The sequence below is a fragment of the Serratia sp. CoH_134_PS_4 genome, from assembly GCF_058190535.1.
On the sequence record NZ_JBXWKI010000012.1, the window covers coordinates 1 to 56,145 of the forward strand.

The window sequence follows — 56,145 nt, forward strand, 5'->3', positions numbered from 1 at the left end:
GAAAGCGTGCGTATTGCCTGAAAACACAACCCGCTACGGGGGAGACTTACCCGAAATCTGATTTATTCAACAAAGCCAAGTATCTGGTGTTCGACAAGACTATAGCAGTGTAAATATTTTGATAAAAATAATCAGCGCAAGTTATTAGAATGATAAAAGGATGAGTTTTTTATGAAAAAGGTTCTTATAGTTACTCCTGATATTGAAGGTCCAATCCGTAATGGAGGAATTGGAACAGCTTTTACCTCACTAGCAGTGAATATGGCGAAATCGGGCTTTGATGTTGAGGTGCTGTATACCTGCGGTGATTATTCAGAATCTGGCGAAAGAAAAACAGATCATTGGGTTGGAATCTATGAAGGACACAATGTTAAATTGATGGTTCTTCCCCCATTGAAAGAAATAAATATTGATGCGCCGTATTTCAGAAGGAAAAGCTATAACATTTACGAATGGATGAAGGGCTGCGAAAGCGCTCATTATGACGTAGTGATAGCTTGTGAATGGCAAGCCGACCTTTATTATACGCTTTTAGCTAAAGAACAGGGACTGTTCTTTACCGATACTAAATTCATCATTAATACACACAGTTCGACACTGTGGGCTGATGAAGGAAACTATCAACTTCCTTACGACCAAAATCACATGGAACTTTATTTCATGGAGCAAAAGGTCGTTGAAATGGCAGATGAGATTATTAGCCCTTCGCACTATCTTTTGGATTGGATGCGCGATAAGAAATGGGTACTACCTGCCTCGAGTCAGGTTATTCTCAACTGTGAACCATTTTCTATCAGCCCAACTGATGACGAGATCGTTCCCAAAAACGCAAGGAAATCGGCTTCAGGCATTGAGCTAATCTTCTTTGGTCGCCTGGAAACGCGTAAAGGGTTAGATATTTTCCTCCGAGCTTTGCATAACCTAAAAGAAGATGAAGTGGCTAAAATATCTGCCATTACATTCATGGGAAAAGGGGTTGTGGCTGAAGGTTTCAACTCTATTGAGCATATTAGAACCAAAACAGATTCGCTTGATACTAAAGTAAATATCATTACCGACTATGATCGTAGTCAAGCTGATGCCTATATTAAAAAAGACAATGCTCTTGTCATTATCCCTTCTTTGGTGGAAAACTCACCGTACACGGTCTATGAGTGCTTGATCGGAGGAGTGAACTTTATTGCCTCGTCTGTTGGAGGAATTAAAGAGCTTATTCCTGAAGAAAATCATTCTGATATTATATTTAACCCGACACCGAGCTCACTTTATCAGAAGATTATTTTTAGGCTATTAAACCTCACGATTAAATCGAATTTGGTACAGGATGTTGAGGAAATTAAAACATCGTGGGTTAATAAATTTAACGAATCTTTCGAGAGAAGTGGGCCTTCTGTTGATGTAAATCAGGAGCCACTAGTCAGTGTATGTCTGGTGCACCACGATCGAAGTCACCTGCTGCAACAAGCTATTGCATCTTTAAAAACACAAACGTACTCGAATTTTGAAGTTATTCTCGTCGATGATGGCAGTATTAAAGAGGAGTCCCGACGCTACCTTGATCTATTAAATAAAGAGTTTATGGCTAAGGGATGGAAGATTATAAAAAGCTCCAATAATTACTTGGGAGCAGCAAGAAATCTAGCGGCGAGACATGCATCTGGTGAATATTTAATCTTCATGGATGACGATAATGTGGCTAAACCGTATGAGATTGAAACATTCGTACGCGCGGCCGTTCACTCAGGTTGCGATTTGCTGACTACGCCAAGCGATTTGATTTATGGCGATGAATTCCCATCACCATTCCGTAAGATGAAAGATTGTTGGCTTCCGCTGGGAGCGGATCTAAATGTGGCTAGCTTCGCAAACTGTTTTGGTGATGCGAATGCAATGATTAGAAAGAGCGTCTTCGACAACGTTGGTGGTTTTACTGAAGATTATGGTATTGGTCACGAAGATTGGGAATTCTTCTGCCGTGTGGCTTTGGCAGGGCATAAAATTCAGTTGGTGCCTGAAGCCTTATTCTGGTACCGCGTCGCTAACAGCGGTATGTTGATCAGTGGGAATAAGGGTAAGAATAACTTCCGTAGTTATCGCCCATTCATGTCCCCTGATAATCAGATCCAATATACGATGGGGTTGATTCCATCCTTTATGGATAAGATCAATCGGTTGGAACGTGATTTGGCTTTCTACCGCAGTAACCCGAATGTTAATGGTTCAGCAGAAATTGGTGTGATCAATGAGAAACTCGATTACCTAATCTCCCAGCAGAGAGATGGTTGGGCTCACGATCGTTTCAATGCCCTATTTTCTGCTGTGAATAAGAAGGGTTTCTTCTATCGAGTCGGTCGTAAAATTTTTAATACTCTTCGGGGACGTTAAATCTAAAAGGAGACGCCGCTTACTGCGGCGTTTTTTATTTACAGTCATAAACATATTCTCAGAAACCGTTCTTTTATTCTTTCCTAAATAATGCCGATAGCATTATTAATTATTTTATCCCATCCTTCGATAGAAATATTATCTGCTTGGCTATAGTCGGCAAATCGGTCAATATAGGAAACTAGCACGTTATCATCATTATGTTCTATCGTGCCTTGCTTGTTGATATCATCGCTTTGAAACACTACCAGTATTTTGGTTTTCCCGAACTGATTAAGTTTATCTGCTAGTTGCCTGATAACAGACATGTCAACCTGATTGTTGTTTTTCTTGATAACGAAAACTCGATTTCCTTCTTTTAGTGATATTCTGAACTTGTTGACTAAATAATCTATTTTCTCTTTTTCTATCAAGTATTTTTCTTTTATTTCTTTATCATCGCCTTCAAAAAACCAATTCCCTTCTATTTGGTGACTGTATAGTTCTGTGTGGAAAATAACGCCGTTCGCATTGTCAATTAACATGTTTTTCCAGGTGGGTTGAAGGTTGTCTAGTCTATAAAATCCATCAAAATCACCGACGATTAAATTTAAAACATCCCGGTAATCCTTTATTAGCGACCAACGGAATAAACTACCATTTTCAATGCCTTTTGAACGAAGATAAAAACCGAACTCACAATTGTCACCCATGCTTTCAAAGCATGAAAGTTTTTCGTTTGCCATATCATCAATCCTAACGTGTTATTTAAATGTCAGTTTCAATATAAGATCAAAACGGTTTTTTTGAAAAAAAAGGTGTTAAAATGTGACGGTAAACAGCGTAGTCAAATATTGGAAGCATTGAGGCACGAAAAAATCGTGCCTCGAAGACGATAGGTAATTACTTTTGGTGCCGCTCGCGCAGCCGGCCAATCACCTTGCTCAAGTCCAAATCCTGATCCTGCAACAGCACCAACAGGTGATAAATCAGATCAGAAGCTTCGTTGGTCAACTCTTCACGATCGTTTACCGTGGCGGCCAGCGCGGTTTCCACGCCTTCTTCGCCCACTTTCTGCGCGATGCGTTTGGTGCCGCTGGCGTACAGACTTGCCGTGTAAGAGCTGTCTGGGCTGGCGGTCTTGCGTTCAGCCAAGAGTTGTTCCAATTGATAGAGGAAACCCCAATCGCTGTTGGCTGGGTAGAAACAACTGGTGTTACCCAGGTGGCAGGTGGGGCCGATTGGGTTCACCAAAATCAGCAGCGTATCGTTGTCACAGTCCGGGGTGATACTGACCACATTGAGGAAGTGCCCGGAACTTTCCCCTTTAGTCCACAGCCGTTGTTTGGTGCGAGAGAAGAAAGTGACTTTGCCGCTTTGCTCCGTCGTGCTCAGGGCTTCCTGGTTCATATAACCGAGCATCAACACTTCGCCGGAGACGGCGTGCTGCACGATAGCGGGCATCAGGTTGTCGGTTTTTTCCCAGTCCAGCTGGTTTCTCTGTTGTTCTGTTAACACACGCGAATCTCCACGCCTTGTTCGACCAGGAACCTTTTCAGGTCGCCAATATTAATGATTTGTTTGTGGAATACTGACGCAGCCAGTGCGCCATCAACGTCCGCATCACGGAACGCTTCCAGGAAGTGCTCCATGGTGCCTGCGCCGCCGGAGGCGATCAACGGCACCTTACAGACTTCCCGTACCTGTCGCAGCTGTTCCAAATCGTAACCGTTGCGCACGCCATCCTGATTCATCATATTCAGTACAATTTCGCCGGCACCGCGTTTTTGCACTTCTTTAACCCAATCCAGGGTTTCCCACTGAGTGACGCGGGTACGGCTTTCATCGCCAGTGTACTGGTTGACGTGATACTTGCCGGTTTCGCTGTCAAACCAGGTATCAATACCCACAACAATGCATTGCACGCCAAAACGATCCGCCAGACGGCTAATCAATGTCGGGTCAGCCAACGCCGGAGAGTTGATAGAAATCTTGTCGGCGCCGAAAGAGAGGATCTGACTAGCATCTTCCGGACTTTTGATGCCACCCGCGACGCAGAACGGGATATCGATCACTTCTGCTACCCGTGATACCCAGCTTTTATCCACAACCCGGCCGTCGGAGGACGCGGTAATGTCGTAAAACACCAGTTCATCTGCGCCTTCTTGCGCATAGCGCTGCGCCAGCGGTACGATGTCACCGATGATTTCGTGGTTGCGGAACTGCACGCCTTTTACGACTTGCCCGTCTTTAACATCCAGGCAGGGGATTATCCGTTTTGCCAGCATGCGATAGCCTCCTCAACGCTAAACTTACCTTCCAGTAGGGCACGCCCTACAATCACACCCTCAACGCCACTGCCACGTAGCTGGGCAATGTCGTCCAGATTGCCGATGCCGCCGGACGCCTGGAAGGCGATCTGCGGATAGCGCCGGCTGATTTCCTGGTACAGTGCGACGTTGGAGCCGGCCAGTGTACCGTCACGGGAAATATCGGTGCACAGTACATGCTTCAGGCCATAAGGCAGGAATTGTTCAACCACCTGTTCCAGCGTGGCATCAGAGTTTTCTTGCCAGCCACTGATGGCTACGCGTTTGGTGCCGTCGGCATCGATGCGTACATCCAGCGCAAGCACCATGGCATCAGCGCCGTAACGTTCAAACCAGCCTTGCACCAATTGCGGTTGTTTTACCGCGGTAGAGCCGATCACTACGCGAGAGGCACCGGCCTCCAATAAAGCAGAAACGTCTTGTTCATTACGAATGCCGCCGCCAACTTGCACCGGCACATTAACGCCTGCCAGCAGTTTGCGCAGCAGAGGGATCTGGCGTGCAGTAGGATCTTTGGCACCGGTCAGATCGACCAAATGCAATACCTGCGCACCTTGTTGTTGGTAGTCCTGCAAACGCAGCAGCGGATCGTTGCCATAGTCGCGTTGCTGGCCGTAATCGCCCTGATGCAAACGCACCACGTTGCCGTCGATCAAGTCCAAAGCCGGAATAATCATGCTGCCTACATCTCCAGAAAGTTTTTCAACAGTTGCGCACCGGCCGCGCCAGATCGCTCTGGATGAAACTGCACGCCGAAGAAATTGTCTTTTTGCACGGCGGCGGTGAAGGGCTCGCCGTAGTTCGCCTGGGCGATGGTGCTTGGGCATATCGGCATCGCATAGCTGTGAACGAAGTAGAAGTAAGCACCGTCTTCGATGCCGCGGAACAGATGATGGCCTGCCTGAGCAGAAACCTGGTTCCAGCCCATGTGCGGCAGCGGCAGGCCGAAGTCGGTCATCTGTACCACCGGGGTATCGATAATGCCCAGCGTATTGATGCCACCGTTCTCTTCGCTGCTTTTTGCCAGCAACTGCATACCGAGGCAAATGCCTAACACCGGCTGGGTACAGGCCTTAATCAGTTCAATCAACTCGCGCTGTTTCAACTGATCCATGGCGGCCTGCGCGGTGCCGACGCCGGGTAGAAAAAGCTTGTCGGCACGCAATACGATCTCCGGGTCACGGCTCACCTCTGGCTGGTAACCCAACCGCTGCACCGCGTAGGTGACCGAAGACAGGTTGGCGCAGCCGGTGTCCAAAATCACCACGTTCATCACAGCACTCCTTTCGAGCTCGGGAGGGTGTTGCCCTCTACGCGGATTGCCTGGCGCAGCGTACGACCAAACACTTTAAACAGGCTTTCGACGCGATGATGGTCGTTTTTGCCTTTGGTTTTCAGGTGCAGCGTGCAGCCCATGGTGTAGGACAATGAGCGGAAGAAATGCTCGACCATTTCGGTGCTGAGATCGCCAACACGCTGGTAGTTGAACTCGGCCTTATATTCCAGGTGCGGACGCCCGGAGATATCCAGTGCGCAGCGCGCCAGACATTCATCCATCGGCAATACAAAGCCGAAGCGTGCAATACCGCGTTTGTCGCCCAGCGCCTTGTTTAATGCTTCGCCGAGTGCCAGCCCGGTATCCTCTACCGTGTGGTGGTCGTCAATATACAGATCGCCTTTCACATCGATATCCATGCGGAAACCGCCGTGGGTGGCTATCTGATCCAGCATGTGGTCGAAGAAGCCAACGCCCGTTTTGATCTTGCTGCCACCTTCACGATCCAGCCAGACATTGACGTCTATTTGGGTTTCTTTCGTTACACGGTTAACTCGCGCGTGACGATCACGCTGGGTCAACTGGCGAACGATCTCCTTCCAACCCAGCGTTTCACGTTGATAACGCAATCCCTGAATACCCATGTTTTCGGCCAACTGTACGTCGGTTGGCCGATCGCCGATCACATAACAATGGGCCGTTTCCATCACGCCAGGCTCGAGGTAGCCCTTCACTAGCGCGGTTTTCGGCTTGCGGCAGTCGCAATTATCCGCAGGGAGGTGCGGGCAAATCAAAATATCGTCAAAGTGAATGCCTTGCGAACTGAGGATCTGCATCATCAGGTTGTGCGGCGGGTCGAAGGTTTCCTGCGGGAAACTGGCGGTGCCGAGCCCATCCTGATTGGTGATCATCACCAGCTGATAACCGGCCTGCTGCAAAGCCAGCAGTGAAGGGATCACGTCCGGCTCCAGCGCAAGCTTATCCAGACGATCAACCTGGAAGTCTTCTGGTGGTTCGGCAATCAACGTACCGTCACGGTCAATAAAGAGGATTTTTTGGCTCACATTGGCTCCTGGCGAGTCTTGTTGGCGCCGGGCAGGGCTGACAGCGCGTCAACCACGCGTTGGCATTCATCACGGGTGCCTATCGTAATACGCAGGCAGCCGGATAACCCGGGCTGTTTATTTTGGTCTCTTAAGATAATGCCCTGATCCCACAAGGTTTTAAACACATTACTTGAAGCGGTGAAACGTACCAGCAGGTAATTACTGTCGCTGGTGAAAACCTGCTCGACGCAGGCGCAGTTTTGCAGCGCCTGCTGTAGCACACTGCGATTTGCGGCGATCTCTGTAACCCGTTGACGCATCACGCGGATGCCTTCGGTGCTGAGCGCTTGCGCAGCGATATCTGCGACCGGGGTAGACAGCGGATAAGGGGCGATCACCTTCAGCAGCAGGGCGATCAGATCTTCATTACCCAAGGTAAAACCACAGCGTAAACCGGCCAACGCAAAGGCTTTGGATAAGGTACGCAGAATAGCCAGGTGCGGGTAGTCGCTCAGCCAGCCAGCCACACTGGCCTGCGGGCAGAATTCGATATAGGCTTCGTCAACCGCGACGATTGCCTTGCCTTTGGCCATTTCCAACAGAGTGCGCAAATCGTTCGGGTCGATCAGGTTGCCGGTCGGGTTATTAGGGCTGCAGACGTAAATCAGTTTAACGTTGTCCAGGCTGTCGGCGATGGCGGGCAAATCCAGTTGCCAATCCTGCTTGGCCGCCACGGTGCGACGCTCCACGCCAAAGGTTTCAGCGCTGACGGCGTACATCCCGTAGGTCGGTGGGCAGAACAGGATGGCGTCTTTACCCGGCTCGCAAAATGCGCGGATCAACAGCTCAATGCCTTCATCGGCGCCGCGGCTGACCAGCACCTGTTCCTTTTTAACCCCGGCGTAATCGGCGTAGCGCTCGATTACCCGCGCCGGTTGACACTCCGGGTAGCGGTTAAAGGTCTGCGCGGTCAGTTGAAATTCCGGGGCGATCGGGTATTCGTTGGCGTTCAACCACACGTCGCCGTTCCCCCCCAAGCGGCGGGCTGATTGATACGGGATCAGCTCGCGAACGTTGGCGCGTGCCAGATTTTCAATGCTCATGCTTGCTCCTTCAGTGCGGCAACGCGCAGGGTTACGGCGTTTTTGTGGGCAATCAACTGTTCGGCGGCGGCCAGCGTTTCAATGGTGGCAGCCAGATTCATGAAGCCCTGCGGCGTAAGCTCCTGCACCGTCATGCGCTTCTGGAAATCCGCCAAGCCCAAGCTCGAACAGGTGGCGGTGTAACCATAGGTCGGCAATACGTGGTTAGTGCCGGACGCATAATCACCGGCAGACTCCGGTGACCAGTCACCGAGAAACACCGAACCGGCGCTGGTGATGCTGTCGACCAGGGCGCGGGCGTTGCGAGTCTGAATAATCAGGTGTTCCGGGCCATACTGATTGCTGATTGTCACGCATTCGGCCAAATCTTTAGCGACGATCAATCGGCTGCTGGCCAGCGCTTGCCGTGCTGTTTCAGCCCGCGGCAATTGCGCCAGTTGTTGTTCTACTGCTTCAGCCACGGCCTGCGCCATTGCGGCATCGGGTGTTAACAGGATCACCTGTGAGTCCGGGCCGTGTTCCGCTTGTGACAGCAGATCAGAGGCAACGAATGCCGGGGTCGCACCAGCATCGGCGATCACCAGTACTTCAGAAGGGCCGGCTGGCATATCGATGGCCGCCCCGTCCAGACGTTGGCTGATTTGGCGCTTGGCCTCGGTGACAAAAGCATTGCCCGGGCCAAAGATTTTCGCCACACGCGGCACCGAATCGGTGCCGAATGCCATGGCAGCAATTGCCTGTGCGCCACCGACCTGAAACACTTCCGTCACGCCGCAAAGTTGTGCGGCATACAAAATTTCATCGGCAATCGGTGGTGGGGAACATAACACCACGCGACGGCAGCCGGCGATGCGTGCCGGTGTCGCCAGCATCAAGACGGTAGAAAACAGCGGGGCAGAGCCGCCGGGAATATACAGACCAACCGAATCGATCGGGCGGGTTACCTGCTGGCAACGCACACCTGGCTGGGTTTCTACATCAACCGGCGGCAGCTTTTGCGCATTGTGGAAGGTTTCCACGTTGGCAACGGCTATTGCCATTGCCTGCTTGATCTCGTCCCCCAGACGCGCGCTTGCTGCGGCGATCTGCTCGGCAGTGACGCGTAACGCACCGACTTCTGTTTTATCAAATTTGGCGCTGTATTCACGCAGCGCCTGATCGCCATTGGCCTTCACGTTGTCGAGAATGTCGCTCACCGTGCGGGTGATGCTGTCCGAGGCGGACATCGCCGGGCGCATCAACAGCGCTGTGCGCTGTTCGGCGCTGCAGTCTGCCCATTTGACCAGAGTATTGAAGTTCGGCATGGCGTTACTCCATCATCTTCTCAATAGGTAACACCAGAATCGAACTGGCACCGAGCGCTTTCAGTTTTTCCATGGTTTCCCAGAACAGAGTTTCACTGCTCACCATGTGCATTGCGACGCGGTTTTGCGCACCGGCCAGTGGCAGGATGGTAGGGCGTTCGGCACCCGGCAGCAGCGCGACGATTTCGTCCAGACGCTCGCTCGGGGCGTGCAACATGATGTACTTGGATTCGCGCGCCTGAATCACACCCTGAATACGGGTCATCAGGCGGTCGATCAATTGCTGTTTGGCTTCGGGCATTTCGCCGTCGCGTTGAATCAGGCAGGCTTTCGAGCGATAGATGACTTCAACTTCACGCAGGCCGTTGGCTTCCAGCGTAGCCCCTGTGGAAACCAGGTCACAGATCGCATCGGCCAAGCCAGCACGCGGTGCGACCTCGACTGAACCGTTCAACAGGCAGGACTTGAAACGCACGCCTTGCTTGTCGAGGTACTGTTTCAACAAGTGCGGGTAAGAGGTGGCGATACGAGCATCTTGCAGGCTCTGTGGGCCGGTGTATTCACTGTCGAGTGAGGTAGCCAGCGACAGGCGGCAACCCCCGAAGTCCAGGCGACGCAGAGTGAAATAGCGCGGGTCTTCACCCTGGGCGCGGCGAGTGAGCAGCTCTTCTTCCAGCACGTTCTCACCAATAATGCCCAGATCAACCACGCCGTCCATCACCAGGCCCGGGATGTCGTCGTCACGTACGCGCAGGATATCAATCGGCATATTCTCCGCGAAGGCAATCAGACGCTGTTGCTGCAGGTTAATTTTGATCCCACAGCGCGCCAGCAACTCCTGGGATTCATCACTCAGGCGGCCCGATTTCTGCATTGCTATCCGTAAACGTGTTTTGTCCAGCATGGTAACCTCTGTTTAATCTGTAAATTTATGAATTTATTTTAAAAATTATTTTTTCTGTCTGTCCGGAGCCAAAAAAAAACCCTCGGAAGAAATCTTCCGAGGGCTCTCTCTTGCATTCTGCGCGCCACTGGAAGATTAAAAAACCGTCTTCCAGCACTCATCGCCTGAAAGACTAGTCAGGGTGATGGTGATGATGGTGGCTGAACTGAATGCGTGTCATGGTGTTTTCTCTGTATAAAGTCGCTACAAACTCAATTGCTAATTAACCTAAACTATCCGCTGTCTGTCGCGCAACCCTTTTTTATCGTCATAAATTTAATTTATTGAAACAGGTTGAGTTATTAGCCAGACGCGACTTTACCTAAGCTTAAGCAGAGTAGATTGTATCACCCTACGGAGTGGCGTAGCCTTAACGGGCAAAGCGCTGCAATCTTCAAGAGAGGAAGATAATGAAAAAGGTCGCCATTATTGGTTTGGGCTGGCTGGGGATGCCGTTGGCCTTGTCGCTGATGAGCCGTGGTTTTGACGTTGTTGGCAGTAAAACGACGCCAGACGGCGTTGAAGCCGCGCGGATGAGCGGCATTGAATGCTATCAGTTGGAAATGACGCCAGAGCTGATTTGCGAACCGGACGATTTGGAGCCGCTGCTGCGCGTTGACGCGCTGGTAATAACGTTGCCAGCCCGTCGCACGGTTGAAGGCAGCGAGAACTACTTTAATGCGGTGCGCATGCTGGTGGACAGCGCAATGGCATTCGGTGTGCCACGCATCCTGTTTACCAGTTCAACCTCGGTGTACGGTGAAACCACGGGTACGGTACGTGAGGATTCTCCGCTGAAACCGGTGTCACCGTCGGGGCAAGTGTTGGCCGAGTTGGAGCGCTGGCTGCATGAATTACCCAATACCTCAGTGGATATTTTGCGTTTGGCGGGGTTGGTGGGGGTTGATCGCCATCCAGGGCGTTTTCTCGCTGGCAAAGTCGATGTCAAGGGGGGCTCACAAGGGGTCAATCTGGTGCATCAGGACGATGTGATCGCTGCCATCCAACTGTTACTGAAATTACCGAAGGGTGGCCACGTGTATAACTTATGTGCGCCGGGCCACCCGACAAAACGCGAGTTTTACCCGGCATTGGCTGAACAGTTACACCTGACGCCGCCGCAGTTCGCCGCCGAAGCTGAGCAAGACGGGCGATTGGTCGACGGTAGCCGCATCAGCAATGAACTCGGATTTGAGTATCAATATCCCGACCCTGCGCGTATGCCGCTAAATTAATCGTTTGAACATGCCCTGCCGATCGCGGGGCATTTTTTTATGTTGTCATCTGAGCGTCTTCATACTGTAACTCAATCGTCTTACCTCCTGCCTACAATCGCTTTTCCGATATAAAGTCCCAAAGAGGATGACCCATGTTATTAATGCATTTCCTGCCAATGGTGCGGGCGGTTGCCCCATGCCGGTATCTCTCTCAAACTGAAGTTTGGGGTCCGCTATCTACGTTATTTATCCAGCCACGTTGTTCTCTGCGGCCCGAGCATTGCGGCGGTTGTCATGAGCAATGACGCACGCGGGCCGGTATCCATTACCACATCAGGGTTGTGTTATCGCATAGCGGGCCAACCGATCCTGCAACAAATCGATTTGACCATTCCCGCCGGGTACACGCTGGCGCTATTGGGGCCTTCCGGCTGTGGAAAAAGCACCTTACTGAAGCTGCTAGCCGGATTGTTGCAGCCGGAACAGGGCAGCATTTCGTTTGGTGAGCAGAAGGTGGCCGACGCGCGCTACAACCTGCCACCGGAACAACGCAATTTGGGCATGGTGTTCCAGGATTACGCCCTGTGGCCGCATATGAGCGTGGTGCAGAATGTGGCATTCCCCCTGAAAATGCGTGCTATTGAACGGTCGCAGTGTCAGCAACGGGTGCTGGCCGCACTGGATCGCGTCGGTTTAGTGGATTTGGCCGATCGACGCCCAGCCGAATTATCAGGGGGGCAGCAGCAGCGTGTCGCGCTGGCGCGGGCAATTGTCGCAGAACCGAAGGTACTGCTGTTTGACGAGCCGCTTTCAAATCTGGATCGCGACCTGCGTGAATCTTTGTCCCATGAAATGGCCTCTCTTCTACGCCAGCTGCGCACCACCGCGGTGTACGTCACTCACGATCGCAATGAAGCGGCGGTGTTGGCGAATCGCGTGGTGCATATGGCTGACGGGCGCATTGCTGAAATTACCTCCCTCTAATGGCTTAAGGATAAATAACATGTTCTTTCAACAACGTATTTCAGGCCGTATTGCAAACACAGGAGTCGCCCTAGCTATGGCATTGTCCTTCGCCATGATGAGCAACAGCGCACAAGCGTTGACGCTATATACCGCAGGACCCGGATCGTTGGCCAAGAAACTGGCTACCGGTTATGAAAAGCAAAGTGGGGTCAAGGTTGATATTTTCCAGGCCACCACAGGAAAGGTGATGGCGCGCCTAGAAGCCGAACAGGCGAATCCGCGGGCGGATGTACTGATTTCTGCCTCCTGGGATACCGCGACGGATCTGCAACAACGGGGGTGGTTATTGGATTATCAGAGCCCTAATGCAGCGGAAGTTCCGGCGCAGTTTAAAACGCCGTCCTACGTGGCGCAGGGGATCTCGGCCCTGGGGATTGTCTGGAACAGTAACAGTGGTACGCCGGAGCCAAAAGACTGGCGCGATCTGGCGCAGCCAGCGTTTAAAGACAAGGTCACTACGCCCGATCCTGCGCTTTCTGGTGCTTCCCTTGATCTGCTGTTGGGGTTGCAACACGCCCAAGGCGAACAGGCCTGGCAACTGTTTGAAAGCTTGAAATCCAACGGTGCCATCATTGCTGGGCCGAATGCGCAAGCGCTGACACCGGTATTACAGGGTGCTAAAGCGGCAGTGTTCGGTGCGGTGGACTACGTCTCTTATAACAGCATGGCGGAAGGTGAAGCGATCAAAGTTATCTTCCCATCGAGCGGTACGGTTATTGCGCCAAGACCGATGATGATCCTGAAGTCGACTCAACATGCCGATCAGGCGCGGGCGTTTATCGACTATGTTCTGTCTCCGGAGGGGCAACGGGCGGTAGCGGATGCGTGGTTAATGCCTGCACGACAAGATATTGATGCCAAACGTCCGCTGTTTAAAACACTCACGTTGTTACCACAAGGGGACACTCCAGCGGGCTCACGTTCAGCCGTGCTCGATCGTTTCGCCACGCTTTTTGGGCAACGATAAATTGCGTGCAGGTGGAATGATGAAGCGTGCGCTGCTGCCTGGCACCACGGTGGTCGTTTTGTTGTTGTTGGTCGCCATGCCAATGTTATTTGTGCTGTTGCAAGCCGTATTTCCAGCATTAGCGCAGGGATCGTTGGCGAAGCCTTTCAGTGCTTTTCCCGCGTTATTGGCGGACTCGACGTTGTTCAGGCAACTGAGCGACACGCTGTGTGTTGGCGGAGGCGTAGCCTTGGTCAGCGCTGCACTGGGTATACTGCTTGGCGCGCTGCGGGGGCTGTTTGCATTGCCCTATGCGCGATTGTGGGATCTGCTGTTTCTGATCCCTTTTTTGCTCCCGCCTTACATTGCGGCGTTGTCATGGATGTTGGCATTGCAACCCAGTGGTTATCTGGAGCAATTACTGCCAATACGCTTAAGTGGACTGTTGTTCTCACTCCCGGGGGTGATCCTGGTGATGTCGCTGAATATCTTCCCGGTGGTGTATTTTGCCGTTTCCCGCAGCATGGCGGCAGCGGGAACCAGGCTGGCGGAAGTCGCGCGTGTGCATGGTGCCGGGCCGTGGCGTGCATTTTGGCGTATTAGCTTGCCACTGGCTGCTCCGGCTATTGCGGCCAGCGTGCTGCTGGCCTTTACGTTAGCGATAGAGGAATACGGCGTACCGGCAGCATTGGGCGCGCGAGCGGGTGTCCTGGTGCTGACGTCGGGTATCGAACAACGTCTGGCTGATTGGCCTATCGACCTGACGGGTGCGGCAATATTATCGTTGATTTTGGTCGGGTTAGCATTGAGCGCGTTTTGGTTACAACGCGCCATTGCTGGGTCGATGCAAGTAGAAACCACCACGGGAAAACCGATCACGATATCGGTACGATCGCTCGGACGCTGGCGTTGGTCGGTTGTCATGTTGTTTAGCATAGTGGCATTACTGGCGGTGGGGTTACCGTTGGCGTCAATGTTGGTTACGGCTTTTTCCGCCACGCTTTCTGGTGGGGTATCGTGGAGCAACCTTACGCTAGGGCATTTCACCCCATTGTTTGAGCCGGACAACGATGCCTTTTCAGCGTTAAGTACCAGCTTGTCACTGGCGTTAGGGGCGGCATTGCTGACCGGGGTTGTCGGTTTTCTGGCCGCATGGTTGGTGGTCGGCAAACGCGTACGCGGCGCCGTGCTGATTGATGTACTGTCATTATTGCCGGCGGCATTGCCAGGTATCGTTGTTGGAGTGGGGTTGATTCTGGCCTGGAATCGCAGTTTTTGGCCGTTGTCACCTTATAACACTTGGGGCATCTTGCTGCTTGCTTACAGCTGTGTGCTGTTGCCTTATCCGGTGCGCTATGCCAGTGCGGCACTGCGTCAGATTGGTGGCAACGTTGAGGCCGCGGCTCGTGTGCATGGCGCTTCGCCGCTGCAAGCGTTGCGATGGGTCATGTTACCTTTGGTGTTTCCCAGCCTGTTGGCGGCAGCGATGTTGGTGTTTGCCGTCTCGGTGCGGGAGTTGGTGACCTCGTTGCTGCTGTCTCCGGCTGGCGTGCAGACAGTGTCTGTTTTTGTTTGGCGTCAATTTGAACAAGGCTCGGTAGGGGATGGTATGGCGATGGCGAGTGTCGCGGTGGTGCTGAGCTTAACGGTGATGTTGCTGGCCATGAGGCTGCATCAACGGCATAGCGGCTGACCGGCGGTGGTGAACTGATCCGATGACGCTGTGAAAGCGGGGCTGTGTACAACAGCCCCGTTATTGGCTAGAGCCAGCCGGATTTTTTCAGCTTCTGATACAGGAAGAAGCAGCCGACGGCGGTCACCCCGAGAATCGTGTGATAGGCCCAGGGGAACTTCAGTTCCGGCATATTGGCAAAGTTCATCCCATACAAACTGAATATTACCGTTGGGATTGCCAGAATTGCTCCCCAGCCGGCGAGCCGTTTCACGACTTCATTCTGTTTCACGGTGACGAGGGCCAGATTGACGTGCATCGCGTTGGTCAGCATTTCGCGCATGTCGTCGATGTTACTGACAACCTGGCGCGCGTGGTCCTGCACGTCACGCACATAGGCGCGCAGTTCTTTCGGGATCACCTCTTCATGCAGGCGAATAAGCTGGTTGCAGATCTCCTCCATTGGCATTGCCGCATTGCGCAGGGCCAGCAGGTGTCGCCTCAGCGTATAAACGTTCTCAATGGCAGCCTCGTCAAACTCTGACTTGAACATGTTGGCTTCGATGGCTTCGATATTTGCCTCGAACCTTGCCACGACGCTGCGGTAGTTATCCACCACAAAGTCCATCACTGAGTACAATGCAAAACCCGGCCCGCGGCACATTTGTTTATGGTTTTCTTCAGCCTTGGCACGAATTGGCGCGTAGCTGGGGGATGCACCATGGCGTACCGTGATCAGGAAATTCTTGCCCACGAAAAAGTGTGTTTCACCGTACTCGACTTCGTCTTTACCCCACTGTGCGGTTTTAACCACGATAAACAATGAATCACCGTAGGTTTCGAGTTTCGGGCGCTGGTGGGCGAACAACGCGTCCTCAATGGCCAGGTCATGCAGCCCAAACTCTTCCTGCACCTTGCGCATGAAGGCGTCTTCCGGCTGCCATAAGCCGAGCCAGACAAAGGTATCCGGTTGTTTCACTACCTCACTGATGTCGTCAATGGTCACTTCACCTAGCCGTTTACCGGCTTTGTATGCCACGCAGTTCACAACCATGGTTGTGGTTTCCATCAGGTCACCTGTTATTCAGTCAATGTTTTGGTAAGAAAGTAGCATTCATGCTCTGTCGGGTAATTTTGCAGCGTCATCCGCAGTTGATAGCCGAGCTTCTCGTAGAAAGGGCGCGCCTGGAAACTGAACGTATCTAAACGGACATAACGACAGCCACGTGCAAGCGCTTCTTGCTCCGCCGCCAACAGAACTTTACGGCCCAACCCGCTACCCCGTTGCGAATCCGCCACCCACAACCAGTCAACGCTTAACCAGTTACCCCACGTTTCCGCCGTCACGCCGGCGATAACCTGGCCGGCCTCATCTTGGCTGTAGACAGCAAGCGGCTTGCGCTGAGTGGGATCAATGTACGGGCTATTGTGGGCGCGTAGCCCCTGTCTGATGGCGTCGAGGACTTCTTCGCTGAGTGAATCGGTTACGGTAATGTGCATACATCCTCCTTGTTTACCCGTTAACTTAAGCACAGTCTGGCTAAAAGACAACATATTGAAAATTAAAACAAACGTTGCAAGTGGTCTGCTGGACTACACTGAATGGACCCGTTTCTATTCAGGAGGATGCCATGCGGAGAGTCACGACGATGATGGCACTGCTGTTATTCAGCGGTTTGCTGCATGCTGCGCTGAAGGTCACGCCATTACAGGATAAATTGGAGCACCCTTGGTCGCTGGCATTTTTGCCCGGTGAGCAGGGCATGTTAATCACAGAACGACCGGGCCGCCTGCGGCTGTGGCAACAGGATAAAGGTTTGTCCGCGCCAATTACCGGTGTGCCTCAGGTGTATGCCGAAGGCCAGGGTGGGCTGCTGGAAGTGCTGTTAGCGCCTGATTTTGCCGATAGCAGACGAATCTACCTCAGCTTTGCCGAAGTGGGTGAAGACGGTAAGGCAGGGACCGCGGTGGGTTATGGGCAGTTAAGCATCGATCGCCAACGATTGGAGAACTTCACGGTGATTTTCCGCCAGCAACCTAAATTGTCGATCGGTAATCACTTTGGCGGCAAGTTGGCATTTGATCGCCAGGGCTATCTGTTTATTGCGTTGGGTGAGAATAATCAGCGGCCGACGGCACAGGATTTGGACAAGCTACAGGGCAAGGTGGTGCGGTTAACTGCCGACGGGGCTGTACCGCCAGATAATCCGTTTGTTGGTCAGGTGGGCAAACGGCCGGAAATCTGGTCCTATGGCCACCGTAATCCGCAGGGGCTGGCGTTGAATCCATGGAGCGGGGTGATGTGGGAGAGTGAACACGGCCCACGGGGTGGCGATGAGATCAATATTCCGCAGGCGGGGAAAAACTACGGCTGGCCGATAGCCACCTATGGCATCAATTACTCTGGGTTGGCTATTCCAGAGGCTAAAGGACAGAAGATCGCGGGTACTGAACAGCCCTTGCATTACTGGCGGGTGTCGCCGGGCGTCAGCGGCATGGCATTCTACGACTCACCTCGTTTCCCTGCCTGGCAGCATTCGCTGTTCATGGGTGCGCTGGCTCAGAAAGCCCTGATCAGGCTGACGCTACAGGGGAACAACGTGATCGCTGAAGAAAGGTTGCTGGAAGATCGCGGCGAGCGCATTCGTGAGGTACGGGTTGGGCCTGACGGCGACCTTTACCTGCTAACCGATTCGAGCGACGGCAAGTTGTTGCGGGTCGGGCTGTAGGCGTAATGATGGCGCCCTGCAGTTGCAGGGCGGGGGAAACTCAGGTTAACTCGCTCATGACACCGCGCTGATAGGCCGGGCGTTCTGTGAGTTGCTGATACCAGCGCTCCATGTTTGGACGAGATTGTCGCTTAATCGGCATGGAGAACCAGGCGTAAGCAAAGCTACCCAGCGGGATGTCGCCGATGCCGAAGGACTCACCGGAAAGGTAAGGCTGGCGACCAAGGGTTTCTTCCACAATGTCGAAATGCTTTTCCAATGTGGCGATTGCCGCTTCTATCTTCGCCATGTCACGCAGTTCCGCCTTGGTGCGAACCATTCCCCAGAACACAACGCTAAAGTGGCTGACAATGGTGGCTGTGGTCCAGTCCATCCATTTTTCTGCACTGGCGCGCGCTTGCAGATCCTGCGGGTAAAAAGGTTCATTGCCAAACTTCGCTGCCAGATAGCGAACGATAGTGTTGGATTCCCACAGCACGAAGTCATCGTCCTGCAGCAGCGGCACCAGGCCATTCGGGTTCAATGAACGGTAGAGTTCATCGTTTACCTTACCGAATGCGCCGCCGGCATTGATATGGCTGTAATTCAGCTCCAGCTCTGCGGCGCACCACAGCACTTTCCTGACGTTATTTGAATTTTCACGACCCCAAATGGTCAGCATAGAACGCCTCTTTTACGTGGGTTAATCAACCTAAGTAGTTATTCGTACGCCACAATGCAGCGTTTGTCACACCAGAAGGCATTTTTTGCCAGCGTGGTCGACACATTCAGCGCTCCCAGCGACAAACTTCCCAGCCATGCTCCAGCGCCAGTGCGTTGAGCTCACTGTCCGGGTTGATCACCGTAGCACTGTCGACATATTGCAACATGGCTTTGTCGTTAAGTGAGTCGCTGTAACCGTGGCTGTGCTCAAAGATCAATTCCGGGTGTTCTGCCAGCCACTGTTTCAAACGGGTCACTTTGCCCTGTTGGTAAGTCATGGTGCCGTAGGTGTTGCCGGTGAAGCGGTCGTCTTGCACTTCGACACCAATCGCCAGTGCGCCATCAGCACCGAGCTGTGCGGCAATCGGTGCCACCAGATGTTCACCGGTGGCGGAAATGACCAGAATGCAGTCACCGCGTTCACGGTGCCACAACATCCGTTCACGGGCTGCTGGATAGACGCGAGGCAGAATATCGCGACGGATATAACGCTGTACCCAACCGGCTACCGTTTGGGTACTCAGGCCGGTCAGTGGTGCTAGGGTGGCTTGCATGTAGTCCTCCATGGACAGTTTTCCCTGGTAATAGAGCTGCATGAGCTGCTGTTCCTGCTGTTCCAGTTCTGCCGGCGCAAACCCCTCGGCGACCAGCCAGCGGATCCACAGGCTGGCGCTGTCATCATCAATCAGGGTTTCGTCCAGGTCGAATAAGGCTAAATCCATCAGTATTTCTCCGGCAGGCAGGGAGGGAAAGAGGTGTATACAGAATAGCGGATACCGTTGGCCGCCAGCCAGTGGCGACAATGAAATTGCGCAGAGCATAAGAAACATTGATGACGGTTTTGCGACACTTTGTTGAACGTTTGCATAACTTAGAACGCAACAATATTGGCTCGCATCTTTGGCCGGGTGGTAACTATAGGGTAATGCACTGGCCATCCAGGAGTTAAAGATGCTGATAATTCGCCTTTATACCGGCCCGATCTTTGTCGGGAACGATGATGAGGAACAAGATAATGATACGACCACCACTGACGTTGAAGACGCTGCCGCTGCTGGATCTTTCGCAGCTTGACGGTGATGCGCGTCAGCGGCAGGCATTTCTTGACAATCTGCGTGTTGCGGCACGCGACGTAGGTTTTTTTTATCTGCGTGGGCATTGCATTGATAGCGCGCTAAATGTGCAGCTGCAACAGCGTGCCAGGCAGTTTTTTGCCTTGCCGGACGCCGACAAATTGGCGGTTCAGATGGTGCGTTCGCCGCACTTTCGCGGCTATAACCGCGCTGCGGACGAACTGACGCGGGGGCAACCGGATTGGCGCGAACAGTTCGACATCGGTGCGGAGCGTCCTGCGCTGGAATTGGCGTATGAAACGCCGCGTTGGGCGCGTTTACAAGGGCCGAATCAATGGCCTGAAGCCTTGCCTGAACTGAAGCCGTTACTGTTGCAATGGCAGCAGGTGATGACGGTAATGTCGCTGCGATTATTGCGCGCCTTCGCGTTAGCCCTGTCGTTACCGGAGCACGCATTTGATTCGCTTTACGGCGACAAACCCAATGAACATATCAAATTGATACGGTATCCGGGGCGTGAGGCCACCACCAGCGGGCAGGGAGTCGGTGCCCATAAGGACTCTGGCTTTTTGAGTTTTTTACTGCAGGACCGGCAGAAAGGCCTGCAGGTTGAAATTGAAGAAGGGCGCTGGGTGGACGCGGAACCGCGTGAAGACACCTTTGTGGTCAACATCGGCGAACTGTTGGAGCTGGCGACCAATGGTTATCTACGCGCCACGGTACATCGCGTGGAAACGCCGCCGGCGGGGAGCGATCGTCTGTCGATCGCTTTCTTCCTGGGGGCGCGACTTGACGCTGTGGTGCCACTGTATCAACTGCCTGCGCATCTGGCCGCCGAGGCACGCGGCCCGGTCAGCGATCCGCATAATCCGCTATTGCGCGATGTGGGGTTTAACTACCTGAAGGGACGAATTCGCTCTCACCCCGATGTAGCGCAGCGCTATTATCAGGACGTTGTAACCTAGTGGTCGGTGGGCCACATGCTGCGCCCAACGGATTAAAGGGGGGCGAACACATGTTCGACCCCCTTTGACGTGTATGGAACGGAGATTACTCGGCCAGAGCCTGTTTCAGGTCGGCAATCAGATCTTCCGCATCTTCAATCCCTACCGACAGGCGCAACAACTGCGGGGTGATGCCCGTTTTCAGCCGCTGTTCCAACGGAATCGACGCGTGGGTCATGCTGAATGGTTGACTGATCAGGCTTTCCACGCCGCCCAGGCTTTCTGCCAGCGTGAACAGATGTGAGCGTTTGATCACCCGGCGCGCATAGGCGTCGTCGCCTTTCAACCGTACTGAAATCATGCCGCCAAAGCTGTTCATCTGCTTTGTCGCCAGAGCGTGCTGCGGGTGGCTTGGCAGACCCGGATAGTAAACGTCTTCTACCTGCGGCTGGCTTTCCAGCCACTGGGCGATGCGTAAGGCGCTATTGCTGTGGCGCTCCATGCGCAGTGCCAGCGTACGGATGCCGCGCAACGTCAGGAAACTGCTGAACGGATCGAGAATGCCGCCCACCGCGTTTTGCAGGAATCCGAGCTGTTCGGCCAGCTCAGGATTGTTCCCTACTGCAGCGACCCCGGCTACCACATCGGAGTGGCCGTTGAGGTATTTGGTGGCGGAATGCACGACGACATCAAAGCCAAGATCCAGCGGACGCTGAATGTAAGGTGAGGCAAAGGTGTTGTCCGCCACGCTGATCAAACCGTGTTTTTTAGCGATCGTGGCGATGGCGCTCAGATCGGCCAGCTTCAGCAGAGGGTTAGTCGGCGTTTCTACCCAGATCATTTTGGTATCCGGTTCGATTGCCTGCTCCAACGCGGAAAGATCCGCCGGGGAAACATAGGTGACGCGCAGGCCGGCTGTCCGGCTACGCACCTTCTCCAGTAAGCGGTAGGTACCGCCATATAAGTCGTCAACCGCCACCAAATGGCTACCCTGATCGAGCAATTCCAACACCGTCGAGCAGGCTGCCAGGCCAGAAGCAAAGGCATAACCGCGGCTGCCGCCTTCCAGTTCAGCAATGGCGTTCTCCAATGCGGTACGCGTTGGGTTGGCGCTGCGTGAATATTCATAACCTGTATGCTCGCCCGGTGCTGGCTGGGCATAGGTTGACGTGGCATAAATGGCAGGCATTACTGCACCGGTAGCGTCCGGCGTGTAGCCGGCATGAACGGTCAACGTATCAAACTTGGCCATACAATCATCCTTATTAACGTAATTTTTGGCGCCAGGCGTTAAGTACGTCTGTGCGGGTAATCAAACCGAGGAAGCGCTCATCATCAAGCACCACAGCCACGTGCCCGTGATTGAACGTGGCGAGTAAATCCTGATAACTGGCTTCTTTTTGCAACGTCCTGACGGAATGAGTCATGGCGCGGGTGGCGGGGAGGCTAAAGTGGTTGGCATCCGCCTGTACGGTATTAAGCAGGTCCCATTCGTCGATGAGACCCACAACGCGATCGCCTTCCAGCACGGGTAACTGTGAGATCTCATACAGACGCATACGGGCATGAACGATCGCCAGAGTGTCTTCGGGGGCTACCGATACCGCAGCCCCTTCGTCATGACGATAGGCGATCAGGTCGCGCAGATCGCCATGCTGTGGTTTGCTTAACAGACCTTGTTCCAGCATCCAATGGTCGTTATACATTTTAGACAGGTATTTATTACCGCTGTCGCAGACGAACGTGACCACGCGTTTGGGTTCGGTCTGCGCCTGGCAATAGCGCAATGCGGCTGCCAGCAGCGTGCCGGTGGATGAACCCGCCAGTACACCCTCTTTGCGTAGCAGGTCGCGTGCTGTAGTAAATGCCTCGGCGTCTCCGATACGGTAGGCGTTACGTACTTGATTGAAGTCGCTGAGCGGCGGGACGAAATCTTCGCCGATGCCTTCAACCAGCCAACTGCCCGCCTCACCGATCTGGCCGTTATCGAGATAGTCCGCCAGGATTGAACCTGCCGGGTCGGCTAACACAAATTCGGTTTGCGGCGATACCTCGGCGAAATAGTGGCTCAGCCCACCCAGCGTGCCGCCGGAACCGACACCGACGACGATGGCATCGACCTGGTGGTCCATCTGCTGCCAAAGCTCCGGTGCGGTGGTATGGGTATGAGCCGCCGGATTGGCTGGGTTATTAAACTGATCGATATAGAACGCCCCGGGGATCTCGCTCGCCAGACGTTTTGCATAATCCTGATAGTAAGCCGGATGGCCTTTACCTACATCGGAGCGGGTTAACATGACGTCCACACCCAGTGCACGCAGATGGAAAATCTTCTCCCGGCTCATTTTGTCCGGCACAACCAACACCAGCTTATACCCCTTCAGTGCTGCCACCAGGGCCAGCCCCAAACCTGTATTTCCCGCAGTGGCTTCAATGATGGTGCCGCCGGGTTGTAGGCTTCCATCACGTTCTGCCTGTTCGATCATCGATAAGGCAACGCGGTCTTTGATTGAGCCACCTGGGTTTTGGTTCTCCAGCTTGATGAAAAGCCGACAGGGGCCGGTATCGAACTGGGTCAGTTCCAACATTGGGGTGTTGCCGATCATGTCGATGACGGAGTGGGGTATTGCCATGGAATCTCCAGAATAATTCGGTTTAATGGCCGTTATTTGGATGATAGCGCTGCAAATAAGCGTATTAAAAAGAACAAATAACCCCTCAATATGCATTTTTGGAATATATTAATTCAATTTGGCCGTGTGGAGGCATAGATGTGCAGCGGTGCAGATGTTCAGCCGTGTAGCCGTGGGTTGTTTAAAAAAACGGCGTGCAGCAGGCTTTTCATCCAATTTACGCGTAACAGCGTACAGTTATGTAAAAATGCTGAAAATTCACGCTAAACCCTGCAAAAATAAGATGAATCTAATAAACTCACAGCAAGGGCATTTTTGGTGCGCCGTTAACCCGTCATGGGGCCGCAGGGAGTCTGCGGTTGGCAAACGCGTGCCGGGCTACTCTCGCTGGTTGGCTGAAAACGTGAATATGTTTGAAAGTTAACGCTATTTCAATGATTTGAATGGACACTCTGGCGACGTCATGATGAAAAGAAACTTATCCACCACCCTGAAGAAATTAACGTTTAGCGTCAGCATACTGTTGTTGGCGGCTCCTGTTGTACAGGCGGCCGACGCGCCGGCTGCCCCGCAGATTGATGCCAAGGCCTATGTGCTGATGGATTACAACAGCGGCAAAATCCTGACGGAGGGCAACGCCGATACCCGCTTGGATCCCGCCAGTCTGACCAAGATCATGTCCAGCTATGTGATCGGGCAGGCGATCAAGGCCGGCAAGATCAAGCCGGAAGATATGGTGACCGTAGGCAAAGACGCATGGGCAACCGGTAACCCGGCACTGCGTGGGTCTTCACTGATGTTTATCAAACCGGGCGATCAGGTACCGGTGATGGAGCTGAACAAGGGCATTGTCATTCAGTCGGGTAACGACGCCAGTATTGCGTTGGCCGATTATGTCGCAGGCAGTCAGGATTCGTTTGTTGGGTTGATGAACAACTACGCCAAATCTCTGGGCCTGCAGAATACCCATTTCCTGACGGTACATGGCCTGGATGCGGAAGGTCAGTACAGCACAGCACGCGATATGGCATTGCTGAGCCAGGCGCTGATCCGCGATGTGCCTGATGAGTACGCGCTGCATAAAGAAAAAGAATTCACCTTCAACAAGATCCGCCAGATTAACCGCAACCGCCTGTTGTGGAGCTCGAATCTGAACGTGGATGGCATCAAAACCGGTTATACCGGCGGTGCGGGTCATAACCTCGTCGCATCGGCCACTGACGGTCCTATGCGTCTGATCTCGGTAGTGCTGGGCGCACCGAGCGATCGTATCCGCTTTAGCGAAAGTGAAAAATTGCTGACCTGGGGTTTCCGCTTCTACGAAACTGCCACACCGATCAAAACCGACAAACCCTTTGTTACTCAGAAAGTGTGGTTTGGCGACGTCAATGAAGTACCGTTGGGCGTAGCGAAAGATGCAGCCGTGACTATCCCGAAAGGGCAAATGAAAAACCTGAAGGCCAGTTACAAACTGAATCAGGCGACGCTGGAAGCGCCATTGGCGAAAAATCAGGTCGTCGGCACCATTGATTTCCAGCTCGACGGCAAAACCATTGAGCAATATCCGCTGGTGGCGATGCAGGAAGTGAAAGAAGGTAACTTCTTCAGCCGTATCTGGGACATGGTGATGATGAAGCTGACCCAGTGGTTCGGCAGCGTATTCGGTTAACCATAAAAGGGCGCAATGATAAATTGCGCCCTTATTTTTTTATCAGTTACAGGCGACCACTTTGATCGCCAATCCGCCCTGCGACGTCTCGCGGTATTTGGCGTTCATGTCTTTACCCGTCTCATACATGGTCTCTATGACCTTATCCAGGCACACCCGCGGCTCACTGGTGCGACGTAGCGCCATACGTGCGGCATTGACCGCTTTCACCGCGGAAATCGCGTTACGTTCGATACAAGGCACCTGAACCTGACCGGCCAGTGGGTCACACGTCAACCCCAGGTGGTGCTCCATGGCGATCTCTGCCGCGATGCAAACCTGTGCCGGGCTACCGCCCATCAATTCTGCCAATCCCGCAGCCGCCATTGAGCAGGCAACGCCCACTTCCCCCTGGCAGCCCACTTCGGCCCCGGAAATAGACGCGTTCATTTTGTACAACGCGCCGATCACACCGGATGTCAGGAAGTAACGGCTGTAGGAATTTGGATTAACCGGGCGAATAAATTGGTCGTAATAGGCCAGCACCGCCGGGATGATGCCACAGGCACCGTTGGTCGGGGCCGTCACCACGCGGCCACCGGCGGCGTTTTCTTCGTTGACGGCAAAGGCGAACATATTGATCCAATCAACCACGTTCATCGGATCGATATTGTTTTTGTCGCCCGTGACCAGCATGCGGCGCAAAGCGGCGGCGCGGCGCTGAACCTTCATCGGGCCAGGCAATAGGCCTTCGGTGTTCATGCCACGTTCGATACCGTCGCGCATCACCTGCCAGACGTCGGCGAAATGCGCGTCAATCTCGGCCTTGCTGTGCAATGCCAATTCGTTTTGCATCACCAGCCCGGACAGCGACAGGCCGGCGTCTTTGCAGTGTTGTTGCAAGTCTCGTGCGGAGGCGAACGGGAAGGGCACCTGTACCGGGTTTGCCGCGGCCAGGCCGAAATGCTCTTCATCGACGATAAACCCCCCGCCGGTCGAGTAATAGGTTTTGCTGTGCAGCAACTGCTCATTGGCGAACGCGCGGATACGCATGCCGTTTTCATGCAGCGGTAAATTATCACTGTGGAAGTTCATGCTGGTTTGCAGCGGGAAATCCACTTCGTGATGGCCATTGGCCAGCAACAGGCGACCGCGTTGCCCAACGTCGTGGATAAAACCGGCAATACCGTCGATATCCACGTCGTGCGGCAAGTTGCCCGCCAGTCCCATGATGATGGCAATATCGGTGTGATGACCTTTACCGGTCAGAGATAACGAACCATAGACGTCGACCACTATACGGGTGGTATCCATCAACTGCTGGCTGGCAATCAACTCATCGGTGAACAGCTTGCCGGCTTTCATCGGGCCGACGGTGTGGGAGCTGGATGGACCAATACCAATTTTGAAAATATCGAAAACGCTGACCATGGTTTCGCCTCCTTCTTCAGGTGTTAGGCGTTAGTACAGGAAAGGGGGCCGTGCAGAGAAGCCGGCGCAGGGAGCGCCGGCTGGTCTTGATTAGAGGCTGTACAGGATTGCGGAGATGGCGATCAGGCCCATCACAACAACGAACACGTTGCTGATGTGGCCGCTGTACTTGCGCATGGCAGGTACTTTACGGATAGCGTACATCGGCATCAGGAACAGCAGCATGGCGATGATTGGACCGCCCAGGTTCTCGATCATGCCGAGAATGCTTGGGTTCAGGGTCGCAACAATCCAGGTGGTCACCAGCATAAAAATAGCGGTGATACGGTTCAGCTTGTTGGTGCTGATGGTTTTGCCGCGGCTCTTCATCGATTTGGCAATCAGGCCGTTAAAGCCTTCACGTGCGCCCAGGTAGTGACCCAGGAACGACTTGGTGATCGCGATAAAGGCGATAACCGGCGCGATGTAGGCAATCATCGGGTTGTTAAAGTGGTTGGCCAGGTAGGACAGAATGGAGATGTTCTGTGCCTTGGCTTCGGCCAGGTTTTCCGGTGACAGGCTCAGCACGCAGCTGAACACGAAGAACATTACGGTCAACACCATCATGATGTGAGCGAAGCCCAGAATGCGGGAGCATTTCTTCTCAGCCTCTTCCTGGCCGTATTCTTCACGTTTGGCCACCGCAAAAGCGGAGATGATAGGTGAATGGTTGAAGGAGAACACCATGACCGGGATCGCCAACCACAGGGTGATAATCAGGCCGTGCCCCATGCCGGTGCCTGCGCCGGACAAAGAGACGTTGTCGAAGATGGCGGTGGTCCAGTTAGGGATCAGGTACAGAGCCAGCAACATCAGCACGCCAACAAACGGGAATACCAGGATGCTCATGGTCTTCACGATAGCTTGCTCACCGAAACGCACGATAGTCATCAGGCCAACGATCAGGATCAGTGACAGGATAGCGCGCGGTGGCGAAGTCATTCCCAATTGGTGAGTAATGAAGCTGTCGACGGTGTTGGTGATGGCGACGCTATAAACCAACAGGATTGGGTAGATAGCGAAGAAGTAGAGCAGGGTAATGAGTTTACCTGCGCCAATACCAAAGTGCTCTTCAACGACTTCGGTGATGTCTTCACCGGCATTTTTACCAGAGAGAACAAAACGGCACAGGCCACGGTGGGCGAAGAAGGTCATCGGGAAAGCGATGATGGCCATGATGATCAGGGGAATCAGCCCACCGATACCGGCGTTGATTGGCAGGAACAATACGCCCGCGCCGATCGCGGTGCCGTACAGGCCCAACATCCACATGGTGTCGGTTTTACGCCAGGTACTGGTAGAGCCAGAAGCCGCAGAGGCAATGGTGCCGGTCTGTGTAGTGTCCATAAATATCTCCGAAGTGAACACGATAATTTAAAATTAAAGGCAAAACTTAAGGTTAAGACCGAATGACGCAATATGAGATAGCGGCATCGGTAAGAATCAGGTGCTGCTTGCGGGGATAGCTGGCCTCCCCCTGGTTGTTTATTATGCTAATTACCGTGGGCACGTATGCCGGATAACTAATCAAAGGATATTTAGCCTGTTGAAGGCATCATATCGGTACCGCTGCCGGAAGGTCATTGCCTGCCGATTTTCGTTGGCGGCAAGATAACGATTTACAGTAGAAACAACCGTGATCATGCTCTCAAATGCGTAATGTGTGCGGCTAACTGCTTTTTTATTGGTTTTTCATGCATATGTTGCGCGCTTGTGTAAGGTTTCATGCTGAGAACGCTCTCATAAATCTTTCAGGGTTTATCGGGTATCGCTAATCTGTAACCAGATAAAACACTGCAGTTGTCAGCAAGCCGAGCAATATATTTTAAGCGTGGGTTTGGATCTAGCTAAAAACCCGGATTAAGCGGTTTTAGTGACGTAGATCACATTAATATTCTAAGTGGAATTTCAATTAACGCATTGTTATATAATGATTAATTTTCAATATCCAGCTAATAACGCAGGTAAACTAATTGATCGATTAACGGGACGAAATGCTTAACCATTCATCATATAAATAAAACAACTTGGTTATATTTAAAGCGACAAGGTTACGAAATTGTTGATATTTATCTTGTGGAAGTTATCGCTATTTATCATATAAAAGGGTTGTTAGACGTAGAGAGAAAGTATTATCACTTCAGATTCTTTCCTGTTAGAGGAATAAGTCTGACAAACTGTTGCAATTTATTAACCTGACATTGGGTGCGGATAAAGAAATTAGCGAATCAATTGCACGTTATTTGTTCGTCTTTGAAGGATGATAAAGAGCAGAATGAAGCCTACCGTCGGCAAATACCGACGGTGAAGTGCAGATTAAAAACGAATGGCTATCGCATTTTCGGTGAAAAATTCCGCAAACTGTGGGTCAGGCTGGCGATCGGTGATCACGCGGTCGAAATGGGTCAGTGGACCGATACAGGCAGGTTTGGTTTTGCCGAATTTGCTGTGATCTGCCACCAGGATCTTTTGTTGCGACATCTTAAGGGCCCGGTGCTTCATTTCTAACTCATCAAAGTTAAAACAGGTTGCGCCATGCTGCAGGCTCAGTCCGGCGGCGGAAATGAAGGCGATATTAGGGCAGATATGATCCAGCTCGTTGTGGCGGCCAACCGCCGTGAAAATGTAGTTGTTCGGTCGGAATTCACCACCGCACAAAATCACTTTACAGTTGGGTTTGTCCTGCAAGGCCAGGAAGGTGTTGAGCGAGTGGCACACTGCGGTAAAGACCAATTCATCAGCGATAGCATCTATGATCGCCGGGGTGGTGGTGCCGCAATCGAAGAATACCGTGTCATTTTCGCCGATCAGCGCTGCAGCGAGCAAACCGATACGGCGTTTTTCGGTGACTTGCTTGGCTTTTTGATCGGATACAAAGTAGTTGGTCACGCCGTTACTGCGTGGATCTGCCACCACATAACCACCCAGTAATACCACGGCAGCGGGTTCCGCGCTGAGATCGCGGCGGATGGTCATTTCAGAAACGCCCAGCAGCACGGCGGCTTCTTTTAAATGGATCTTGTCAGAGCGCTTTAACGCTTGCACTAACCGGTTGATACGTTCTTCGCGCCGTGTTTCCATCTGTCTGTCTTCCCGCAGGGTTAAGAGCCAATATAGTAGGCCGTGTCCCATCATTGCCCGCAACGCGAAGGCGTTGACCCTTTGAAGGCACGTTTACGTTTCGAGCGGCTTTATGTTTCACGCGTTACTCTACGATCAGTGCCCACATGCAGTGACGGGGTACAGCCTCGGTTTTCTCTAGGCCAAACACACAAATGCGGGGTAATAAGTGGCCAGCTATTGGCTGGACATATTACCCCGCATCAGATTATCACGGCGCGCGCCCGATATTGGGGCGCCTCAGGTTATCAGTAGCTGCCTGCGGCAGCCTGATCACCGGAAACGATTGCTACGCCAGAGCTGGTGCCGATACGAGTAGCGCCTGCTTTAATCATCTTCTCGGCGGTTGCGCGATCGCGCACGGCGCCGGATGCTTTAACACCCATCTCACTGCCTACTGTGGCACGCATCAATTTGACATGCTCTTCACGAGCACCACCGGTGCTGAAGCCAGTAGAGGTTTTAACGAAAGCCACATCGAGTTCGCGACACATTTCACAAACCTGAACGATCTGTTCATCGCTGAGCAGGCAGGTTTCCAATATTACCTTCAACGGGATCGCCGCGCAAACCTCGCGCACTGCGGCGATGTCAGCTTTGACTTCTTCCAGCAGGCCGCTTTTCAACCAACCCACGTTGATCACCATGTCAATTTCTTGCGCGCCAGCGGCAATAGCCGCTTTGGCTTCGAAGGCTTTGGCTACGGTCAGGCCGGCACCCAGAGGGAAGCCAATGACAGAGCAAATTTTCACTTGGCTTTCTTGCAGCAGATGTGCAGCCAACGGCACATAGCCTGAGTTTACGCAGACGGCGTAGAAATTGTGCTGTTGTGCTTCTTCACACAATTTGGCGATTTGCGCTTCAGTGGCATCCATTGCCAGCAGGGTATGGTCGACGTAACGGGCGTAATCGATGTTTTCGGTAGTCATCTTGATTCCTTATTGACGTTTAAACAAAGCATGATGTGAGTAATGTTAGAATAGTAACATCGTAATGCCGTTAAACATAGTGGTGTTTTAAAAATGAAGCACAGATCATCGTTTTTAGGCTGTTTGGTGTGTAACATACGGGGTGTTTAATGTTACTTAAATAACATTCAATATTGAGTACAGGGTTACCCACGTGAAAAACCAGGGGGAAAGAATGAATATAATGATAAATCTGGCGCCAGAGCAGTTTAGGGCACAACCGGATGAGATTTTCCGCAATACGGATTTTGTTGTTACAGCGTTCAGCACCGAAGAAACAGGGGAAGTGCTGATGCTGGCAAACAGCCGTGGTGTGTTAAGCGTGCTTCCTTTCCGTGATCTGACGATTTGGGATGCCGATTTTGATGGCTACTCATTAAAGTCAGGTCGCCGTAGCACCAGATTTGTCAGGAGAAAACTGGAGGGCAGTTCTGCTTTTCATTCACCCTGGCCGTATCAGGAAGGTTCAGTAGTAAGTAAACAGAAGGTGTGGCTGCAGATAGACGGCCAGACTCTGTCGCTTTATGCGTCGGGAGAACCCGCAGATCAGCGATATCGGCTGCGCCCGGCCGTGCGGTTGGCGGCTGACAGCGCACAGTTCACCCTTGAAATGCATATCACCAACCTTGCGGATGAACCCTTGCCGATCCGTTACGTATGCCAGCTTAACTATGGCTGTATTCCTACTGCGATTTTTCGGCAGAATTTGCCTGTGCTGGCCCTGGCACCACCGGGCCATATTGCTGAACAAGGGGTCTTGTGTTCAGACGATCTGTCACTGTATGTCGATCAGGCCGAGTTCTTTATGTTGGCTTCAAAAGGCCGGCGTTATGTCACGCGCTTTTCCACAGCGCAGTTCAACTATGGTTTACGCCCTGTAACGCAACAGGGGGGCCTTCACGCATTCAGGTTTATTCAACCTGCGACGTGCCGCCCGCACGGAAAGAGTCAATTGCCGGGGATGATGTTAGCCGTGGGAAAAACGCGAGAGTTTTGTGTGACGACCGGGGTGGTGTGAGAGCAGGGGCTACGTTGCCCCTGCCGGAATGCGCAAGGGCTTATTCTTTCACCCAGCCCTTACGGATAGGGAAGGCAAACAGGAAACGGTACAGGCGTGCCAGTTTGGTGGCGATGATGTCACCAAACAGGTTCCATACCAGCTGGGCAAACAAGCAACCGACCAGGCCAAGCAGGAAGCCGCCTACCATGTCCAGCGGCCAGTGCACGCCAAGATAAACCCGGGACCATGCAATACCCCCTGCGACGATCAGCAATAAAATACCTGACCAGACCCGATGCCAGAACAAGAAGGCCAGGGCGAAGGTAAAGATAGCGGTTCCGTGATCGCTGGGGAATGAACTGTCCGGGGCATGCGCCAGGAAGGTGTAGCCGACACCTGCAACAAAGGGTCGTTCATGTGGCAGCAGCATGCCGATAGTGGCGGCGGCAAGCATGGCAAATAACAGAGCTATCGTCGTTTTTGCAACCACTTCACGCTGTGATACCAGCTGGCTCTGCGGCCCCCACAGCCATAACCCGATGATCAGCGCTGGCACGATAATGATCAGATCGCGCGCCAAAAAGGTGGCAACATCAATTAACCACTCGGGGGACGCCGGGGTCGCATTGATCCAGGCGAAAAGTAGATGATTCAACTGCTCCATAATATTTACCTCGTCTTGCGGCGGATAAAACCGCTTACCGTCCAATAAACAGCCAATTGGCTGAACCAAACCCACCAACCTGCCCATAGGTTATGGGTAAGAAAATGTGCACCGCGCATCACCTGACCAAAACCCATCAGCATGCCGAGCGTAATACCGCCAAACCAGCACCAGTAAGCCAGGCGCGGGCGTTGTGGATAAAACAGGAAAAACAGTGCCATTACGGCAAAGCCACTGGAGGCGTGACCACCGGGGAAGCAGCGTCCCGGTCCAGGTTCTGCAGGTACCGTGCCGAAGAGTGGGAAGGACATTGCTTTGCCACCGTACTCGATCAAATCCCACGGGCAGGAATGCGCGCTGGTGGCTTTCAGGATCCCAACGACCAATGGCCCTATACCGATCAACACCATAGTGACGATCATGCGCGGGTTACGGCGGTAGATTCCCCAAAATAGCGCCAATACTGCACCGGTAATGACACTGATTTTCAGCAAGCGGTGGTTAATCAAATCCAGCCAGTGATTGTTCTGCCAAGGGAAATGCCCACTGGCAGGATCGAACCAGTCATTGCTGATTGCCCAGTCAAGTTGTTCGTTGCGTGAAAGCCACAGGAACAACAAACCACTGACGATCAATCCCAAAACCTGCCAACGGTAAAAGGATGCTGGCAGTGAGTAAAGGGCGTTAGTCTTAATTTGGGATGTTGTTGAGGATTGATTTAATGAAGGTTTTGGGTTCACACGCTGACTCAGTGACATCAATAGATAGTCGTACTGTAATAATTCTGTCTTAAGAAAACCTTAAATGCAGCAGAGAGTTGGCGTCAGAAAGCGGTAGGCGAGAGCACCGCTTTCGGCTAAGGTAATCGTTTGCTTTTTTATTGGGATGATGTGGTGATGACTAGAAAATTAAATCTTGCGCTGTTGGTTGCGTGTAACACGTTTTTTTCACCGTTGGCTATGGCGCAGCAGAGCGTTGCTGCTGCGCCTATTGTCGTGCAGGGCGCAATGCCAGTGGAGGCGGAGCGTTTTGCCCAGCGTCTGGACAACCCGCGTGAAGAGCAGATTGGCGGCTGGCGTTTTTGGCAGGGTACGGTAGACGGCTATCCTGTGGTGGTGTCGGAAACCCTGAAAGGCATGTCTAATGCCGCGGCGGCTACAGCGATTGCAGCGACTCATTTTCATCCGGTGGCGATCATCAATCAGGGGACCGCGGGGGGGCACGACCCGGCACTGAAGGTGTATGACATTGTGTTGGGTAAGTATTCGGTCAGCCTGGGTGCGTTTAAGACCCCGAAGAAAGCGGCCGGCGAAGGCAGCGACTCACGACAGTGGCAGCCGATGGATCTGTTGGCGTCAAAAGGCAGTGCGGGTGAAGATAAAAATGCCCACACGATCCGTCAATTCCCGGCAGATGGCAAACTGTTGGCTGACGCTGAGGGAGTTAAAGACAGCTATACCCAAGGCAAGGTGGTTGAAGGCGTGATTGGCTCCGCCGATGTGTGGAACAGCGAGCTGGACCGCATCAGTTTTTTCCACGCCAATTATCATACCTCGGTTGAAGAGATGGAAACGGCCTCAGCCGCACAGATTGCTGCCGCCTTTAACATTCCGTTTATTGGTATTCGCGTACTGTCGAACAATATCACTAATCAGGGTAAATACGACCCACAGACGGGCCTTGCGTGCCAGGATTATGTCTATCAGGTCGTTAAGGCTTATATAGCCAAAAACGCACCTAAATAATGATTTATCCCAGACAATGGTCACTGGTGGGTTTTTGTCACTGACCATTGCACATTGTAAAGAAGATTAAACTACTGGCGGGCTTGTCGGTAGTGTATTAGTTTATGAGCGGTGAGTTTAATAAATTGTAGGGATAAAACATGAACAAGGTATCTGTCGTATTTTCCGGCCTGCTGATGGCCGTTTCTGCCAGCGCCATTGCTGCCACCTCTCCCGAAGACACCGATATCAGCAAACAGCCGCTCGAGAAGGTCGCGCCATATCCGAAGGCTGAGAAAGGCATGAACCGTCAGGTCATTTACCTGCCGAAGCAGGAACATGAAGAAAATTTCAAAGTGGAACTGCTGATCGGAAAAACGCTGGAAGTGGACTGTAACCACCACATGATCGGCGGCACGCTGGAAAGCAAAACGCTTTCTGGTTGGGGCTACGACTACCTGGTATTGGAAAAACTGTCTGAGCCAGCGTCAACCATGATGGGTTGCCCAGATAACACCAAACAACAGAAATTTATCGCCGCCAACCTTGGTGACGCTGCCATGCAACGCTACAACAGCCGCTTGCCAATCGTGGTCTACGTGCCGAAAGATGTGGAAGTGAAATACCGCGTATGGAAAGCGGAAGACACCGTGAGCAAAGCAGAGCAGAAGTAATATCGATGTGAGCTAATCATTAGCTCGGCTAAGTAATTTCCAGAAAAAGGCCCGTCTTGGGAGTGCATTGTGCCGTTGGCAATGGCCCCCCTGGCGGGCTTTTTTTTGCTTATCGCACCCTGGTGCGAAGCCATAGAAAACGGCAGTAAAAGCCTGTAGTTTGGTGTCGATAAAAAAGGCAGGAGTCTACCGTAAGGCACAGAAAAACACGGTTAGCTTTATGCCTACTTACAACAGTAACATCCACCTGACTGGGCAAACATGACAAAATTAATTGAATTTAACGCCATCGTTGAAGCAGCAGAACGTTTATCTGGGAAGATTATTCGGACGCCAGCCATACCCGGTTCGAAACTGGCCGAAAAAATTCAAAGGCCAGTCTTTCTGAAACTGGAAAACACCCAGCTTGGTGGCTCTTTTAAGGCGCGGGGGGTGCTAAATAAGTTTTTGAAGCTGGCAGACAATTTCGAAAATAACCGGTTTGTTGCCGTGAGTGGCGGTAATTTTGGTATCGCGATAGCCGAGGCAGCGAAAATTTTTGCCGCTGACGTTACTATCATTATGCCGCCAAGCGCCCCCGCAACGGCTATCGACAGGGTTCGTGAGCTGGGCAGCGTCGTCATTATAGAAACCGATGTTCAGGCTGCGTTTGAGCGGGCTAAAGCATTGGCCAATGAAGGATATGTCGTCATCGATGATTGTAACGATTCGTTGATAGCTGAAGGGCATGGAACGCTCGCGCTTGAATTTATTGCCGATTGTCCTGAGTTGACCGATGTTTTTATTGCCGTTGGTGGTGGTGGCATGCTGGCGGGAGCGGCCACGGTATTGAAAGCGATTAAGCCCGATATTCGAATTTGGGGTGTTGAAACGCCCGGCGCCAGTTCAATGCATCAGGCACTTCGCGCGGGTAAGCCTGTTAACGTTGAGATTACGTCGATTATTTCTACTCTCGGTGTACCCGTCATTGACGAAATGATGCTTGCCCATGCTCACGCTTATGTTGAGGACATCATTGTGGTATCGGATAAGGCCGCCGTGGAAGGTATGGTTGCGTTTGGCGAAGAGGCGAAGTTATGGGTTGAACTGGCATCTGGAACGCTCATACCTGCCGCTATGTCAATTGCCGCCACGCTGCCCGATAATGCCGTGATTGGGCTTGTCGTATGCGGTGGAAATATATCCCATCAAGATATGAGTAAATGGGTGAGCTACTCGCAAAGTCTCTGATTGATCGCATAAGCGTTTGGGCGATTATTTCAGCCGGTGATTTTCTACAGGCAACAAAAAACCCGATAGTCTTGAACCTAAAAAGGCGGGACTAACGGGCTCCACAAAATGGGGACATCAAAGAAAAGCAGTGGCACTAATTCAGACTACCCCCGGAAAGGAAAGTTCTCACCGGGGATAAAAATTTCAAAATATTTTTGCCACTGATTCATCTTCGTTGCTTATCAGTTAGCCGAAGATCCCCGGCCACAACACCACGATCAGCGAGCCCGCAAGGGTTAACAATACGTTAGCGATAGCGTAGGTCCCTGCATAGCCCAGCGCCGGGATATTGCTGCGCGCGGTGTCGCTGATGATTTCCATTGCCGGTGCGCAGGTACGGGCACCCATAATCGCACCGAACAGCAGGGCGCGGTTCATGCGCAGTACATAGGCACCGAACAGGAAACAGATCACCACGGGCACCAAACTGACGATGAGCCCTGCGATCAGCATCTGGCCACCTACCGCGCCCAGGCTATGGCCGATACCCGCGCCGGCGCTCAGGCCTACGCCGGCCATAAACACCATCAGGCCAAACTCTTTCACCATGTTCAGCGCACCCTGTGGGATATAGCCAAAGGTTGGGTGGTTGGCTCGCAGGAACCCGAGCATGATGCCGGACATCAGCAGGCCGGCAGCATTGCCGATGCCGAATGAGAAGTTGCTGAACTGAATGGTAATCTGGCCAATCAAGAGACCAATGATAAAGAACGCGCAGAATGCCAAAAGGTCGGTCACCTGGCTGTGGATGGAGATAAAGCCAATCTTCTCCGCCACGCTTTTCACCCGGCGTGCGTCGCCGCTGACTTGCAGCACGTCACCTTTATTGAGCACGATGCTGTCATCAATAGGCATTTCAATCTGGCTGCGGATCACTCGGTTAAGGAAGCAGCCGTGATCGGTCAGTTTCAACTGGCTCAGGCGCTTATTTACCGCATTGCTGTTCTTGACCACGATCTCTTCGGTGACGATACGCATGTCCAGCAAATCCCGGTCGAAGACCTCTTTGCCGTTGCGGAAGCTAGGATCCAGCCGTGCATGTGCGTCAGGATAGCCGACCAGCGAAATCTCATCGCCGACTTGAAGCACGGCGTCGCCATCGGGGTTAGCCAAAATGCCGTTACGGCGAATACGTTCGATATAGCAACCGGTCTGGCGATAGATACCCAGCTCGCGCAGGTTTTTGCCATCCGCCCAGGCGACTAATTCCGGCCCAACGCGGTAAGCGCGGATGACCGGCAGGTACACCTTACGTTGGCTGTCCGTGTCCAGGCCGCGTTCACGGGCAATCTGCTGAGCGGAGGTGGAGAGGTCTTGATGTTGTAGCTTGGGCAGGTAACGCGCGCCGAAAATCAGGCTGACCAGACCAATCAGGTAGGTCAGGGCGTAACCGAGGCTCAGATGATCTTGCGCCGCCAGAAGTGCCGGGCCGTTGGTAATGGTATTGCGTAGCGTATCGCCCGCACCCACCAGTACCGGGGTTGAGGTCATAGAACCGGCTAACATACCGGCGGTCAGGCCAATATCCCAATGGAACAGTTTGCCAAGACCAATGGCGATCACCATTGCCGAACCGACCATCACCAGTGCCAACATCAGGTAATTTTTGCCGTCACGGAAAAAAATTGAGAAAAAGTTCGGCCCGGCTTCCACGCCAACACAGAAAATAAACAGCATAAAGCCGAGGTTGAGTGCTTCTGTGTTAATGGCGAAGTGTTGTTGCCCAAGCAGTAACGAAACCACTAAAACGCCAATGGAATTACCGAGTTGAACGGAGCCCAAACGGACTTTACCGAGGCACAGCCCCAGTGCGAGTACCACGAACAGTAACAGGATGTAGTTACCGTTTAACAAACTAGCGACGTTTATGTTCACGTAGGATAACTTATTGTTTACCAGTAAGTGCTTGATATAAATAACTATAAGATATAAATTCAGTCAAAAAGCGACGTCATAAATAACTAACCAGCGGAAGGCGATTCGAACCATCGATCGGCGGCGTTTATTCTAGTCGCAATGGCGCGTGACAGCCAGCATAAAGCTGACTTCCTGCGCCGCCGTACGCATTTAACCCTCTTTAAGCCAAGGAAAAAGTTCAGTTCAGCGTTGCCGGTTTACGGCAAGGCGTCACGGGTTTTGTGGCACTGTTGATTTTTACGGCGTGGTAACGAGGTTAAACGGGAGGCGATGTGGCGAGTGAACGGTATTGGTGGGGGATTTTAAGCTGTTTTCTGCTGTTCAGCCTGGTGTATCTCGGCCAGCAGAGCGGGGCATTCGGCAGTACGGATCATGAACACCAAGGCGAAACGGGCCTGCTGCTGTTCGTGATACCCGGCGTTATCGCCAGCTATTTGTCGAGTAAAAAACGTATTCTCTGCCCGCTGCTGGGAGCGCTATATGCGTTGCCGCTGTGTCTCATCATCCGTCATTTTTGGCTAACGCCGTCCTCTTCGTTCTGGCAGGAACTGGCTTATGCCACCAGCGCGGTATTCTGGTGCGTATTCGGTGCGCTGCTGGCTTTGTTTGTACGCAGTTTGTTGCAAGCCTATCGGCACTGTCATTCCCGTGAACGGCAATAAAAAAAGGCGCTATCCGCGCCTTTTTGTCGTTCTGTTTGAAGCTTACTGGAACAGATTCAGGTTTTCTTTAGCGTAGGCTTCGAAATCGGTGCAGCCGCCGATGTGTTTCTCATCGAGGAAGATCTGCGGTACGGTTTCTACTGGCTTGCCAACGGTTTTTTCCAGATCGGCCTTGGTGATGCCTTCAGCGTGGATATCAACATAACGGAAGTTGAAATCGTCACGTTCTTCAGTCAGTTTTTCCGCCAACTCTTTCGCACGGACACAATAAGGACAGCCTGGGCGCCCGAAGATAACTGCAAACATGCAACACTCCTTAGATTGATATTTAAATATGTAATCGCAACTGCAATGACATTCTGTCAGTCCAAAAAGACCAAAGCCAAGCATTACCCGCGTTAATGACGGTTACTATGCCCGTTGAGACGGCGAAAAAAAAGCAGGAATTACCTGTTAATCCAATTCATGTAACCGATTAAGCTGTCGGGGCTGTCGCCGCTGGTTGGAATTCACTACACTGGAGGCAGAGCTTTGGGAGAAGAAAAATATGCGTTCATTCGGTGACTTACCGCGTCCCGTGCTGGTGTTGGAAGGCCTGGGGATGCTGTTGTTGGTGCTGGCTTATCTGAGCATTCACAATCATGTCCAACTTCCGGGGTGGTTGGCGTCGCCACAGGCGGCGGTAGGCATGATCTTTCTCGGTGTAGCGCTGATGGTACCTGCCGCCGCATTTCTGGTCTGGCGCGTGGTGCAAGGCTTTGGCCCATTGATGCGCGGTGGCGAACCACCGCAAAACGATCGCCGCAAACCCGAAGTGAAACCTATGCCAGATGATAAAAACGATCGTGAGCCGCGTGTCTGAGTGACCGCCGTCGGTGATATGCCTGTCTGACAGGTGATTGTCTTTTTGGGGTGACGAGTGAAAATTGCCATTCTTTCGCGCGATGGAACGCTGTATTCGTGCAAGCGCTTGGTGGAGGCGGCTGAACAGCGCGGCCACTGCATTGATATTATCGATCCGCTCTCCTGTTACATGAACATTAATCCGGCTGCGCCCACTATCCATTATCGTGGTCGTCAGTTAGAGCGTTATGACGCCGTCATCCCCCGCATCGGATCCGCCATGACCTTTTACGGCACTGCGGTACTGCGTCAGTTTGAACTGTTGGGCAGCTACCCGCTGAATGAGTCGGTGGCCATTACCCGTGCGCGCGACAAGCTGCGTTCTTTGCAATTGCTGGCACGCCAAGGCATAGACCTGCCGATCACCGGTTTTGCGCATTCGCCGGACGATACCGGTGATTTGATTGAACTGGTCGGCGGCGCCCCGTTAGTGGTCAAACTGGTAGAAGGTACGCAGGGTATCGGTGTGGTGCTGGCGGAAACACGCCAAGCCGCGGAAAGCGTTATTGATGCATTCCGCGGCCTTAACGCTCATATCCTGGTGCAAGAATATATCCGCGAAGCGCAGGGCTGCGACGTGCGCTGTTTGGTCGTCGGCGGCAAGGTGGTAGCCGCCATCGAACGGCAGGCAAAGCCCGGCGAGTTCCGTTCTAATCTGCATCGCGGCGGCACGGCCCGCAAAGTGGTTATCACAGCCAAAGAGAGGGCGATGGCGGTGAAGGCGGCCACCACGCTGGGATTGGATGTTGCCGGGGTTGATATCTTGCGCGCGGACCGTGGCCCATTGGTAATGGAGGTCAACGCTTCACCGGGTCTGGAAGGGGTTGAAAGCACGACGGGATTGGATATTGCAGGCATGATGATCGAGTATATCGAACAGCGTGGCAGACCGGGTTTCCGCCTGAAGTCGGGGGGGTAGGACACCGAACAGAATAGGCTTCTCTGCACGCGGTAACACGCCTTTTTCTCTGCCATATTTGCCCTAATAGCGAATTAAGCCGCATTGATCGTGGCATAGCGGGGCAATATTCCGTAAGCTATGCGCCTTTTCGTGTTTTGAATATTGTGAGGCTGGTATTATGGATTCACTCATTGTCCCTGATTTGGCGTTGTTGCGACGCTGGCTGGATCAATCGGGCATTTCATTCTTTGAGTGCGATTCTTGCCAGGCGCTGCACCTGCCGCACATGCAAAACTTCGACGGCGTTTTCGACGCCAAACTCGATCTGGTTGATAACGTGCTCCTGTTCTCCGCGCTGGCCGAAGTGAAGCCGACGGCGCTGATCCCGCTGGTGGCGGATCTGAGCCAAATCAACGCCAGTTCGCTGACCATCAAAGCTTTTGTTGATATCCAGGACGATAACCTGCCGAAGTTGATCGTTTGTCAGGCGCTGAGCATCGCCGTTGGCGTCACGCTGGAACAGTTCACCCACTTTATGCAGCAGGGTGAAGAACAAATCTCAATGGTCATCCTCGAAGCGCGGGCGAACGATCTGCTGTTTATGGGTGACGAAGAAGAGAACCCGGCTGCGGCTGACCGCCACCCAATGCTGCACTGATCCCCACTGTACATTATGTGTGCCGCCTCTCTGGCGGCATGCTGCCGTTATTCCCTCCTGCAATAATATATTCTGCGTTTCACCCTCTGTTGCCAGATATTCCTCGCCGTTTATGCCATTAATGGCGTATCACATAGAGAGAAACTGCATAAAAAATCGATAAAAACCGGTTTTAACCCCGGAGGCTGGTGCGTTTTGGCAACAGGGGTTATGCTGCTGATTCTGCTAAGGGCTTGCGATTCTCCAGGTGACCATGCGGGCGGGGCAGTTGAAAAAGGTACATGCAATCAACTGCATAGCCATTCAATCCGCGGTTGCAACTATTGCGCTCGATCAGGAAAGGTTTTGTATCGATTCCGATACAAGTTCAATTCTATGATTCACCCCTGTTTTGGAGGTAGTTACGGATGGTCACCCAACGTAAAAAGTGGTTATCGGGTGTTGTTGCTGGCCTGCTGATGGCCGCGTCCGTCACAGCGTCAGCCGAGGAAAAAACGCTGCACGTCTATAACTGGTCCGACTATATTGCGCCGGACACCTTAGCTAAATTCCAAAAAGAAACCGGTATTAAGGTCGTGTATGACGTCTTTGACTCCAACGAAGTGTTGGAAGGCAAGCTGATGGCAGGCAGCACCGGTTATGATTTGGTCGTACCTTCATCCAATTTCCTCGAACGTCAGTCGCAAGCAGGCATTTTTGAGCCGCTCGACAAGAGCAAAATACCGAACTACAAAAACCTTGATCCAGAGATGCTGAAGCTGGTGGCGCATAACGACAAGGATAACAAGTACGGCATCCCTTACATGATGGTGACCACCGGTATCGGCTATAACGTTGATAAGGTCAAAGCGGTGTTGGGCAAAGATGCACCGGTCAACAGTTGGGATCTGATCCTTAAACCGGAAAATCTCGAGAAGCTAAAAAGTTGTGGGGTTTCCTTCCTGGATGCGCCAAGCGAAGTTTACGCTACCGTACTGCATTATCTGGGCAAAGATCCTAACAGCACCAACGCTGCGGATTACACCGGTGCGGCAAACGATCTGCTGCTCAAGCTGCGCCCGAACATCCGCTATTTCCATTCTTCCCAGTACATCAACGATCTGGCGAACGGGGATATCTGTGTCGCGATCGGCTGGTCCGGTGACGTCATGCAAGCCGCCAACCGTGCCAAAGAGGCGAAGAACGGCGTGAACATTGCTTACGCCATTCCGAAAGAAGGCGCGCTGACCTACTTTGATATGTTTGCCATGCCGGCAGATGCCAAAAGTAAAGATGCTGCTTATCAGTTCCTGAATTTCTTGCTGAAACCGGACATCATGGCGGATATCAGCAACCACGTTTACTACGCCAATGCGGTCAAGGACTCTACGCCGCTGGTGAACGCCGAGGTGCGTGATAACCCGAACGTGTATCCGCCAGCGGATATTCGCGCCAAGCTGTTCACGTTGAACGTACAGTCGCCGAAACTGGACCGCGTCATTACCCGTGCCTGGACTAAAGTTAAAAGCGGGAAGTAATACTCAGGGCCCAGTATATCGGGCCCGGTTTTCCCTGTTGTTTTGACCAGCAGGCGGGTGTTTCCCGCCTCGTTGCCATTTTGGGCCATGGCAATCGCCGTGGTTTTTTGTCCTGTTTTGCACCGGAGAGCACCCCGATTGAACGACGTCATCCCTCGTCCTCAAGCCAAGTCGCAGAAGGTTTTCACCCCTCTGCTGGAAATCCGTAACCTCACCAAAACCTTTGATGGCCAAAACGCGGTCGAAGACGTCAGCCTGACCATCTATAAAGGCGAAATATTTGCATTATTGGGCCCTTCGGGCTGCGGCAAGTCGACGCTGCTACGTATGCTGGCCGGCTTTGAACAGCCGACGGAAGGGCAAATAGTGCTCGATGGGCAGGATATGTCGCACGTGCCACCTTACCAGCGGCCGATCAACATGATGTTCCAGTCCTACGCGCTGTTCCCGCACATGACGGTAGAGCAAAACATCGCCTTTGGCCTGAAGCAGGACAAAATGCCTCGTGCGGAAATCGCCGGCCGGGTCGCCGAAATGTTGTCGTTGGTGCATATGCAGGAGTTCGCCAAACGTAAGCCTCACCAACTCTCCGGTGGTCAACGTCAACGCGTGGCCCTGGCACGTAGCCTGGCGAAACGACCAAAGCTGCTGCTACTCGACGAACCTATGGGGGCGCTGGATAAAAAGCTGCGCGATCGGATGCAGCTGGAAGTGACGGACATTCTTGAGCGTGTCGGAGTGACCTGCGTAATGGTGACGCACGATCAAGAAGAAGCCATGACCATGGCAGGCCGTATAGCCATTATGAACCGCGGTAAATTTGTGCAGATTGGCGAGCCGGAAGAGATCTACGAGCACCCGAACAGCCGCTTTAGCGCGGAGTTCATCGGCTCGGTCAACGTATTTGACTGTGTGCTGCAAGAGCGCCATGACGATGCCTTGATCCTGCAAAGCCCCGGCTTGCGTCACGCGATCAAGGTTGACTCTGATGCCTCGGTGGTAGACGGCGTACCGATCCAGGTCGCGCTGAGACCAGAAAAAATTATGCTGTGCGAAGACGTACCGCAAGATGGCTGCAACTTTGCCGTAGGTGAGGTTGTGCACATCGCCTATCTCGGTGATTTGTCTATCTATCACGTGAAATTACTCAGCGGCCAGATGATCAGCGCCCAGTTGCAGAACGGCCATCGTTTCCGCAAAGGGATGCCGACCTGGGGTGATGAAGTGCGTCTGTGCTGGGAAGCCGACAGCTGTGTCGTGTTGACGGTGTAGAAGGTGGGGAATAATCATTATGACAATGCTTGCTGAACGCACGCCGCCGGAACCGCCGGCGAAAACGCCCGGTCCATTGAAAGCGCTGTTCCAGCGCCTGCAGATGGCCCATGGCCGCAAGCTGGTAATTGCGGTGCCGCTGCTGTGGCTGACGTTATTATTCCTGCTGCCGTTCCTGATTGTGTTCAAGATAAGCCTGGCAGAACTGGCGCTTGCCGTTCCACCCTATACTGACTTGATGAGTTGGGCAGAGGGTAAGCTGGATATTGCACTCAACTTTGCCAATTACCTGCAACTGACCGACGACCCGCTGTATGTGGATGCTTATTTGCAATCGTTGCAGGTAGCGGCGGTGTCGACCCTGTGCTGCTTAATCATCGGCTATCCGTTGGCGTGGGCAGTGGCACACAGCAAATCGTCAACCCGCAATATATTGCTGCTGCTGGTGATCTTGCCGTCGTGGACCTCGTTTTTAATCCGGGTTTATGCCTGGATGGGCATCTTGAAAAACAACGGTATTCTTAACAACTTCCTGTTGTGGTTGGGTGTCATTGATCATCCACTGGTGATTTTGCACACCAATTTGGCGGTGTATATCGGCGTTGTGTATTCCTATCTGCCGTTTATGGTGTTGCCGATTTATACCGCGTTGACAAGGTTGGATTACTCGTTGGTGGAGGCTTCCCTCGATCTGGGGGCCAAACCGTTGAAAACCTTTTTCAGCGTGATTATGCCGTTGACGCGTGGCGGCATTATTGCCGGCTCGATGCTGGTGTTTATCCCTGCGGTCGGCGAATTTGTCATTCCTGAACTGCTGGGCGGACCCGACAGTATTATGATTGGCCGGGTACTGTGGCAGGAGTTCTTTAATAACCGCGACTGGCCGGTGGCCTCGGCGGTTGCTACCGTTATGCTGTTGCTGTTGATAGTGCCAATTCTCTGGTTCCACAAGCACCAGAACAAGGAAATGGGGGGGCAGGGATGAACAATTTGCCGGTAGTTCGTTCACCATGGCGCATTGCTATTTTGGTCATTGGTTTTACATTTTTGTATGCACCGATGCTGATGCTGGTGGTTTACTCGTTCAACAGTTCCAAGCTGGTGACGGTGTGGGCAGGCTGGTCGACGCGGTGGTATGTTGAGCTGTTCCATGATTCAGCGATGATCAGTGCCGTCGGGCTAAGCTTGACGATTGCTGCTGCCTCGGCGACCGCCGCCGTGGTGCTTGGCGCTCTGGCTGCCGTGGTTATGGTGCGTTTTGGCCGTTTCCGCGGTTCAACCGGTTTTGCCTTTATGCTGACAGCCCCTTTGGTTATGCCGGACGTGATCACCGGCCTGTCGTTACTGCTGCTGTTTGTGGCGATGGGGCATGCGTTTGGCTGGCCGTCGGAGCGGGGCATGTTTACCATTTGGCTGGCCCATGTCACTTTCTGTACTGCTTATGTATCCGTGGTGATCAGTTCGCGCTTGCGTGAGTTGGATCGCTCTATCGAAGAAGCCGCCATGGACTTGGGCGCGACGCCGCTGAAAGTGTTCTTTGTGATCACCTTGCCGATGATTGCCCCTGCACTGATCGCCGGTTGGATGTTGGCTTTCACCCTGTCATTGGACGATCTGGTTATCGCCAGCTTTGTCGCCGGGCCGGGTGCCACCACCTTGCCGATGTTGGTGTTCTCCAGCGTACGCATGGGCGTTAACCCAGAAATTAACGCGTTGGCAAGTTTGATTCTGCTGGTGGTTGGGGTTATTGGCTTGATTGCATGGTGGTTTATGGCGCGCTCGGAAAAACAGCGATCGCGCGAATTACAAAAGGCTGCCCGTAGCTGAGTCTGAGCAAACCTGCTATTTTTGCAATAATTGGTATTGCAATTGATTACCTGACTTTATATACGCCGTTTGAATAGCCCCAATCAAGGTTAATTGCCGCGTTATGAGCGGTAGTTTGAAAGGGGCAGTGGCGTTTCGTTACGGAACATGGACATGTCAGACATGCTGAACAGCAGGCAGGGAATGGGAACGACTTCAGATGCGCCAGTACCGGTGATGGTTGCAGGTACCGCGATGGTCGCTATCAAATGCGTCAGCGTGCTGTTGCTGTTAGGTGAGCTCGGCGTCGACGGCGCGCAGGAGTTTGTCAGCACCAGTGCGCAGGCCTGGGATTCCACCTTGATCTTTCTGGCGGGTTTGTTACTGCTGTGTCTGCAAATCAGTTGTGGTTTCGCAGTGATGCGTGGCCGCAATTGGGGACGTTGGATCTATGTCATCTGTCAGTGTGTTGTGGTCGGCTATTTGCTGCTCGCCACCATTGGCAGCTTTCTGCCGGAAGTATTTACCGTTGAGGGTGAAAGCAGTGGGCAGATCCTGCACGAACTGATCCTGCAAAAAATCCCTGATGTTGTCATTCTGGCATTGCTGTTTATCCCTGCGGCCAGCCGCCGGTTTTTCGCTGCACGTCATTGAGGTTTCATACCCGGCGCTTTCCAAACCGTCACGTTGCTGGCGGCAACTTGAAAGCTATAGGGTATAGCGGCGCAGAGTGTTAAACTCTGCGCCCTTAATTCTTCATCCTGAACCTAGAGTACTTTTCATGCATTGCGCTTTGTATACGGCGGGCACTTGCCGTTCCTGTCAGTGGCTGGAAAAGCCTTACCCGCAGCAACTGACAGACAAACAGCACCATCTGCAATCACTGCTGACTGGCCGTGATGTCGCACAGTGGCTGGAGCCGATTGCCGGCAAGCAGAGCGCATTTCGCAACAAAGCCAAAATGGTGGTCAGTGGCAGCGTAGAACGCCCGTTGCTCGGCATGTTGCATCGTGATGGCACTCCGGTTGATCTCAGCGCTTGTCCGCTTTACCCCGCCAGTTTTGCCCCAATGTTTGACGTGCTGAAAAGCTTTATCGCTCGGGCCGGTCTGACGCCTTACAACGTCGCACGTAAGCGCGGCGAGCTAAAATATCTGTTGTTAACTGAAAGCACCCATAGCGGAGGCGTGATGCTGCGCTTTGTGCTGCGTTCAGAGACGAAACTGGCGCAGTTACGTGCTGCCCTGCCGTGGTTAAGGCAACAGCTGCCGCAGCTCAGGGTGATCTCTGCCAATATTCAGCCGGTGCATATGGCGATTATGGAGGGGGAGCGTGAAATCCCGTTGACAGAGTTGCAGGCGTTGGAAGAGCAGTTTAATCAGGTGCCGTTGTATATTCGTCCGCAAAGTTTCTTCCAGACCAATCCGCAGGTGGCTGCCGACCTGTATGCCACAGCCCGCGACTGGGTGCGCGCATTAGGCATCAACAGCATGTGGGATCTGTTCTGCGGTGTGGGGGGCTTTGGTCTGCACTGCGCGCAGCCGGAAACACGTTTGACGGGGATCGAGATCAGCGCAGAAGCGATTGCCTGTGCGCGCCAGTCGGCGAACGCCCTGGGTTTGCAACATGTTGATTTTCAGGCACTGGATTCAACGCAGTTCGCCACCGCTGAAGGCCGTGTACCGCAACTGGTATTGGTCAATCCGCCGCGACGTGGCATTGGCAAGGCATTGTGTGACTATTTAAACCTGATGGCGCCAGGCTATATTTTGTATTCGAGCTGCAACGCCGAGACGATGGCGAAAGACATTGAGATGTTGCCGGATTACCGCATTGAACGCGTGCAACTGTTCGATATGTTCCCCCATACCGCCCATTACGAAGTGCTGACGCTGCTGGTACGCCATTAAAGAGCGTTGTGGGGACAGGGCGTGTTATGCCACGCCCTGGAAAGATCTTACTGCGGGAACCACTTATCGTTGATGACTTTGTAAGTGCCGTCAGCCTTGATGGCGTCCAGTGCGGCATTCAGCTTGGCCAACAACGCCTGGTTGTCCGGGCGTACGGCAATGCCCAGACCGGTACCGAAGTATTGTACATCGGTAACGTGCTCACCGACCGGTGCCAATTGCGGGCTGTTCTTCAACCATTCATTCACTACCGCAGTATCACCAAATACGCCGTCGATACGGCCGTTTTTGAGTTCGAGAATGGCATTCTGGTAGCTGTCGTAAGAGACGGTGTTAATCTCTGGGTGCTTATCCTGCATGTATTTCTGATGGGTAGTGCCGTTCTCCATGCCGATCTTTTTGCCTTTCAAATCTGCCAGCGAGCTGAATTTGCCTTTTTGGGCAATCACAATCGCTGAGTTGGCATAATAGGGTTGAGTGAAGGCAACTTGCTTGCTGCGTTCTGGCGTGATGTCCATACCGGAGATCACCGCATCGTATTTTTTGAATTTCAGCGCAGCGATCAGGCTGTCGAACGCCTGGTTGGTGAAGGTGCATTCAGCCTTCATTTGTTTGCATAATGCGTTAGCCAGGTCGATATCAAAACCCACAATTTTGTTGCTGGCATCCAGCGATTCGAACGGAGGATAGGTGGCTGAAGAGGCAAAGCGAATGGTCTCTGCGGCACTGGCGTTAAAGGCAATACCAGCGAGTACTGTGGCGGCCAGTAATAGTTTTTTCATGCGTAAAGCTCCTGTCTGTAAGCCTGCGTTTTTTATGTCGTCGCCGCTTGATTTTACTGACAATAACCCAAAGGTTTTGGCGGCTGTTGGTTGGCATTTACCCTGCCATTTAATGAATTAATATGCAATATAAATGATTAAAAAATTATCGAGAGGCATAAAAAAGCCCTGCGCAGTGGCAGGGCGTTGAGACGGCCTTTCAGCATGCTCAGTTGCGGCGCTCAAAGGCCAGCGCCCGGCGCTCGACCAAACGCATCAGTAACGTCAATAGACCATTAACGCACAGATACACCAGCCCGGCAGCACCAAACACCATCACATCGTAGGTACGGCCATACATCAGTTGGCTGTAGCCCATCACTTCCATCAGGGTGATGGTATAGGCCAGTGAGGTACTCTTGAATACCAGCACGACTTCGTTGGAATAAGAGGACAACGCACGTTTAAAGGCAAATGGCAGCAGGATACGCAGCGACTGCGTACGCGACATGCCAAGCGCTTCACAGGATTGCCATTGACCGGCAGGGATTGCGCGTACTGCCCCGTAAAACAGCTGCGTGGTGTAAGCCGCACTGTTCAACGCCAGCGCGACCATCGCACAGAGCCACGGTTGTGACAGTAAGTCCCACAACCAGGGATATTCGCGGATAGCCGGGAACTGCCCTGGGCCGTAGTAGATCAGAAATATCTGCACCAGCAATGGTGTGCCAGTAAACAGCGTGATGTAGATCTTTACCAATGGCGTCAGGATCGGTGTTTTCAGCGTCAGGATCACCGTCAGTAACAGTGACAAAATAAGCGCCACGATCAGTGCAGTGATAGTCAATGTCAGACTGGTGTGCAGCCCTTTGATTATTTCTGGTAAGAACTCAAACATCAGGCTGGCCCCCGCTCAAAACGCGTGGTGCGCAGTTCGATGCGTTTGATGATGTACTGGCTTAACAGGGTAACCACCAAATAGATTGCCGCTGCAATGACGTACCAGGTGAAAGGTTCCTGTGTGCGCGTGGCGATGCTTTTAGTTTGCAGCATCAGATCGTTAACGCTGATCAACGATACCAATGCCGTATCTTTCAGCAACACCAGCCATTGGTTGCCCAAGCCCGGCAACGCGTGGCGCCACATCTGCGGCATGATCAAGCGAAAGAAAATCGCTGTGGTGCTCATCCCCAATGCCTGACCGGATTCCCATTGCCCTTGTGGTACGGCTTTCAGCGCTCCACGCAACGTTTGCGATGCATAGGCGGAATAGAGCAGGGCGAGTGCAATCACACCACACAGGAACGGGCTGACTTCGAAGTTATCAATCGCCAGTTGGACGGGCAGTTGGAACAGGCCAAAATTCAGGGTGAAGCCATCGGACAGCATCAAGAGCAGCTGCGATGAACCGAAATAGATGAACAGCACCACCAGAATTTCCGGCAGGCCGCGCAGCAGGGTGACCCAGGCAGTGCCGAGCCAGCTAACCACTTTCCAGCGTGATGACTCCCAGACGGCAAACAGCATCGCCAGGATCAGCCCAAGGATAAGGGCACAAACGGCAAGGCCGACGGTCATACCGGCGGCGCTTGCTAAAGGTTGAATTTCATTCATCGGGGTTGATTACTGCTGGAACCATTTTTTGTAGATGGTTTCGTAAGTCCCATCCTGTTTGATCTTGTCCAGAGCAGCGTTGAATTTGCCCTGAAGATCGGTGTTTTTCTGGCGAACGGCAATGCCCAGACCGGTGCCGAAGTAATCTTTGTCGGTCACTTTATCGCCCACTGCGCCCAGTGCCGCATTTTGCTTCAGCCATTCATTGACGACGGCAGTATCACCGAATACCGCATCAACGCGGCCGTTTTTCAGATCCAGAATGGCGTTCTGATAGCTGTCATAAGGCACGGTGGTGATTTCCGGGTGTTTGTCGGTCAGGTATTTCTGGTGAGTGGTGCCATTCTGCACGCCCACTTTTTTACCTTTCAGTGCAGCCACGTCGGCAACTTTGCCTTTCTGGGCGACAAACAGCGCAGAGTTATCGTAATAGGGTTTGGTAAACAGGACCTGTTTTTCACGTTCTGGCGTGATGTCCATACCGGCCATGACTGCGTCAAAACGCTTGAATTTCAGGCTTGGGATCAGGCTGTCAAAGGCTTGATTCGTGAAGGTACACTCAGCCTGGATCTCTTTACACAATGCATTGGCCAGGTCGACGTCAAAACCCTGGATTTTGTTGCCGGCGTCAATAAATTCAAATGGAGGATAAGACGCTTCGGTAGCGAAACGGATCGTTTCGGCTGCAGAGGCGGAAACGCTGATGCCAGCCAATACGGCGGCGATTATTAGTTTTTTCATCGCAAACTCCCCAAATTACAGCAAGTAAAATTGTTAGTGTGATAAGTAATTAGCAAACTCGGTGGTCTGTGGCTGCGTGAAGTGACTGGCATCGCCTTGTTCCACCACGTGGCCGTTTTCCATGTAAACCACGCGGCTGGCGGTTTTACGCGCCACTTCGACTTCATGGGTAACGATCACCTGGGTGATACCGGTGCCGGCCAATTCACGAATGATGCTGACGATCTGGGCGGTAATTTCAGGATCCAGCGCGGCAGTCGGTTCGTCAAACAGCAGCACCTGTGGTTCCATCATCAGCGCACGGGCGATCGCAACACGCTGCTGTTGGCCACCGGAAAGGTGCAGTGGGAAACGATCGGCAAAGTCGGTCAGGCGCAAGCGTTTCAGCAGTTTTTCGGCACGTTCCATCGCCTGAGCTTTGGTCAGACCCAGCACGCGGCACGGCGCTTCGATCAAGTTTTGCACTACGGTTAGGTGAGGCCAGAGATTATATTGCTGGAAAACCATACCGACGTTCTGACGTAGCTCGCGAATGGCTTTTTCACCAGGAGCCTGTTTGAAGTCGAATTGATTACCGGCGATCTGCAATTGGCCTGAGCGTGGCATTTCCAACAGGTTTAACACCCGTAATAACGAGCTTTTCCCTGCGCCGCTTGGACCAAGCAGCACTAAGGTTTCCCCTGCTGGGCAATCCAGCGTGATGTCAAACAGCGCCTGATGTGCGCCGTAATAGCAGTTGATACCGTTAAGTTGAATGCTCATGCGCCAGAATTGAATAGATATTGATGCCGCAAATGTTAACTTCCACAGAATACTTATGCAATCTTTGTGCGTTAAAATTTATTACTGCGCGGCAGGATAGTGAAAGAATAGCACAAGATACCGCGTGTCAGGTTCGAAGGGGGGATTTGTCGTGCATGCTGTGAGGTAGGTAGCGAAATTTCTCAAACTGAGCAAATATTGAGCGCAATCAAGGCATTTTTCTGACGACCGGCCCGGAAAGGGCCGGTAAGCGAGTGAGGTTACTGGTTTTCCAGCACTTGGCGCAGCGTACCGCTGGTGGCATGCGGTGGCACATTCAGATAGCGGATGTCATCCACGACCCAACAAGTGCCTTCACGCACCATCAACACTTCATCCTGCCAGTTGATCGTATTGCTGCCCTCTTTTTGGCGGCTGAGCTGAACGCGTAACGGGATATTCTTGGCATCCGTATTTGGAATGGTCGAGGCGCTGGCGACGGTTGCACTGGTCGGCCCCTGAGCATTGCCGGTAAACAGATCGCCTGTGATCTGATATTTACCCGGGTTCTGGTTGGCGCTTACCAGGTCCTGATACAGCACCTTACTCAGGTAAGGCTGCAACTGCGCCAGACGGTTGCTGTCCGGCAATGTGTTGCTGGTGCCCTGTTGCAGGCGCAGATCGTAAAATTTCTGTGCGACCGTATCCGGGCCGCCTTCCACACAACCGCCAGTACGGGTACCGATATCCTTGAATGCCGGTTCGACGGTGGTACAGGCACTCAGTAACAGCGCTAAGGGAAAAACAGCCGCAATCGTTTTTGTTTTCATCTCATTACCTTATGTGAAAGTCTCTACCATGAAGACCATTAGCCTACAGTATAAATGCGATTTCAGGCCTTGCATTCGTACTGCGTGCCATTTCATAACAGAACATAATTCCAAATTGATGGTCAGATAAATGCGATGAATCAATCAAGCTAGGAGTTTTGATGCAGCTTTCCACTACCCCGACCCTGGAAGGGTTTACCATTACCGAATATTGCGGAGTTGTCACCGGCGAGGCCATTTTGGGGGCCAATATTTTCCGCGATTTCTTCGCTGGCGTGCGTGACATCGTTGGTGGGCGTTCCGGTGCCTATGAGAAAGAGCTGCGCAAAGCGCGGTTGATTGCCTTCAAGGAGCTGGAAGAACAAGCGCAAGAGTTGGGCGCAAATGCGGTTGTCGGTATCGATATTGATTACGAGACTGTGGGTAAAGACAGCAGCATGCTGATGGTCACCGTCAGCGGCACAGCAGTGAAAATCAGTCGTTAATCCTTTTCTCTGACGCCCCGGCTTTCGCCGGGGCGTCCTCGTATTATCCGGCTTTACGTTCTTCAATTTTGACTGGACGGTGTTCCTGCGGTTTGGCTTCCGCGGCAGGGCGATGTTGCACCTGTTGAACTTGCTGTGGGTGGAACGGCTGCGGCGCGTTATGCGGCGTCGGGATATTTGGCCGTTGTTGAACCTGCTGTGGGCGGAAAACGTTGGCCTCAGGTGCCGTATGGACGACCGGTTTAGCCGCCGGTATATGGACGGCCTGCTGTACGGCCGGCGGTGCCACTGTACGCTGTTCCGGCTGGCGCATTGGCCGACTATCAGTCTGATGAACGGGAACGGGCGCTGCTTGTACTCTTGGCGGTTGTTTCACTGCTGCAGGCGCCGTATGGTTGAAATTCGGCATGGTCATCGGTTGCTGACCCTGTGCTGAACGTACCGTTACATGCGGTGCAGTGACAGTCCCTGTATGAGTAAAGTTCGGGGCTGCCATGGGCTGACGACCGGCTGCTGCCACCGGTGCCTGTGGGGCAAAGTGAGGTTGTTGCACAGGAGCAACGTTAATTGCCGGATGAGCCGTTGGTGCGGCAAAACGCGGCGCCGGATTCACCGGTGTATTGTTGAAGTTGGTTACAGTGCTGCTGCGGTTCACATTATTGTATTGGTTAATATTGGTTACACGGTTAATCACCGTAGTGGAATGCGAAATATAGGGAGCATTGTTGTAGACCACCGGTTGCCGCCGATTATTCCAGTGAACATCCCAGCTATGCCAGCCGTCATGATGATTCTGATTAATCAATGCCCCGACCACGATACCTACGCCAAAACTGATCACACCGGTTGCCAGCATATCGCTGCTGCTATAGCTGGAGGCGTTTTGATAACTGTAATTGGGGTAGGCGGGGATGGGCTGGCCATAGGCTACCCAAGGGTCGTATCGCGGCACATAAACCACATCCGGCTGGCTGGGTTCAATAACAATGGTCTGGGCAGGGGCAGCCACTATGCTTTGTGCATAGGGTTGTTGCTCAACATACTGCGTAGTCGGTGCCACAATCACTCTTTGCTGGGGGGATGTTTTGAGCGTACCTTTAGCCGACGCACGTTGACGGAGCACCTGAATGGCATTCATCACATCAGTGGGATCGTTGAGATAAGCACTGCCCAACGCAGTAGTCCAGGGGATATTTTTCGCCATCTGGTCTAACACATCAGGAAATTGAACCAAACTACGTACGCTAGGATCCCAAGGCTGGCTGTCTGCGGCCGTGGTGAGTGCAGCCGGTTGCAGGCCGCGGTTTTGCCCCAGCCAGTTATCGGCAGCGCTGATTTGATCAGGATAACCCGCACCGGCGAGGACCTGAGCCAGCAGCTTGTCAGGGAAAAGTGCCACCGGACTCACTAATTGATACAGTTGGTCGGCACTCAAGGGCGTATAGGCCGGCGCGGGGGCCGGGGAGGCTGCGGTCGGAGAACCGCCCCCCATGGTATTGGCTATTGTTTTTTGATCGCATCCACTGAGCGGCAGCATGGCGATACACATCAGCCATGTTAAATAGCTTGGCTTGAACATGAGCGACTCACTTTTATCAGCGCAGGTAATAGTATGAGCTTAACAGCTGCACTGCACTCTGTTAGCCAGGTGTAACACTCGCTTGCACATCTGGCTGCTCTGTCATCATTACGTGATTATTGGATACAGGTTAATCAATCTGAGTTACAAATTCGGGCATCGAAAACGCAGGAGGGAGTCTTGAAAATTTGGCCTGGGATATGCGTTGCGGTCCTGCTCGCAGGTTGCCAAAGTGAACAGCAGCGTACGACTGTTGATCGCGGCGATTACCAGCTTGAAACTCTGCATCAGGCGCAGGGCGCGGACCAACGTATTCGTTTTTTGGTGATGCATTACACTGCGGAGGATTTCCATTCCTCGTTAAAAACCCTGACGGACGAACACGTCAGTGCGCATTATCTGTTGCCCGCGCATCCGCCGTTGGTGGAGGGCAAGCCGGTTGCTTTCCAACTGGTGCCGGAAGCTCTGCGTGCCTGGCATGCGGGGGCCAGCAGTTGGCGTGGCAGAACCAACCTGAATGACACTTCGATCGGCATCGAAATAGTCAATCGCGGGTTCAACCGCACGCTGCTGTTTACCCATTGGCAGCCCTATACGCCGCAGCAAATTGCGCTGTTAGTCTCACTGAGCCGCGATATTATACAGCGCTACGGTATTCAACCGATGGACGTGGTAGGGCACAGCGATATCGCGCCGCAGCGCAAGCAGGATCCTGGTCCGTTATTCCCCTGGCAACAACTGGCACAAGCGGGGATTGGCGCCTGGCCGGATCCGGCGAAGGTGCAGGCGTTGTTGGCGGGGCGTGATAAACATGCCGCTGTGCCGTTGGCGCCGTTAATGGAAAAGCTGGCGCGCTACGGTTATGGCATTGATGCGAAGTGGGACGTCAGGCAGCAAAAAAATGTGTTGGCAGTGTTTCAAATGCATTTCCGGCCCAGCGATTATCGCGGTGAGCCGGATGTCGAGAGTGAGGCCATCATCGACGCGCTGCTGTTGAAGTACGGCACAGCGCGTTAATTACAGACCGTGCAGTTTGCCGTGCTCTTTTAGCCAGCGGGCGGTGCGGTAAATGCCTTCATCCAACGAAACAACGGGGTGATAGTCTAGCTCTTGCTGGGCGCGTGTGATGTCCAGCGTCAGATCGAAATTCAGCTTGGCGACGCCATAATGGGTTAGCACTGGCTCTTTTTCGCTTTTGCTGCCGAGTTTTTCCATCCCGCGGGCCATCATATCGAGCATCGGATAGGGCACAGAACGGATCCGGCATTTCATGCCCAGTTCGTCGATCAACTGTTGCACTACGCTACGTAGCTGGCGTGGTTGTTCGTTGGTGATGTTATAAGCGCGCCCGGAGGGGGTATTCTCTTTCTGGGTTGCCAGCCACATGGCATGGACCGCATTCTCCAGGTAAGTCATGTCCACCAGCGCCGCGCCGCCGCGCGGCAACAGCAAATTGCCATAGCGTTTGATCATCTGCAGCAGACGCGGCAGCATCACTTTATCGTGTGGCCCAAATAACCCCTGAGGGCGCAGGATAGTAAAGTGCGTTTGCGGGTTGGACAACGCCAACTGCTGGATCACGTGCTCACCGGCAGCCTTGCTGCGAGCGAACTCGTTAGCATAACGCACGGGGCGGAAGTCTTCAGTGATGTTGCGGTGGTGGTGGTAATCGAAGTAAACCGCCGGCGAGGAGATATGGATAAACTGCGACACCCCGTAGGCCGCCGCCCATTCGCCTAAGCGACGGGTCGCACGCACATTGGCCAGTTCAAAGGCTTCTTCAGTGCCCCAAGGGGACGTAAAGCTTGAGCAGTGCCACAGAACGTCCACGTCGGCCAGCATAGCTTTGGCCTGCGATGAGATCAGGTTGGTGAGATCGGCATGAATGAATTCTGCGCCCATTTTTTCCAGCAAACTGCCCATGGCCTGGTTGCGGCCGGTGGCGCGCACTTTTATGCCCTGACGACGGAGATATTCAACGGCGTTACGGCCTAATCCACT

At 52.9% G+C, this 56,145-nt stretch carries 56 protein-coding genes and 1 other annotated feature (1 of these 57 only partly in view); of the genes, 24 read left to right on the top strand and 32 right to left on the bottom strand.

The window, feature by feature from the left end; all coding sequences use genetic code 11:
• Positions 1 to 171: 171 nt before the first annotated feature.
• Positions 172 to 2,385: a glycosyltransferase gene (locus AC2FCQ_RS18005; RefSeq protein ID WP_490308763.1), complete on the top strand. Its 2,214-nt coding sequence runs from the start codon at positions 172 to 174 to the stop codon at positions 2,383 to 2,385.
• An 83-nt stretch (positions 2,386 to 2,468) separates the two neighbouring features.
• Here AC2FCQ_RS18005 and AC2FCQ_RS18010 read toward each other — a convergent pair whose 3' ends face one another.
• The 10 genes from AC2FCQ_RS18010 to hisL form a co-directional block, all read right to left on the bottom strand.
• Positions 2,469 to 3,110 (bottom strand): hypothetical protein, encoded by a 642-nt coding sequence (locus AC2FCQ_RS18010; RefSeq protein WP_490308762.1) that lies wholly within the window; start codon positions 3,108 to 3,110, stop codon positions 2,469 to 2,471.
• A gap of 157 nt (positions 3,111 to 3,267) precedes the next feature.
• Positions 3,268 to 3,882 (bottom strand): bifunctional phosphoribosyl-AMP cyclohydrolase/phosphoribosyl-ATP diphosphatase HisIE, encoded by a 615-nt coding sequence (gene hisIE, locus AC2FCQ_RS18015; RefSeq protein ID WP_404759987.1) that lies wholly within the window; start codon positions 3,880 to 3,882, stop codon positions 3,268 to 3,270.
• Positions 3,876 to 4,652, bottom strand: a complete 777-nt coding sequence (hisF, locus tag AC2FCQ_RS18020) for an imidazole glycerol phosphate synthase subunit HisF (RefSeq protein ID WP_061807141.1) — start codon at positions 4,650 to 4,652, stop codon at positions 3,876 to 3,878. Before hisF ends, hisIE begins: the two co-directional genes overlap by 7 nt.
• Entirely contained in the window at positions 4,634 to 5,371 is a 738-nt protein-coding gene (hisA, locus tag AC2FCQ_RS18025) for a 1-(5-phosphoribosyl)-5-[(5-phosphoribosylamino)methylideneamino]imidazole-4-carboxamide isomerase (protein WP_490308761.1), read from the bottom strand. Before hisA ends, hisF begins: the two co-directional genes overlap by 19 nt.
• A 5-nt stretch (positions 5,372 to 5,376) precedes the next feature.
• Positions 5,377 to 5,967, bottom strand: coding sequence for an imidazole glycerol phosphate synthase subunit HisH (gene hisH, locus AC2FCQ_RS18030; RefSeq protein WP_209632484.1), 591 nt, complete (start codon positions 5,965 to 5,967; stop codon positions 5,377 to 5,379).
• Positions 5,967 to 7,034 carry a bifunctional histidinol-phosphatase/imidazoleglycerol-phosphate dehydratase HisB gene (hisB, locus tag AC2FCQ_RS18035; protein ID WP_209632485.1) on the bottom strand — a complete coding sequence of 356 codons (1,068 nt, stop codon included), beginning with the start codon at positions 7,032 to 7,034 and terminating at the stop codon, positions 5,967 to 5,969. Before hisB ends, hisH begins: the two co-directional genes overlap by 1 nt.
• Complete coding sequence (gene hisC, locus AC2FCQ_RS18040; RefSeq protein WP_209632486.1) at positions 7,031 to 8,119, bottom strand: histidinol-phosphate transaminase; 1,089 nt, start codon at positions 8,117 to 8,119, stop codon at positions 7,031 to 7,033. The genes hisB and hisC overlap by 4 nt, the downstream gene beginning before the upstream one ends.
• Positions 8,116 to 9,423: a histidinol dehydrogenase gene (gene hisD, locus AC2FCQ_RS18045; protein ID WP_209632487.1), complete on the bottom strand. Its 1,308-nt coding sequence runs from the start codon at positions 9,421 to 9,423 to the stop codon at positions 8,116 to 8,118. The genes hisC and hisD overlap by 4 nt, the downstream gene beginning before the upstream one ends.
• A gap of 4 nt (positions 9,424 to 9,427) precedes the next feature.
• Complete coding sequence (gene hisG / locus AC2FCQ_RS18050; RefSeq protein ID WP_012006049.1) at positions 9,428 to 10,327, bottom strand: ATP phosphoribosyltransferase; 900 nt, start codon at positions 10,325 to 10,327, stop codon at positions 9,428 to 9,430.
• Between the two features lie 70 nt (positions 10,328 to 10,397).
• Positions 10,398 to 10,524: a sequence feature (His leader region), on the bottom strand.
• Positions 10,500 to 10,547 carry a his operon leader peptide gene (hisL, locus tag AC2FCQ_RS18055; protein WP_101495319.1) on the bottom strand — a complete coding sequence of 16 codons (48 nt, stop codon included), beginning with the start codon at positions 10,545 to 10,547 and terminating at the stop codon, positions 10,500 to 10,502. It overlaps the preceding feature by 25 nt.
• Positions 10,548 to 10,776: 229 nt before the next feature.
• On the opposite strand from hisL, the gene AC2FCQ_RS18060 reads away from it, so the two are divergent.
• The 4 genes from AC2FCQ_RS18060 (at position 10,777) to AC2FCQ_RS18075 (ending at position 15,248) form a co-directional block, all read left to right on the top strand.
• Positions 10,777 to 11,601: an SDR family oxidoreductase gene (locus AC2FCQ_RS18060; protein WP_209632488.1), complete on the top strand. Its 825-nt coding sequence runs from the start codon at positions 10,777 to 10,779 to the stop codon at positions 11,599 to 11,601.
• A gap of 276 nt (positions 11,602 to 11,877) precedes the next feature.
• Positions 11,878 to 12,567 carry an ABC transporter ATP-binding protein gene (locus AC2FCQ_RS18065; protein WP_265555256.1) on the top strand — a complete coding sequence of 230 codons (690 nt, stop codon included), beginning with the start codon at positions 11,878 to 11,880 and terminating at the stop codon, positions 12,565 to 12,567.
• A 76-nt stretch (positions 12,568 to 12,643) separates the two neighbouring features.
• Positions 12,644 to 13,576, top strand: a complete 933-nt coding sequence (locus tag AC2FCQ_RS18070) for an ABC transporter substrate-binding protein (protein WP_490308760.1) — start codon at positions 12,644 to 12,646, stop codon at positions 13,574 to 13,576.
• 19 nt (positions 13,577 to 13,595) lie between these two features.
• A complete protein-coding gene (locus AC2FCQ_RS18075; protein ID WP_245209736.1) occupies positions 13,596 to 15,248 on the top strand; it encodes an ABC transporter permease in 1,653 nt (550 codons plus the stop codon).
• A gap of 67 nt (positions 15,249 to 15,315) precedes the next feature.
• Here the strand turns inward: AC2FCQ_RS18075 and corA are convergent, their stop codons facing one another.
• Positions 15,316 to 16,296, bottom strand: a complete 981-nt coding sequence (corA, locus tag AC2FCQ_RS18080) for a magnesium/cobalt transporter CorA (protein ID WP_490308759.1) — start codon at positions 16,294 to 16,296, stop codon at positions 15,316 to 15,318.
• Positions 16,297 to 16,307: 11 nt separating this feature from the next.
• Positions 16,308 to 16,727, bottom strand: coding sequence for a GNAT family N-acetyltransferase (locus AC2FCQ_RS18085; RefSeq protein ID WP_209632493.1), 420 nt, complete (start codon positions 16,725 to 16,727; stop codon positions 16,308 to 16,310).
• Between the two features lie 131 nt (positions 16,728 to 16,858).
• Here AC2FCQ_RS18085 and AC2FCQ_RS18090 point away from each other — a divergent pair, with 131 nt between their 5' ends.
• Entirely contained in the window at positions 16,859 to 17,956 is a 1,098-nt protein-coding gene (locus tag AC2FCQ_RS18090) for a PQQ-dependent sugar dehydrogenase (protein ID WP_209632494.1), read from the top strand.
• 40 nt (positions 17,957 to 17,996) lie between these two features.
• Here AC2FCQ_RS18090 and AC2FCQ_RS18095 read toward each other — a convergent pair whose 3' ends face one another.
• Together AC2FCQ_RS18095 and AC2FCQ_RS18100 are read right to left on the bottom strand one after the other, a co-directional pair.
• Positions 17,997 to 18,617, bottom strand: a complete 621-nt coding sequence (locus AC2FCQ_RS18095) for a glutathione S-transferase family protein (RefSeq protein WP_209632495.1) — start codon at positions 18,615 to 18,617, stop codon at positions 17,997 to 17,999.
• 106 nt (positions 18,618 to 18,723) lie between these two features.
• The gene (locus tag AC2FCQ_RS18100) at positions 18,724 to 19,380 is read right to left on the bottom strand and encodes an HAD family hydrolase (RefSeq protein ID WP_209632496.1); all 657 of its coding nucleotides are present in this window, start codon (positions 19,378 to 19,380) and stop codon (positions 18,724 to 18,726) included.
• 293 nt (positions 19,381 to 19,673) lie between these two features.
• Between AC2FCQ_RS18100 and AC2FCQ_RS18105 the strand changes: the two genes are divergently transcribed.
• Entirely contained in the window at positions 19,674 to 20,696 is a 1,023-nt protein-coding gene (locus AC2FCQ_RS18105) for an isopenicillin N synthase family dioxygenase (RefSeq protein ID WP_490308758.1), read from the top strand.
• An 85-nt stretch (positions 20,697 to 20,781) separates the two neighbouring features.
• Here AC2FCQ_RS18105 and AC2FCQ_RS18110 read toward each other — a convergent pair whose 3' ends face one another.
• Entirely contained in the window at positions 20,782 to 21,927 is a 1,146-nt protein-coding gene (locus tag AC2FCQ_RS18110; protein ID WP_209632498.1) for a trans-sulfuration enzyme family protein, read from the bottom strand.
• A 13-nt stretch (positions 21,928 to 21,940) separates the two neighbouring features.
• Positions 21,941 to 23,308 (bottom strand): pyridoxal-phosphate dependent enzyme, encoded by a 1,368-nt coding sequence (locus tag AC2FCQ_RS18115; protein WP_490308757.1) that lies wholly within the window; start codon positions 23,306 to 23,308, stop codon positions 21,941 to 21,943.
• Positions 23,309 to 23,771: 463 nt separating this feature from the next.
• Here AC2FCQ_RS18115 and AC2FCQ_RS18120 point away from each other — a divergent pair, with 463 nt between their 5' ends.
• Entirely contained in the window at positions 23,772 to 24,977 is a 1,206-nt protein-coding gene (locus AC2FCQ_RS18120; RefSeq protein ID WP_209632500.1) for a serine hydrolase, read from the top strand.
• A 42-nt stretch (positions 24,978 to 25,019) separates the two neighbouring features.
• On the opposite strand, the gene AC2FCQ_RS18125 is transcribed toward AC2FCQ_RS18120, so the two are convergent.
• From AC2FCQ_RS18125 to deoC, 4 genes are all read right to left on the bottom strand, one after another.
• Positions 25,020 to 26,387 carry an L-serine ammonia-lyase gene (locus AC2FCQ_RS18125; RefSeq protein WP_490308756.1) on the bottom strand — a complete coding sequence of 456 codons (1,368 nt, stop codon included), beginning with the start codon at positions 26,385 to 26,387 and terminating at the stop codon, positions 25,020 to 25,022.
• Positions 26,388 to 26,477: 90 nt separating this feature from the next.
• On the bottom strand, positions 26,478 to 27,773 hold the full coding sequence (locus AC2FCQ_RS18130; protein ID WP_209632502.1) for an HAAAP family serine/threonine permease: 1,296 nt from the start codon (positions 27,771 to 27,773) through the stop codon (positions 26,478 to 26,480).
• Between the two features lie 969 nt (positions 27,774 to 28,742).
• The gene (gene deoR / locus AC2FCQ_RS18135; RefSeq protein ID WP_209632503.1) at positions 28,743 to 29,507 is read right to left on the bottom strand and encodes a DNA-binding transcriptional repressor DeoR; all 765 of its coding nucleotides are present in this window, start codon (positions 29,505 to 29,507) and stop codon (positions 28,743 to 28,745) included.
• 287 nt (positions 29,508 to 29,794) lie between these two features.
• On the bottom strand, positions 29,795 to 30,475 hold the full coding sequence (gene deoC / locus AC2FCQ_RS18140) for a deoxyribose-phosphate aldolase (RefSeq protein WP_209632504.1): 681 nt from the start codon (positions 30,473 to 30,475) through the stop codon (positions 29,795 to 29,797).
• A gap of 223 nt (positions 30,476 to 30,698) precedes the next feature.
• On the opposite strand from deoC, the gene AC2FCQ_RS18145 reads away from it, so the two are divergent.
• Positions 30,699 to 31,532: an aldose epimerase family protein gene (locus AC2FCQ_RS18145; RefSeq protein WP_265555355.1), complete on the top strand. Its 834-nt coding sequence runs from the start codon at positions 30,699 to 30,701 to the stop codon at positions 31,530 to 31,532.
• A gap of 40 nt (positions 31,533 to 31,572) precedes the next feature.
• On the opposite strand, the gene ybjG is transcribed toward AC2FCQ_RS18145, so the two are convergent.
• Positions 31,573 to 32,178 (bottom strand): undecaprenyl-diphosphate phosphatase, encoded by a 606-nt coding sequence (gene ybjG / locus AC2FCQ_RS18150; protein WP_209632505.1) that lies wholly within the window; start codon positions 32,176 to 32,178, stop codon positions 31,573 to 31,575.
• Positions 32,179 to 32,183: 5 nt separating this feature from the next.
• Positions 32,184 to 32,936, bottom strand: coding sequence for a phosphatase PAP2 family protein (locus AC2FCQ_RS18155; RefSeq protein ID WP_404759972.1), 753 nt, complete (start codon positions 32,934 to 32,936; stop codon positions 32,184 to 32,186).
• A 138-nt stretch (positions 32,937 to 33,074) separates the two neighbouring features.
• Here AC2FCQ_RS18155 and AC2FCQ_RS18160 point away from each other — a divergent pair, with 138 nt between their 5' ends.
• From AC2FCQ_RS18160 to AC2FCQ_RS18170, 3 genes are all read left to right on the top strand, one after another.
• Positions 33,075 to 33,923, top strand: a complete 849-nt coding sequence (locus AC2FCQ_RS18160; protein ID WP_490308755.1) for a 5'-methylthioadenosine/S-adenosylhomocysteine nucleosidase — start codon at positions 33,075 to 33,077, stop codon at positions 33,921 to 33,923.
• Positions 33,924 to 34,063: 140 nt separating this feature from the next.
• Positions 34,064 to 34,576, top strand: a complete 513-nt coding sequence (gene eco / locus AC2FCQ_RS18165; protein ID WP_209632508.1) for a serine protease inhibitor ecotin — start codon at positions 34,064 to 34,066, stop codon at positions 34,574 to 34,576.
• Between the two features lie 261 nt (positions 34,577 to 34,837).
• Positions 34,838 to 35,806, top strand: a complete 969-nt coding sequence (locus AC2FCQ_RS18170; RefSeq protein ID WP_490308754.1) for a threonine ammonia-lyase — start codon at positions 34,838 to 34,840, stop codon at positions 35,804 to 35,806.
• Between the two features lie 228 nt (positions 35,807 to 36,034).
• Here AC2FCQ_RS18170 and AC2FCQ_RS18175 read toward each other — a convergent pair whose 3' ends face one another.
• Complete coding sequence (locus AC2FCQ_RS18175) at positions 36,035 to 37,723, bottom strand: aspartate:alanine antiporter (protein WP_209632510.1); 1,689 nt, start codon at positions 37,721 to 37,723, stop codon at positions 36,035 to 36,037.
• A gap of 314 nt (positions 37,724 to 38,037) precedes the next feature.
• Here AC2FCQ_RS18175 and AC2FCQ_RS18180 point away from each other — a divergent pair, with 314 nt between their 5' ends.
• Complete coding sequence (locus tag AC2FCQ_RS18180) at positions 38,038 to 38,427, top strand: inner membrane protein YbjM (protein ID WP_265555233.1); 390 nt, start codon at positions 38,038 to 38,040, stop codon at positions 38,425 to 38,427.
• A gap of 42 nt (positions 38,428 to 38,469) precedes the next feature.
• Here AC2FCQ_RS18180 and AC2FCQ_RS18185 read toward each other — a convergent pair whose 3' ends face one another.
• Complete coding sequence (locus AC2FCQ_RS18185; RefSeq protein WP_012006074.1) at positions 38,470 to 38,733, bottom strand: GrxA family glutaredoxin; 264 nt, start codon at positions 38,731 to 38,733, stop codon at positions 38,470 to 38,472.
• 241 nt (positions 38,734 to 38,974) lie between these two features.
• On the opposite strand from AC2FCQ_RS18185, the gene AC2FCQ_RS18190 reads away from it, so the two are divergent.
• From AC2FCQ_RS18190 to rlmC, 9 genes are all read left to right on the top strand, one after another.
• Entirely contained in the window at positions 38,975 to 39,289 is a 315-nt protein-coding gene (locus AC2FCQ_RS18190; RefSeq protein WP_265555227.1) for a YbjC family protein, read from the top strand.
• Positions 39,290 to 39,346: 57 nt separating this feature from the next.
• Positions 39,347 to 40,249: a 30S ribosomal protein S6--L-glutamate ligase gene (gene rimK, locus AC2FCQ_RS18195; protein WP_209632513.1), complete on the top strand. Its 903-nt coding sequence runs from the start codon at positions 39,347 to 39,349 to the stop codon at positions 40,247 to 40,249.
• 160 nt (positions 40,250 to 40,409) lie between these two features.
• Entirely contained in the window at positions 40,410 to 40,889 is a 480-nt protein-coding gene (locus AC2FCQ_RS18200) for a type III secretion system chaperone family protein (protein WP_209632514.1), read from the top strand.
• A gap of 407 nt (positions 40,890 to 41,296) precedes the next feature.
• Positions 41,297 to 42,406, top strand: a complete 1,110-nt coding sequence (potF, locus tag AC2FCQ_RS18205) for a spermidine/putrescine ABC transporter substrate-binding protein PotF (protein WP_209632515.1) — start codon at positions 41,297 to 41,299, stop codon at positions 42,404 to 42,406.
• A 138-nt stretch (positions 42,407 to 42,544) separates the two neighbouring features.
• Positions 42,545 to 43,678, top strand: a complete 1,134-nt coding sequence (gene potG, locus AC2FCQ_RS18210) for a putrescine ABC transporter ATP-binding subunit PotG (RefSeq protein ID WP_209632516.1) — start codon at positions 42,545 to 42,547, stop codon at positions 43,676 to 43,678.
• 19 nt (positions 43,679 to 43,697) lie between these two features.
• Positions 43,698 to 44,663 carry a putrescine ABC transporter permease PotH gene (potH, locus tag AC2FCQ_RS18215; RefSeq protein WP_209632517.1) on the top strand — a complete coding sequence of 322 codons (966 nt, stop codon included), beginning with the start codon at positions 43,698 to 43,700 and terminating at the stop codon, positions 44,661 to 44,663.
• Positions 44,660 to 45,505: a putrescine ABC transporter permease PotI gene (gene potI / locus AC2FCQ_RS18220; RefSeq protein ID WP_209632518.1), complete on the top strand. Its 846-nt coding sequence runs from the start codon at positions 44,660 to 44,662 to the stop codon at positions 45,503 to 45,505. Before potH ends, potI begins: the two co-directional genes overlap by 4 nt.
• A gap of 153 nt (positions 45,506 to 45,658) precedes the next feature.
• Positions 45,659 to 46,138 carry a YbjO family protein gene (locus tag AC2FCQ_RS18225; protein ID WP_209632519.1) on the top strand — a complete coding sequence of 160 codons (480 nt, stop codon included), beginning with the start codon at positions 45,659 to 45,661 and terminating at the stop codon, positions 46,136 to 46,138.
• A gap of 127 nt (positions 46,139 to 46,265) precedes the next feature.
• Positions 46,266 to 47,393 (top strand): 23S rRNA (uracil(747)-C(5))-methyltransferase RlmC, encoded by a 1,128-nt coding sequence (gene rlmC / locus AC2FCQ_RS18230; protein ID WP_209632520.1) that lies wholly within the window; start codon positions 46,266 to 46,268, stop codon positions 47,391 to 47,393.
• Positions 47,394 to 47,440: 47 nt separating this feature from the next.
• Here the strand turns inward: rlmC and artJ (AC2FCQ_RS18235) are convergent, their stop codons facing one another.
• The 6 genes from artJ (AC2FCQ_RS18235) to AC2FCQ_RS18260 all read right to left on the bottom strand — a co-directional run bounded on the left by artJ (AC2FCQ_RS18235) (position 47,441) and on the right by AC2FCQ_RS18260 (position 52,080).
• On the bottom strand, positions 47,441 to 48,175 hold the full coding sequence (artJ, locus tag AC2FCQ_RS18235) for an arginine ABC transporter substrate-binding protein (protein ID WP_490308753.1): 735 nt from the start codon (positions 48,173 to 48,175) through the stop codon (positions 47,441 to 47,443).
• A gap of 208 nt (positions 48,176 to 48,383) precedes the next feature.
• A complete protein-coding gene (artM, locus tag AC2FCQ_RS18240) occupies positions 48,384 to 49,052 on the bottom strand; it encodes an arginine ABC transporter permease ArtM (protein WP_209632522.1) in 669 nt (222 codons plus the stop codon).
• Entirely contained in the window at positions 49,052 to 49,768 is a 717-nt protein-coding gene (artQ, locus tag AC2FCQ_RS18245; protein WP_209632523.1) for an arginine ABC transporter permease ArtQ, read from the bottom strand. The genes artM and artQ overlap by 1 nt, the downstream gene beginning before the upstream one ends.
• 9 nt (positions 49,769 to 49,777) lie before the next feature.
• Positions 49,778 to 50,509 carry an arginine ABC transporter substrate-binding protein gene (artJ, locus tag AC2FCQ_RS18250; protein WP_209632524.1) on the bottom strand — a complete coding sequence of 244 codons (732 nt, stop codon included), beginning with the start codon at positions 50,507 to 50,509 and terminating at the stop codon, positions 49,778 to 49,780.
• A 33-nt stretch (positions 50,510 to 50,542) separates the two neighbouring features.
• The gene (artP, locus tag AC2FCQ_RS18255) at positions 50,543 to 51,271 is read right to left on the bottom strand and encodes an arginine ABC transporter ATP-binding protein ArtP (RefSeq protein ID WP_209632525.1); all 729 of its coding nucleotides are present in this window, start codon (positions 51,269 to 51,271) and stop codon (positions 50,543 to 50,545) included.
• 260 nt (positions 51,272 to 51,531) lie between these two features.
• Entirely contained in the window at positions 51,532 to 52,080 is a 549-nt protein-coding gene (locus AC2FCQ_RS18260; protein ID WP_404759964.1) for a lipoprotein, read from the bottom strand.
• A 161-nt stretch (positions 52,081 to 52,241) separates the two neighbouring features.
• Here AC2FCQ_RS18260 and AC2FCQ_RS18265 point away from each other — a divergent pair, with 161 nt between their 5' ends.
• Complete coding sequence (locus AC2FCQ_RS18265; protein WP_209632527.1) at positions 52,242 to 52,565, top strand: heavy metal-binding domain-containing protein; 324 nt, start codon at positions 52,242 to 52,244, stop codon at positions 52,563 to 52,565.
• A 43-nt stretch (positions 52,566 to 52,608) separates the two neighbouring features.
• On the opposite strand, the gene AC2FCQ_RS18270 is transcribed toward AC2FCQ_RS18265, so the two are convergent.
• Positions 52,609 to 54,144, bottom strand: a complete 1,536-nt coding sequence (locus AC2FCQ_RS18270) for a DUF3300 domain-containing protein (protein WP_490308752.1) — start codon at positions 54,142 to 54,144, stop codon at positions 52,609 to 52,611.
• Between the two features lie 180 nt (positions 54,145 to 54,324).
• Here AC2FCQ_RS18270 and AC2FCQ_RS18275 point away from each other — a divergent pair, with 180 nt between their 5' ends.
• Entirely contained in the window at positions 54,325 to 55,161 is an 837-nt protein-coding gene (locus tag AC2FCQ_RS18275) for an N-acetylmuramoyl-L-alanine amidase (protein WP_490308751.1), read from the top strand.
• Here the strand turns inward: AC2FCQ_RS18275 and AC2FCQ_RS18280 are convergent, their stop codons facing one another.
• On the bottom strand, positions 55,162 to 56,145 hold the 3' portion of the coding sequence (locus AC2FCQ_RS18280; protein WP_209632530.1) for a 3-beta-hydroxysteroid dehydrogenase. The gene runs 27 nt beyond the window's last position; only the last 984 of its 1,011 coding nucleotides appear in the window; its start codon lies off the right edge, out of view; it ends in the stop codon at positions 55,162 to 55,164.

What these genes read in the sequence shown, in the direction of transcription:
- artJ (WP_490308753.1), bottom strand. Translation starts at nt 48,175, where the DNA reads ATGAAAAAACTATTACTGGCCGCCACAGTACTCGCTGGTATTGCCTTT.
- AC2FCQ_RS18085 (WP_209632493.1), bottom strand. Translation starts at nt 16,727, where the DNA reads ATGCACATTACCGTAACCGATTCACTCAGCGAAGAAGTCCTCGACGCC.
- AC2FCQ_RS18060 (WP_209632488.1), top strand. Translation starts at nt 10,777, where the DNA reads ATGAAAAAGGTCGCCATTATTGGTTTGGGCTGGCTGGGGATGCCGTTG.
- corA (WP_490308759.1), bottom strand. Translation starts at nt 16,296, where the DNA reads ATGGAAACCACAACCATGGTTGTGAACTGCGTGGCATACAAAGCCGGT.
- AC2FCQ_RS18070 (WP_490308760.1), top strand. Translation starts at nt 12,644, where the DNA reads ATGGCATTGTCCTTCGCCATGATGAGCAACAGCGCACAAGCGTTGACG.
- AC2FCQ_RS18130 (WP_209632502.1), bottom strand. Translation starts at nt 27,773, where the DNA reads ATGGACACTACACAGACCGGCACCATTGCCTCTGCGGCTTCTGGCTCT.
- AC2FCQ_RS18260 (WP_404759964.1), bottom strand. Translation starts at nt 52,080, where the DNA reads ATGAAAACAAAAACGATTGCGGCTGTTTTTCCCTTAGCGCTGTTACTG.
- hisC (WP_209632486.1), bottom strand. Translation starts at nt 8,119, where the DNA reads ATGAGCATTGAAAATCTGGCACGCGCCAACGTTCGCGAGCTGATCCCG.
- potF (WP_209632515.1), top strand. Translation starts at nt 41,297, where the DNA reads ATGGTCACCCAACGTAAAAAGTGGTTATCGGGTGTTGTTGCTGGCCTG.
- hisH (WP_209632484.1), bottom strand. Translation starts at nt 5,967, where the DNA reads ATGAACGTGGTGATTTTGGACACCGGCTGCGCCAACCTGTCTTCGGTC.
- AC2FCQ_RS18120 (WP_209632500.1), top strand. Translation starts at nt 23,772, where the DNA reads ATGATGAAAAGAAACTTATCCACCACCCTGAAGAAATTAACGTTTAGC.
- potH (WP_209632517.1), top strand. Translation starts at nt 43,698, where the DNA reads ATGACAATGCTTGCTGAACGCACGCCGCCGGAACCGCCGGCGAAAACG.
- artQ (WP_209632523.1), bottom strand. Translation starts at nt 49,768, where the DNA reads ATGAATGAAATTCAACCTTTAGCAAGCGCCGCCGGTATGACCGTCGGC.
- AC2FCQ_RS18145 (WP_265555355.1), top strand. Translation starts at nt 30,699, where the DNA reads ATGATAAATCTGGCGCCAGAGCAGTTTAGGGCACAACCGGATGAGATT.
- AC2FCQ_RS18265 (WP_209632527.1), top strand. Translation starts at nt 52,242, where the DNA reads ATGCAGCTTTCCACTACCCCGACCCTGGAAGGGTTTACCATTACCGAA.
- AC2FCQ_RS18270 (WP_490308752.1), bottom strand. Translation starts at nt 54,144, where the DNA reads ATGTTCAAGCCAAGCTATTTAACATGGCTGATGTGTATCGCCATGCTG.
- AC2FCQ_RS18115 (WP_490308757.1), bottom strand. Translation starts at nt 23,308, where the DNA reads ATGGCAATACCCCACTCCGTCATCGACATGATCGGCAACACCCCAATG.
- AC2FCQ_RS18200 (WP_209632514.1), top strand. Translation starts at nt 40,410, where the DNA reads ATGGATTCACTCATTGTCCCTGATTTGGCGTTGTTGCGACGCTGGCTG.
- hisD (WP_209632487.1), bottom strand. Translation starts at nt 9,423, where the DNA reads ATGCCGAACTTCAATACTCTGGTCAAATGGGCAGACTGCAGCGCCGAA.
- AC2FCQ_RS18090 (WP_209632494.1), top strand. Translation starts at nt 16,859, where the DNA reads ATGCGGAGAGTCACGACGATGATGGCACTGCTGTTATTCAGCGGTTTG.
- AC2FCQ_RS18010 (WP_490308762.1), bottom strand. Translation starts at nt 3,110, where the DNA reads ATGGCAAACGAAAAACTTTCATGCTTTGAAAGCATGGGTGACAATTGT.
- AC2FCQ_RS18190 (WP_265555227.1), top strand. Translation starts at nt 38,975, where the DNA reads ATGCGTTCATTCGGTGACTTACCGCGTCCCGTGCTGGTGTTGGAAGGC.
- ybjG (WP_209632505.1), bottom strand. Translation starts at nt 32,178, where the DNA reads ATGGAGCAGTTGAATCATCTACTTTTCGCCTGGATCAATGCGACCCCG.
- AC2FCQ_RS18095 (WP_209632495.1), bottom strand. Translation starts at nt 18,617, where the DNA reads ATGCTGACCATTTGGGGTCGTGAAAATTCAAATAACGTCAGGAAAGTG.
- artM (WP_209632522.1), bottom strand. Translation starts at nt 49,052, where the DNA reads ATGTTTGAGTTCTTACCAGAAATAATCAAAGGGCTGCACACCAGTCTG.
- AC2FCQ_RS18185 (WP_012006074.1), bottom strand. Translation starts at nt 38,733, where the DNA reads ATGTTTGCAGTTATCTTCGGGCGCCCAGGCTGTCCTTATTGTGTCCGT.
- AC2FCQ_RS18160 (WP_490308755.1), top strand. Translation starts at nt 33,075, where the DNA reads ATGACTAGAAAATTAAATCTTGCGCTGTTGGTTGCGTGTAACACGTTT.
- hisA (WP_490308761.1), bottom strand. Translation starts at nt 5,371, where the DNA reads ATGATTATTCCGGCTTTGGACTTGATCGACGGCAACGTGGTGCGTTTG.
- eco (WP_209632508.1), top strand. Translation starts at nt 34,064, where the DNA reads ATGAACAAGGTATCTGTCGTATTTTCCGGCCTGCTGATGGCCGTTTCT.
- artJ (WP_209632524.1), bottom strand. Translation starts at nt 50,509, where the DNA reads ATGAAAAAACTAATAATCGCCGCCGTATTGGCTGGCATCAGCGTTTCC.
- AC2FCQ_RS18155 (WP_404759972.1), bottom strand. Translation starts at nt 32,936, where the DNA reads ATGTCACTGAGTCAGCGTGTGAACCCAAAACCTTCATTAAATCAATCC.
- hisG (WP_012006049.1), bottom strand. Translation starts at nt 10,327, where the DNA reads ATGCTGGACAAAACACGTTTACGGATAGCAATGCAGAAATCGGGCCGC.
- deoR (WP_209632503.1), bottom strand. Translation starts at nt 29,507, where the DNA reads ATGGAAACACGGCGCGAAGAACGTATCAACCGGTTAGTGCAAGCGTTA.
- artP (WP_209632525.1), bottom strand. Translation starts at nt 51,271, where the DNA reads ATGAGCATTCAACTTAACGGTATCAACTGCTATTACGGCGCACATCAG.
- AC2FCQ_RS18005 (WP_490308763.1), top strand. Translation starts at nt 172, where the DNA reads ATGAAAAAGGTTCTTATAGTTACTCCTGATATTGAAGGTCCAATCCGT.
- deoC (WP_209632504.1), bottom strand. Translation starts at nt 30,475, where the DNA reads ATGACTACCGAAAACATCGATTACGCCCGTTACGTCGACCATACCCTG.
- AC2FCQ_RS18125 (WP_490308756.1), bottom strand. Translation starts at nt 26,387, where the DNA reads ATGGTCAGCGTTTTCGATATTTTCAAAATTGGTATTGGTCCATCCAGC.
- AC2FCQ_RS18225 (WP_209632519.1), top strand. Translation starts at nt 45,659, where the DNA reads ATGTCAGACATGCTGAACAGCAGGCAGGGAATGGGAACGACTTCAGAT.
- AC2FCQ_RS18110 (WP_209632498.1), bottom strand. Translation starts at nt 21,927, where the DNA reads ATGGCCAAGTTTGATACGTTGACCGTTCATGCCGGCTACACGCCGGAC.
- potI (WP_209632518.1), top strand. Translation starts at nt 44,660, where the DNA reads ATGAACAATTTGCCGGTAGTTCGTTCACCATGGCGCATTGCTATTTTG.
- AC2FCQ_RS18075 (WP_245209736.1), top strand. Translation starts at nt 13,596, where the DNA reads ATGAAGCGTGCGCTGCTGCCTGGCACCACGGTGGTCGTTTTGTTGTTG.
- hisF (WP_061807141.1), bottom strand. Translation starts at nt 4,652, where the DNA reads ATGCTGGCAAAACGGATAATCCCCTGCCTGGATGTTAAAGACGGGCAA.
- AC2FCQ_RS18065 (WP_265555256.1), top strand. Translation starts at nt 11,878, where the DNA reads ATGAGCAATGACGCACGCGGGCCGGTATCCATTACCACATCAGGGTTG.
- AC2FCQ_RS18100 (WP_209632496.1), bottom strand. Translation starts at nt 19,380, where the DNA reads ATGGATTTAGCCTTATTCGACCTGGACGAAACCCTGATTGATGATGAC.
- rlmC (WP_209632520.1), top strand. Translation starts at nt 46,266, where the DNA reads ATGCATTGCGCTTTGTATACGGCGGGCACTTGCCGTTCCTGTCAGTGG.
- AC2FCQ_RS18170 (WP_490308754.1), top strand. Translation starts at nt 34,838, where the DNA reads ATGACAAAATTAATTGAATTTAACGCCATCGTTGAAGCAGCAGAACGT.
- AC2FCQ_RS18105 (WP_490308758.1), top strand. Translation starts at nt 19,674, where the DNA reads ATGATACGACCACCACTGACGTTGAAGACGCTGCCGCTGCTGGATCTT.